Origin of the sequence: Saccharopolyspora mangrovi (assembly GCF_035320975.1) — a bacterium.
GTDB classification, from domain to species: Bacteria; Actinomycetota; Actinomycetes; order Mycobacteriales; family Pseudonocardiaceae; genus Saccharopolyspora; species Saccharopolyspora mangrovi.
On record NZ_JAWLNX010000019.1, the window covers coordinates 1 to 57,671 of the forward strand.

Genomic DNA, 57,671 nt, shown 5'->3' on the forward strand with positions numbered 1-57,671 from the left:
TGCGCTCGGCGAACCGCCTGATCAGGTCGAGGTTGTCGCCGCCGCCGTACGCGACGTGCCCGGTGTCCAGGCACAGCTGGGCGTAGCGGGAGTCGGTGGCGTCGAGGAAGCGCTCGATCTCGGGCTGCGTCTGGATGTGGCTGTCGGCGTGCGGGTGCAGGCACAGCCTGACGTCGTGCTCCTCCAGCAGGATCTTGCCGAGCTCGTCGGCCGCCGCGCCGAGCGCGCGCCACTGGTCGGCGCTCAGCTGCGGGGATTCGGTGAACGCACCCGTCTTCTCGTCCCGGAACATCGGCGGGATGAACACCAGGTGGTGCGCGCCGACCGCGGCGGTCAGCTCGGCGACCTTGCTCACCTCGGCGAGCATCTGCTCCCACTCCTCGGGCCGGTGCAGCGCGCCGAAGGTGGTGCCGCCGGAGACCTGCAGGCCCCGCGAGCCGACCTCGTCGGCGAGCCGCTGCGGGTCCAGCGGCAGGTAGCCGGGCGGGCCGAGCTCCAGCCAGCCGTAGCCGGATTCGGCGAGCTCGTCGAGGAAGCGGGTGTAGGGAACCTGGTGCTCGTCCTCGGGGAACCACACCCCCACGAGTCAGGCGCGGAGCCCAGGCAGAGATTTCCCGCCACGGTTCGCGGGGTGGTCTCGGACGTCGTCGTCATCGAACCCTCCTCCGTCCGGCAGCCCGGAGCCGTGGCTCGCCCCGGCGAACTGCCGTTCTTGTCAGTCAATGGGCTGGCCCTCCCCGGAGGGAACCACCGAACTCTCCGCCCAATGGGTCCAACGGCTGGCAAAACCCTCGGCTCCGAGGAGCACCGACCATGGTGGCCAGGTTTGCACCCAGCCACCAACCTCAGCGCTCCGCCGTTCAGCTGTTGCTGGGGAAGCCCAGGTCGATGCCGCCGTCGCTCGGGTCGGGCCACCGGGTGGTGATGACCTTGCCCCGGGTGTAGAAGTGCACGCCGTCGTTTCCGTAGATGTGGTGGTCGCCGAACAGCGAGTCCTTCCAGCCGCCGAAGGAGTGGTAGCCCACGGGCACCGGGATCGGGACGTTGACGCCGACCATGCCGGCCTGGACCTCGATCTGGAAGCGGCGAGTGGCACCGCCGTCGCGGGTGAAGATCGCCGTGCCGTTGCCCCACCGCGAGGAGTTGATCAGCTCCAGGCCCTCCTCATAGGAGGACGCCCGGACCACGGCCAGCACCGGGCCGAAGATCTCGTCGCGGTAGGCGTCCATGTCGGGGGTGACCTTGTCCAGCAGGCTCACGCCCACGAAGACCCGTTCTCGTGCCCGTCGACCTTGAAGTCGGTGCCGTCCACCACGACCTCGGCGCCCTGCTCGCGGGCCCGGGCACGTAGGAGGCGACCTTCTCCCGGTGCGCGGCGGTGATCAGCGGGCCCATCTCCGAGGCCGGGTCGTTGCCCGGTCCGATGGTGAGGTTGCGGGCGCGTTCGGCGATCTTGTCGACCAGCTCGTCGCCGATCGGGTCGACCGCGACGACCACCGAGACGGCCATGCACCTCTCGCCCGCCGAACCGTAGGCTGCCGAGACCGCGGCGTCGGCGGTCTGGTCGAGGTCGGCGTCCGGCAGCGCCAGCATGTGGTTCTTCGCCCCGCCCAGCGCCTGCACCCGCTTGCCGTGGGCGCCGGCGGCGTCGTGCACGTGCTTGGCGATCGGGGTGGAACCGACGATCGGTCATCCCGGCCGCCGTCGCCGCGGACTTCTCGATCTGGCGAAACGTCCAGCGCGAGTACGCTGAAGAGCTACTCGGCCACGGTGAATACGACGGCTCATGCAAGCCCATCCAGTACGACATGTGGGCGTGGGACATCTGGAGCGTTGCGGTCCACCGTTTCCACGCTGACGGAAGGTGACCGGCAACGTGCCTGTAGGGCACCCTGCCCTGGATGACGTCGACGACCCCTCGGGTGTGGCGTCGAACATCGCGAGCATCGCATCTGCTCCGAGTTTGATCGTGTTGGCCAGCCGCGGGCTGGTCATGTTGACACCCGCGCCTACAACGACCATCAGATCGCTGGCGGGGACAAGATTTGGGCCCGCCCGAGTTAAGGGGGCTACTTCTCTCGGTACGACAGCCGGCTTCCGGAGGCTGAGCGTGGGATGCGTCTGCTCCAGCGAGCCTCGACATGCTCCGTCCCATACCCCATAGGGGCGAGTGGGCGCGAAGGTCGCTTAGGCGCGGCGCTCCCGTGTCGCCGCGGGCTCGCGCTCGCCCTGGTCCGGTACTTCGACGTCGTGGTCGAGAAATCCCGGCCCGGCACGCTCGAGCGCTGGAACCTCGCCGGGAGGACCTGACCGCCGTCAATCCGGGCCTCGTGATGGTCCGCATCTCCGGTTACGGCCAAACCGGCCCGTACCGCGACCGAGCCGGATTCGGTGGCGTCGCCGAAGCCTTCGGTGGGCTGCGGCCGGTGACCGGGCGCGCTGCCGGCTACCGGTCCGGCCAGCGGCTCCGATCGCGGACACCGCCGGTTCTCCACGGCATGATCGGGGTGCTTGCGTGCGGACCGTGTCCACCGTGCGTCCTCTGCCTGGCCCCCGAGAGCACGTTGGAAGCGGCGCGATTTGACGCGGAAGGTTTTCGGGCTGGGGGACTTGTCCACCACGGTGTTTGGGACCTACCGTTTCTTTCAAATTGAGCAACGTTGCTCAATTATCGAGAAATGAGGGAGTGAGCGATGCCCCCTACGGATGTCGCACCGAACCCGCCCTTGACCGGCTTCCGTGTTCTGGAGCTCGGGAACTTCATCGCCGCGCCGTTCGCGAGCCGCATCTTCGCCGACTTCGGCGCCGAGGTCATCAAGATCGAACGCCCCGACGTCGGCGATGAGCTCCGAGGCTGGAGGCGAAGCCGCGGGACCACCTCGATGTTGTTCCGCACCATCGCCCGCAACAAGAAGTCCGTCACCCTGGACCTGCGCACCGACGAGGGCCGCGACCTGGTCCTCGACCTCGTCCGCGAATCCGATGTCGTCATCGAGAACTTCCGGCCAGGAACGCTCGAGCGCTGGGGTCTGGGCCCGAACCGGCTCAACGACGTCAACCCCGACGTCGTGCTGGTGCGCATGTCCGGCTACGGCCAGACCGGACCCTATAAGGACCGCGCCGGATTCGGCGGGGTCGCCGAAGCGTTCGCCGGGCTGCGACAGGTCACCGGGCACGCGGACCGATCCCCGGTACGCCCGGCGGCACCGATCGGCGATGCGCTGGCCGGTCTCTACGGCGCGATCAGCGCGCTGATGCTGCTGCTGGCCCGCGCCACCGGCCGCCCGCACGAAGGTCCCCGCGTCGCCGATGTCGCGCTCTATGAATCGGTGTTCATGGCCATGGAATCGCTCGTGCCGGACCTGGACGCCTACGGGACCGTCCGGCGCCGAACGGCGGGCAACCTGCCAGGCGTGGTCCCGAGCGGCGTCTACCCGACCTCGGACGGGCAGTCGGTGATGATCGCCGGAAACTCCAGCGGCGCGTTCGCCCGGTTGATGACTGCCATCGGCCGCGCCGATCTGGCCGAGGACTCCACGCTGGCTGACGGCGACGCCCGGTTCGCGCGCGAGGCCGAGCTCGACGGAGCGATCAGCGACTGGACCACCCGGCACACCGCGCCCGAAGCTGTGGAGATCCTGAGCGCAGCGGGAGTGCCGATCGGACCGGTCTACGACGCCGCCGCCATCGCCGACGACCCGCATTTCGCCGCCCGTGGCATGCTGCGACCGCTCAAGGTCACCGTCGACACCGAGCCCGAGGAGATCCGCTTCCCCGGCGTTGTCCCCCAGATTCCCGGAGCCCCTGGAGACCTGCGCTGGGCCGGACCCGACCTGGGCCAGCACACCGAACACGTCTTGGGTGACGTGCTCGGCCTGAGCTCCAACCGGATCGCCGTGCTGCGCGGCCAGGGGGTGATCTAATGGTGCCGCAGGTGGAGATCACCGACGTGGTGATGCGCGACGGGTTGCAGGACGAGCCGGTCGTGGTCTCCGTTACCGACCGGCTGCGCATCGCCGACGCGCTCGTCGCCGCGGGGCTCACCCGGATCGAGGTGGCCTCGTTCGTCCACTCAGCCAAGGTGCCCCAGATGACCGGCGCCGAGGAACTGGTCGGCGGGCTGCCGCGGGAAGCGGGTGTCCGGTGGAGCGCCCTCGCACTCAATCGGCGCGGCGTCCAGCGCGCCGTGGACGCCGGGGCCTCCGAGGTGTGCCTGGTCGTCTCAGCAGCCGAAGGTCACAGCCGCGCCAACGCTGGGCGCAGCGTGCGGGAGGCTCTGTCCGACCTGGACGGAGTCGTCGACGACCACCCGCACGTGCGCTTCACCGGCGGCGTGGCCACCGCATTCGTCTGCCCCTTCGACGGCGACGTTGCACCGCCGCGGCTGGTCGAGGTTGCCTACGCCTACGCCGACATCGGCATCACCCGGATCGGCCTGGCCGACACCCTCGGCACCGCCGACCCGCACCACGTCGCACGCTCGATCGCCGCGGTCCGGGAAGCACTGCCGGAGGCCGTGATCGGACTGCACCTGCATAACGCCCTGGGCCAGGCCCTGCGCACCGTGGACCTCGCCCTGGAGCTGGGCATCACCCGCTTCGACGCCGCGACCGGCGGCTACGGCGGATGCCCCTTCGCACCGGGAGCGCACGGCAACATCGCCACCGAAACCCTCGTCGACCACCTCCACCAGCGCGGATACGACACCGGCATCGACCCCGCTCTGCTCGACGAGGCCGTGGTCGTCGTCAAGGACGCGCTGCGCCGAGGCAGCCCGCTCACCCAACCAACGCCCGAATCCGGCCGCCCCGATCCCGGGGCGACGCACCACCCCTCCCCCTGCGATGCCGCAGGTACTCCGCGACACCTTCCACCGGCCAACAGCGGCCGGTGACACGGGAGACAACGATGTCCACCCTTCACAACAGCGATTCCGCGAGCACCTCCGTTCATCATCCTGATTCGACGACCGAAACCACCAACCGGCCACCGCTCCTGCTGCGCGGCCCGGAACTCGCCGGTCTGCCGCCCGCGGTGTGGCTGGTCGGCGCCGCCGTTCTGCTCGCCGCGGCCCTGACCGACCACCTGCCCACCTCGTTGCTGTCCGGCTTCGCCATCACCATGGTCACCGGCGGTCTGCTGATGTGGATCGGGAAGCAAGTACCGGTGCTGCGCGACTGCGGACTTCCCACCATCCTGTGCACCTTCGTCCCCGCCGTCCTGTTGTTCGCCGGAGCGTTCCCACAAACTGCCGAAGGGGTCGTATCAGGATTCGTCGAAGACGGCGGATTCCTGGACTTCCTGGTCATCACCATCATCGCCGGAAGCATCCTCGGCATGCCCCGAACGCTGCTGCTGCGCGCGGGACCCCGCTTCGCCGTCCCGCTGCTGGGCTGCTTGACCCTGACCTTCCTCATCGCCGGCGCCGTCGGTTCCCTTCTGGGATTCGGCTTCGTGCAGGCGATTCTGCTCGTCGCAGCACCGATCATGGCCGGTGGACTGGGAATTGGAGCGGTCCCGATGTCGGAGATGTACGCCGGAGCCACCGGCGGCAACCCGGACGCGTTCATGGGTCAGCTGATGTCGGCCGTGGTCGTCGCCAACATCCTGTGCATCGTCATCGCCGGCGTCTACAACGGACTGGGCAGGCGCGAGAAGCAGCTGTTCGTCGGCTTCGACGGCCACGGCCAGCTCATGCGCGCCCAGCGACGCGACATCGGGCACGACACCGCACCGGGCCGCAACAAGGCCACCTACACCGCGCTCGGTCAAGGCCTGCTCATCGCCGGCCTGCTCTTCGTCCTCGGCGAACTGCTGGGCGGACTGCTGCCCGTCCTACACCCCTACGCCTGGACCATCATCGCCGCCGCCATCGTCAAGATCGCCGGTCTCCTCCCGCGCCACCTCGAGGAGGCCAGCACCAGCTGGGGCGCGATGGTCACGCAGCTGTTCGTCCCCGCACTGCTGGTCGCCGTCAGCCTCACCTACATTGACATCGCCGACGTGCTCACATCGCTCAGCAGTCCGCTGTTCCTGGTCCTGACCGCAGTCACAGTCCTCAGCGCGACACTGACCTCAGGCCTGCTGGGCTGGCTCGTCAAGTTCCACTTCGTCGAAGCCGCGATCACCCCGGGCCTGGTCATGGCCGACACCGGTGGCAGCGGCGACGTGGCCGTGCTGTCCGCGGCCAACCGGATGCACCTCATGCCCTTCGCCGCGCTGACCAACCGGCTCGGCGGCGCGGTCGTGCTCTTCGTGACCTCCATGATCGCACCCCTGCTGGCCACACCCTTGTGACACCGCAACCCGACCGAGGAGATGACATGCGACGCAACGTGCTGGCCATCGGGAACCGCGTTCCCGCCGTTGACCCGCATTCCTGGATAGCCGACACCGCCACGGTGGTCGGGGACGTCACCATCGGAGCGGGAACCGGCGTCTTCTACGGCGCAGTCCTGCGCGCCGACACCGAGTCGGTCTCGGTCGGCGCCGGCAGCAACGTCCAGGACTGTGCCACCGTCCACGCCGACCCCGGTTCGCCCGCGCAGATCGGTGACGGCGTGTCGGTGGGACACGGAGCGGTCCTGCACGGCTGCACCGTGCAGGACGGATGCCTGATCGGCATGAACGCCACCGTCCTCAACGGCGCGGTGATCGGAACCGAGTCGCTGGTGGCGGCCAACGCCCTGGTGCCCGAGGGCATGGAGATTCCACCGCGATCCCTGGTGGCCGGCGTTCCGGCGAAGGTGCGGCGCGAGCTGCGCAACGCCGAGCTCGACCACCTGCGGCACAACGCCGAGGCCTACCAGGACCTGTCGGTCCGCCACCGCGACATCAGCGATGCGGCAGTGGCGGGCTGAGGCCGTGCCCGCCAACCCCGGGCGGGGCCGCGACACCGCCACGAGAACCTCCCCGCCCGGGGCCGGCGGCATCCCGCCTTACTCTGGAACCGTGACCACAGACGCACTCGCGGGAGCCGAAACAGGACCGATCATTCGCTCGACCGGTGTCGGAGTCCTGGACCGGGTCGTCGCCGTCCTCGACGCCGTCGAGGTCCGGCACATGACCGCCTCCGAACTCGCCCGCCACCTCGGGCTGTCGGTCCCAACCACGCACCGACTGGTCAGCTCGATGATAGCCCACACCCTGCTCAGCAGGGACGACGACGGTCGACTCCACCTCGGACCCCGGTTCTCCTCGCCCTACCTCGAACAGATCTGCGCACCCGTGCTGACCGACCTCCAGCAGCAGACCGGCGAGACCGCCCAGCTCTGGGTGCGTCGCGGCGAACACCGGCTGTGCCTGGCCAGCGTCGACTCCCCCGCCGAGCTCCGCGCCTCCGTCCCGGTCGGCACCCTGCTCCCACTCGATGCAGGCGGCTCCGCGGCCAAGGTCCTCACCGAACCCATGAGAAAGCCCGGCTGGGCCGAAAGCGTCTCGCAACGCACCCCGGGCCTGTGCTCCGTGAGCGCACCCGTTCGTCGACCCTCCGGTGAAACCGTCGCAGCCGTTTGCCTCTCAGCCCCGGTGATCCGCGTCGACGACGCCGGCCCGGGCACGGTCTACGGCGAAACCGTCGCCTCGGCCGCCGCACAGCTCTCCGACGCGCTCCACGGGGCTTGACGGTACTTCTGGACTTTGAAGCCGACAAGATCGAAGCGGCCGTAACCGACGACACCTCGTCGCGCAACTCACCTGCTTGGCACAGTTGGTAGTTCGCGTCACTATTGAAGACATGCTCATGCTATCGGCCGCAGGTGCTTGTTCTCGTGCAGCCCCGCCGAGGAGAATTGACAGTTGACGCGAGTCGTTGCTCGGCTCAAAGCCGTTGCAGGTGGAGCAGTGTGTACCCGCCGTAGGTCACAGCTGCGCCGGCCGTCAGCAGGCTGGCCTGGAGGGTTCGCTGCTGAAACATCCACCGCACCCCCGGCGGCACAGCACATGATCAAGCTCGCCCGATGCCACCACCACCGGAGCCGCCGCCGCTCAGCTGCCACTGTCGGGATGCTCGTCCGAGAGCCCCGCCGCAAGCCCCCGGCGTCGTCGCGCCGCCCGCTGCGCCCGCGCCCGAGGCGGAAACGGATCCGGCGGAGCATAGCGCCTCCCAGGGCCTGCGCGTGACCTGCGAGCTGAACAAGGACGCCAAGATCGACGCCAACTGCGTAATCATCAACCGCGCCTGCGGCGACCACCCCACGGGAGTCAACGGCAGTTCCGGGTCGAACGCGATCACGACTTTTCGATCACCGGAAACGGCGATCGACACTCCTCTGCTGCGCCGGCCGCGGGGGTGACTCGCCTCCCGGGCAAGATCCAACACCAGGTGATGCCAGGCGCCGCCTCGCCGACAGGACAGGTCGAGCAGTGCCCACGCCGGTTCGGACTTCACCAGCGCGAATGGACAGCCCAGGGTTGCCGCTCACCACATCGAGCACCAGTCGCCCCTACGGCGCCACCGCCCGTTACCGAGCGGCGACGTGGCGTGCTGCGAGGTAACCGAAGGTCAGACCTGCGCCTACTTGGCAGCCTGCTCCCGGGTATTCGGAAGCCATGATCGAATTGGCGTCATTTCCACAGGCATAGAGACCGGGGACCGGTTCGCCCGATGCGTCCAGCACCTGCGCATTGGCGTTGGTGCGCAACCCGAGCGCGGTGGCGAGCGGGGTAGGGACCACGGCGATCGCGTAGAAGGGGGCCGTCTCGATCGGGCCGAGGTTGACGTTCGGAGCATGTGCCGGGTCGCCGTACTGGTGGCCGAAGGGGCTCGTCCCCTTCCCGAACTCCTCGTCGACGCCGCAGCGGGCGTCGCGATTGGTGTCGGCCACGGTGCGTTCAAGACCATCCGGATCGACGCCGATGGCGGTGGCGAGCTCACGAATCGTGTGCCCGGTGTGCAGGTAGCCCGCATCGACGTGCTGCTTGAGCAGCGGCTTGGGCAGGTGCGGGTAGACCATGCCGAGTCCGTTCCGACGCAGGGTCCGGGAGTCCAGGACGAGCCAGGCGGGGATGGTGGGGACGGACTTGTGCGAGTCGTACATCGCGCGGGTGAAGCGGTGGTAGGACACCGACTCGTCGACGAATCTGCGTCCTGTGGCGTTGACGGCGATGATGCCGGGTTTCGCGCGGTCCCAGATGTGCGGGAAGACCGCGGTGGAGCCGTCGCGGCGACGGCCGATGGAGCTGGGGAACCACAGGGCGTTGTCGCCGGAGGACTCACCGAGGACGCCACCGACGGAACGGGCGAGAGCGATCGAGTCGCCGGTCGCGCCCTCCCCGACCCGGGTGAACTGCGGCGTGGGTCTGGGAAGGTGTTCGGCGCGCAGTTCCGGGCTGGCGGAGAACCCGCCAGCCGCCAGGACGACACCGCGCCGAGCCGCCACCCGGACGGTGCGACCGCGGTGCGAGACGACCGCGCCCACGACCTGTCCGAACTCGTCTGCGACGAGGTCGGTGGTGCGGGCGGTGAACCAGACGTCGCCGGAGCGCTGCAGGAGCTTGTCGTAGAGGTTGGCGACCAGGGCGTTGCCCATGGCCAGCCGAGTGCCACGCGGGTAGCGGAGTCGGTCCGCCGCCCAACGCACCCCCAGGCGCAGTGCTACGGCCACGCCGCGCATCGATCCGTTGAAGATGCTCAGCAGCTGGTTGACCTCGGGCCGCCGGACCATGAGCGTCCCGCCGAAGAGCGCGAATTCCGGGACCGGTGGCCGGATTCGACCGAAGCGGGCCTTTCCGAGCGCACGGCCGTCGAAGGTGCTCGGTTCCAGGGCCCGGCCGACGCCTGAGCCGGGGATCTCGGGGTGGTAGTCGACGACGGTCTTGGAGTGCCAGAACTCGACGCCGACCCGCTTCAGGTAGTCGAGCATGGCAGGCCCTTCCGCGAGGTAGGTCTCGCGGAGTTCGCGCGGGGCGCGCTCGCCGACGAGGGCGTCGAGGTAGCGGCTCGCGCTGGCGCTGTCGGCGGCGGGATCGTCCTGGTGCTGGTGCCCGGGGATCCAGCACGTCCCGGCCGAGTAGGCCGTGGTCCCGCCGAGCCACTCGGTCTTCTCCAGCACCAGGACGGAAAGTCCCTCTTCGGCGCCGACGACCGCGGCACCCATGCCGCTCGCGCCGGTGCCGAGGACGAGGAGGTCGACCTCGTGGTCCCAATCGTCAGTCATGGTTCGCTTCCTCCTCGCTGGCGACGAGTTCGCTGAGGTGCCGCCGCATCCGGTCCAGGTCGGGTGTGGTTCCGGTGAGCAGGGCGAGGGTTCGCGCGGCCTGGGAGACGAGCATCGCTCCCCCGTCGAGGCATCGGCATCCGGTCGCGCGCGCATCCTGCAGCAAGGCCGTCGACAGCGGGCGGTAGACGACCTCGGCGACCCAGTGCCGAGGCTCGAGGGCGCCGGTATCGAAGGGCCGACCGGGGTGGCCGGTCATGCCGATCGGAGTTGCGTTGACGACTCCGTCGGCCCGAGCGAGTTCGGCGGGGACCCGCTCGACGGGCAGACCGGTGATCGTGGCCTCCGGAAAACGCTCGCGCAGCCTGGCGACCAGGTCTTCGCTGCGTGCTGGGTCCGCGTCGGCGATCGCCACCACTGCTCCGGTGACGACCAGGGCGTAGGCGACGGCAGAACCGGCGCCCCCGGCCCCGACCACGACCACCCGGTCCTGCCGGACGTCCGGGAGTCCGTGCCGCAGACCGGACAGGAATCCGCTGTGGTCGGTGTTGTGGCCGATGAGCCGATCGCCGTCGACGGAGACGGTGTTGACCGCGCCGAGCGCCCGCGCGTCCGGGGAGAGCTCGTCGAGCTGCTCGAGAACGGCCTGCTTCGCCGGATGCGTCACGTTGAACCCGGTCGCACCCTCCCCGACCGCTTCCCTCAAGGTCCACCGCGCGGGAAGGTGGTCGAGGTCGAGCAGTCGGTAGGTGTAGTCGAGACCGAGCGCGGCCGCCTCGCGCTCGTGCAGCGCGGGCGAGAACGAGCCGCCGATCCCTGCGCCCACCAAGGCCACTCGGTGGCGCACCGGGACGATCACCTCAGACATGGGCGCTCGTCTCGGTCAGCAGTGCGCGCACGCCGGCCAGATTGCGCCGCGCGAACTCCAGCGAGGTGAGGCGCGTCTGCAGCGCAGCGTGCGGCACCTCGACGCTCAGCGGTGTTCCATCGGGCACGGCCGCGAGCAGTTCCCGCAGCGGGAGCTCGCCGTCGCCGACGAGTTCCCGCTGGACGCGGGCCTCGGCTTGCAGCACCGAGCCGTCGGCCTTCATCCCGAGCGGGAGCTCCTCGGGCAGGTCGAGGTGTTCCGGGACAGCGAGCGGGCCGTCGCACACCTGCAGGCACGGAACGAGGTCGGGATCGAGAGCTCGGACGTCGTCGATCGAGCTGCCACCGCGCTGGATGTGCAGGGCGTCGAGCAGCACGGCCGCACCGGTGGCCCCGGCGATCGCGGCGGCCTCGGCCACGGTGCTCACCGGTTGGTAGCTGATGGGTTCCAGGGTCGGCCGGATGCCGAGCGGCGCGGCGTCGGCGGTCAGCGCGGCCAGCGTGTCGGCCAGGCGCTTCCGGTCGGGGTCGGAGCCGACGACGCTGATCGTTCGGGCACCGAGAGCAGCACCGGCTTCCAGGGCGGGCCGCCAGCTGGCCGGGCCGGTTTCCGGGCGGAGCGTCAGGAACTCGACGTCGCGAACGGTCAGGCCGGAGGCGTCGAGCCGCCGCAGCGTCTCGCGCGACATCGGCGAGCCCGGCTCCATCGGGTACTGGTGCTCCCCCGCTGTCACAGCGCTGACCCGGACGCCGACGAAGTCGAAACCGGCCTCCGCGGCGGTGCTGACGAGCTCGGGAGGGCTCAGCCGCAGCAGCGTCAGGTGGGCGAGCCCGATCGGGTTCATGAGGTGATCTCCTCCTTCAGAGCGGGGACCTGCTCCGGCCGGCCGGATGAGGCCGAGGCGTACAGCGCGGTGAGGATCGCCAGCGACTTCGCGGCCTCCCGCCCGGTGACCGCCGGAGCGCGTTTCTCGCGGACAGCGCTGACGAAATCCGTGATCTGCAAGGTGTGCAACGGAGCGAGGCTGCCGTTGATCTCCGGCAGGGTGAGGTCTGCGCGCAGTCCGAGACCGAACGGCGATTCCGCCGACTCGGCGCCGGGCACCGCCCACACGTCGATCCGCGCTTCGCTTCCCTCCGGGTACTCGGAGAGACCCGCGCTCGCGCCGGTGCGTCCGACGACCTGCACCCGAGTGCCGAGGCCGGGGGTCAGCGCGGTGGAGGCGGCCAAGGTGGCCAGGCCGCCCGAGGCGAAGCGCAGGGTCGCAACGGCCGTGTCCTCGACCTCGATCGCCTCTCCGTGCTTGACGGTCGTGTGGGCCGCCGACACCTCGACCGCGTCTCCCATGAACCACTGCAGCAGATCGATGTTGTGCACGGCTTGGGTCATCAGAACCCCGCCACCGTCGCTCGCCCACGAACCGCGCCACGCATCGGCGGTGTAGTAGGAGGTGTCGCGGTGCAGCAGCACCGAAGCGTGCCCGAGCACCGGGGTTCCCAGCGTGCCATCGTCGATCGCCGCGCGGATCCGCTGCGCGGCGGGCCAGAAGCGCCGCTGGAACGCCACGCCGAGGGCGACGCCCGCCGCCTCGCACGCTGCCACCATCCGGGCGGCCGAACCGAGTTCGATGGCGATCGGCTTCTCGCACAGCACGTGCACGCCGTGCGCGGCAGCTCGGGTGACGACCGATTCGTGCGTCGGGTGCGGGGTGCAGACGCTGACCAGGTCCAGGTCGAGGTCGAACAGCTCGTCGGGGCCGATCGCGTCCGTGCCGTGCCGGGCGGCGAACCGCTCGGCGCGTTCCGGCGAGACGTCGGTGCAGGCCACGAGCTCGACGCCAGGCAGGTCGTGGTAGGCGGCGGCGTGGTTGCCGGCGATGTTGCCGCACCCGATGATCGCCGCCCGCAGCGCCCGGGTCATCACCGCACCGCCCGAACGGGGGCGTCGGCGATCTGCGGCCGGCTCTCGCCGAGCCGGGAGGTCGGCGTGCGGAAGGTTTCCGGACCGGTCAGCGCGGCGGCCGCGGAGGCCAGCACGAACGCGGCGCACATCCAGGCCACTGGAGTCCAGTTCGCCTCGTCGCCCGCAGTGAGCGTTGAGGCGAGCAACGGGGTGAACCCGGCTGCGAGCAGGCCGATCATCAGTCCGATCGCCATGCCGCTGTAGCGGACTCGGGCCGGGAACTGCTCCGGGAAGTAGGCCGGGTACACGCCGTTGGGCGCGGCGTAGCAGAAGCCGATCAGCAGGACCGCCGAGAGGTAGATCCAGGGCACGTTCTGGGTGCCGATGGCGTGGAAGAACACGAACACCATCACGCTGACCCCGACCAGCCCGGTGATGAAGACCGGTTTGCGCCCGACCCGGTCGGCGAGCAGCCCGTAAGCGGGCTGGGTGACGACGGCGACCATGTTCGCCACCGAGATCACCGCGAGCATGGTCGGTTTCGAGATTCCGGCGACCTGGGTGGCGTAGGAGAGCGCGAAGACGTTGACGATGGTGTTGACCATGGCGAAGCTCGCGCAGACCGCGATGCGCAGCAGGGTCGCCCAGTGGTGCCGGAACAGCTCGAACACCGGCGCCTTGGCGGTTTCTGCGGACTCCTGCAGCTCGGAGAAGACCTCGGGCTCGGCCAGCGAGCGGCGCAGGAAGTAGGCGACGGCGGTGACCGCGATGCTCAGCCAGAACGGGATTCGCCAGCCCCAGGACAGGAGTTGCTCGTCAGGCAGCGCGGCGATCGGGATGAACACCAGGCTCGAGATGACGATCCCGAACATGATCCCGCTCATGGTGAAGCTGGTGAAGAACGCGCGGCGCCCGTCCGGGGCGTGCTCCACGGTCAGCGAACTCGCACCGGGCGATTCACCGCCTGCCGACAGGCCCTGCAGCAGCCGCAGGGCCACCAGCGTGATCGGCGCGGCGATGCCGACCTGGTCGTAGCTCGGCAGGCAGCCGATCAGGAACGTCGACAGTCCCATGAGCAGCAGCGTGGTCATCAAGGCGTTGCGGCGGCCGAACCGGTCGCCGAAGTGCCCGAAGAGGATCGCGCCGAGCGGGCGGGCGACGTAGGCGACGCCGAGGGTCGCGATGGACAGCAGCGCTCCGGTCGCGCCGGCGTCGGGGAAGAAGACCTCGCCGAACACCAGCGCGGCCGCCGAGCCGTAGATGAAGAAGTCGTAGTACTCCAGCGTGCTGCCGAGGAATCCGGAGAGCGCGGCCTTCCGGGGGTTGTTGCGGGTACCGCTCGACGGCGGAGCCTCTGCTGGCGTGGGGGACATGGCGTTCCTTCCGATCCGGCGTCATCGACGGAGATCCGGTTCCCGAACGGGGGGTGTCGGGCGGTGCGGAAGAGAATCGCAGCAACGACTATGCCCAGTCCAATACTTGGTTTCACCTACACCATGTGTTCAAACAGCATAATCAGTCGGCCGGATGGGGCAGCACCTCTTCGGCCAGTTCCAGCACCGCCCGCGTCACCGGCGAGGGGTTGTCGTCCAGCCACGCCAGTGCGTGCTCCATGTGGGTCTGCTCGCCCCGCAGCGGCACGAACACCGAGGCCGAGGGCATGATGTCGGAGATGCCCGCCGGCATCAGCGCGACGCCGACCCCGGCCGACACCAGCGTCAGGATCATGTACGGGTCGGTGATCTCCTGGACGACGCGCGGGCGGAACCCCGCCTTGACGCACGCCTGCGTGGCCAGCTCCTGCAGGGACGATCCGGCGGCGGCCGGGATGGTGATGAAGCCGTCCTCGGCCAGGTCGGCGAGGTCGATGGCGGTTTCGCCGGCGAGCGGGTGGTCGATCGGCAGCGCTGCGCCGAGCGGCTCGCGCCCGACCCGCCGCGTGCGCACTGGGGACGGGTCGATCGGCAGTCCGACGAACGCGATGTCCAGGGCGCCCTGCTCCAGCTGCTCGACCCCTCCCCTGGTCATCACGCGGCCGGTCAGCGACAGCGAGATGTTCGGGTAGCGCTGGCGGACGGCCCTGGTCAGCGGCGGCAGCGTGAGGTGGTTGAGCGCTCCGGAGAACCCTATGGCCACCGTCCCGTACACCACGCCCGAGGTCGCCCGGGTCGCCTGCTGGGCGAGTTCCAGCTCCTCGAACACGCGGTGCGCGTGCGGCAGGAACGCCTGTCCGGCCGGGGTGAGCGCGACGCTGCGAGTGCTGCGGTCGAAGAGCGTCGCCCCGAGCTCCTTCTCCAGCTTGCGGATGGTCTGGCTCAGGGGTGACTGGGCCAGCCGCAGCCGGGCGGCCGCACGACCGAAATGCAGTTCCTCGGCAACGGCGATGAACGCCTCGAGCCACCGGATCTCCACGGTGAACCTTCCTGACTGCAGGGGCTTGCGCTGCAGCACGTTCCGCTTATAGTTCCCTGAAAGCACAGTCGGTTCGTGATTTTACATAAAATCTTACATAGTCCTGGCGCGCGGTGCACACAATCCGCCCGGGACGCCTGGAGGAACTCAGCGTGACCACCACTCGAACCTCCCCGCTCTCGCCCGACCACGACGTGGTCGTCGTCGGCTCCGGCGCCGCCGGGCTGGCCACCGCGGTGACCGCGGCCCACCACGGGCTGCGGGTCGCGGTCCTCGAACGCGCCGACGTCTGCGGGGGCGCGACGGCCTGGTCCGGTGGCTGGATGTGGGCACCGGGCAACCCGCTCGCCCGCGCCGACGGGGTTCGCGAGCAGACCGACGAGTTCCGCACCTACCTCCGCAACGCGCTCGGTGAGGACTACGAGCCGACGCGCGTGGACGCCTTCCTCGACGCCGCCCCGGAGATGGTGCGGTTCTTCCACGAGCGCACGGCCCTGACGTTCGCCCCGGGCGCGAAGATCTGCGACATCTACGGCGACCTCCCCGGCGCGGGCACCGGACACCGCTCGGTCGCACCCGCTCCCGTCGACCTCCGCGGGCTCGGCAGCGACGTGGCGCGACTCCTGCGCCCCCAGCTCTACGAGACCTCGTTCCTCGGCATGGGAATCATGGCCGGTCCCGATCTCGCCGGTTTCCTGGCCGCGTCGCGCGGCGACACCCGCGGACTGCTGCACGCCGCCCGGCGGGTCACCCGGCACCTGGTGGACCTGGCGTCGAAGCGTCGCGGCATGCAGCTGGTCAACGGCACCGCGCTGGTCGCCAGGCTGCTGCGCTCCGCTCTGGACCTGGGTGTCGAAATCCGAGTGTCCACCGAGGTCACCGAACTGACCACCGAGAACGGCCGCGTCACCGGCGTGCTGGCGTCCACTTCAGACGGACCGGTGCGGTTCTCGGCGTCGCGCGGCGTGGTGCTGGCCGCCGGTGGCTTCCCGCAGGACGAGGCCCGCCGCCGTGCTCTGTTCCCGCGTGGCGAACGGCACTGGAGCCTGGCGCCGGCCACCGCCGACGGCGCGGGCATCAAACTCGGCGAGTCCGCGGGCGGTCGGTTGCGCACCGACCTCGCCTCCCCCGCCGCCTGGTGCCCGGTCTCCCTGGTGCCCTACCGCAACGGCCGCACCGGCGTGTTCCCGCACATCATGGACCGGGCCAAACCGGGCAGCATCGGCGTGCTGCGCACCGGGCGCCGATTCGTCAACGAGGCCAACGGTTACCACGACTACGTCTCCGCGATGATCGCCGCGACCCCGGACGGCGAACCGGTGCAGTCCTGGCAGATCGCCGATTCCCGGTTCGTTCGCCGCTACCCGCTCGGCATGGCCAAACCCCGCCCGATCCCGCTGTTCCCCTACCTGCACAGCGGATACCTCCAGTGCGGCCGCACGATCGAGGAACTCGCCCGCAAGTGCGGCATCGACCCGACCGAGCTCGCCAAGACCGTCGCGGAGTTCAACGCCGCTGCGCGTCGTGGCGAGGACCCCGCGTTCGGACGTGGCTCGACACCGTTCAACCGGTACGGCGGCGACCAGGCGGTGACGCCGAACCCGTCGCTCGCCCCGCTGGAGAAGGGGCCGTTCTACGCCGTGCGGGTCGTCCCCGGCAGCTTCGGCACCTTCGCCGGTCTCGCAACCGACGAGCGCGCGCGGGTGCTCGACGCGGAAGACGACCCGGTGCCAGGGCTCCACGCCGTCGGATGCGATCAGGCGAGCGTCCTGGGCGGCCACTACCCCGCCGGCGGGATCAACATCGGACCGGCCATGACGTTCGGCTGGATCGCCGGCCGCGAGCTCGCGGGCGCGGACACCCGGATCGGGAGGACCGCGTGAGCTACCCAGCGGGCGTGGTCGCCCTGATCACCGGTGGCGCCAGCGGGATCGGCGCCGCGACAGCCGCGAAGCTGCGCGGCGACGGCGTCCGCGTCGTCACCGCTGATGTCGCGCCGGGCGCGGACGAGAAACTCGACGTCACCGACCCCGCCGCCGTCGCCGCCCTCGTGCGGGACATCGGACCGGTCGGGATCCTCGTGCACAGCGCGGGAATCGTGGGTCCCTCCCGGCCGCTGGCCGAACTCGATCTCGACGAGTGGCGGCGCACGTTCCAGGTCAACGTCGACGGCACGTTCTTGCTCTGCCGCAGTGTCGTCCCAGGCATGGTCCGCGCAGGGTGGGGCCGGATCGTGAACCTGGCGAGCATCGCCGCCAAGGACGGCAACCCGGCTCAGAGCGCCTACTCGGCCTCGAAGGCCGCGGTCGTGGCGCTGACGAAGTCGTTGGGCAAGGAGCTCGCCACGACCGGTGTGCTGGTCAACGCGGTCGCCCCGGCCGCGGTGGCGACCCGGATGAACGCGCGCACCGATCCCGCGGTGCTCGCCCGCTCGCAGGCGTTGACCCCGATGGGCCGGTTCGGCCAGGCCGAGGAGATCGCCGAGCTGATCGGATGGTTGTGCTCGGAGCAGCTCAGCTTCTCCACCGGAGCGGTCTACGACGCCAGCGGCGGCCGCGCGACCTACTGACGAGAAGACCGGAGACGACGTGGAGATGCGGTGGATCGACGCGTTCCTGGCCGTTGCGGAGGAACGCCACTTCGGACGCGCGGCCGAGCGGCTGCACATGGCGCAGTCCCCGCTGAGCCAGACGATCAAGAAGCTGGAGAAGCACGTCGGCACACCGCTCTTCGAGCGCACCACCAGAACCGTGGCGCTGACGTCCGCCGGGCACGCCTTCCTCCCGCACGCCCGGCGGATCGTCGGTGAAGCCGACCTGGCCATGCGCGCCACCAGCGCCAGCCCGGGCGAGGTCTACGGGCAAGTGCGCCTGGGGTTCTCGGGCGCGCTCAACCACCTCACGCTCCCGCGGTTGACCCGCGCGTTGCGCACCGCGCACCCGGGAGTCGCCCTCCAGCTGGTCGACCGGGTGACCACCGAGGACGCCGTGGGGCTGGTCGAGCACGGGACGCTCGACGCCGCGTTCGTGGGCCTCCCGGCGCCGGGCGCGCTGCCGAGCCGCACGATCTCCCTGGAGGACCTCGGGGCTGCATTGCCCTCCGACCACAGGCTGGCCGCGCGAGAACGCGTCTCGCTGCTCGACCTCGCCGACGAGGACTGGGTTCTCATGCCGGGCCAGTCCGCCTTGCGCGCGGTGATCCTCACGGCCTGCCACGCAAGCGGTTTCCAGCCCCACGTCGCTCAAGAGGTCAAGGATCCCTACGTCGTGCTCTCGCTGGTCGCGGGCGGCCTCGGGGTGTCGCTGGCTCCCACCTGCCTCCAGCCGATCATGCCGGCCGGGGCTGTGTGGGTGCCGCTGGAGGGCACTCCCCCTCGGCTGCGGAGCGCGCTCCTCTGGCATCCCGACCGGGTCACCGACGCCGTGCGCGCCCTGCTCGATGTCGCGTCCGAAATGCTGCCCACCATCGAATAATGTGCGATCGGCACATGATGTCTGACCGACCATGTATTGGACTCCGCACAATCGCCGGGCGAAGCTGGTGAGCGTTCAGCCCTCCACCTCCGACGACACAGGAGTCCTTCCGACATGGGCACATTCGCGGTGATCTACACCTACGGCACCGACACCGAAGCCGAACGCGACGCGATCCGGCCGCAGCACAAGGACTTCCTCGCCGACCTGCACAACACCGGCAGGCTGCGCATCTCCGGACCGATCGACTCGGGCACCGGAGCGCTGCTGGTCCTCGAAGGCGAATCCGCGACGGAGGTCACCTCCGTGCTCGACGACGACCCCTTCTGCAAGCACGGCCTGATCGCCGACCGCTCGGTGCGGGAGTGGACCATCGTGTTCGGCGGCCTGCGGTGAAGGTCGCCCGCACGCTCGCCCGCGAACGCATCGAGATCCAGGACGTACCGCTGCCGCAGCCCGGTCCCGGCGAGGCGCTCGTCCGCGTCCACACCGTCACGCTGTGCGGCACCGACCTGCACATCTGGGAGGACGACTACGCCACCGAGCTGCCAATCGTGCAGGGGCACGAGATCGCCGGCGTCGTGGAGTCCGCGCCGCCCGGCAGCGATTTCCAGGCGGGTGATCGGGTCGCGGTCTCGCCCATGCGCTGGTGCGGGACGTGCTACGCGTGCAGCATCGGGCGGGTCAACGCGTGCCGGAACTCCTCGTGCCTCGGCTGCTACGAGGACGGCGGGCTCACCGAGCTGCTGCCCGTGTCCGTGGGCGTTCTGCACCCGATCCCGGAGACCCTTCCCACCGGCCTCGCGGCTCTGGCCGAGCCGACCAGCATCGCGATGCAGGCGGTGCGGCGGGGACGGCCGCAGAAGGGAGAGCAGGCGCTCGTGCTGGGCTGCGGTCCGATCGGGCTGATGGCGACCTTGCACCTCACCTCGCTGGGTGTCGACGTCATCGCCGCCGACACCGCCCCCGAGCGCAGCGACTTCGCCAGGAGATTCGGCGCCACCAGCACCGTCGTCGTCGAGCCCGACCGAGCCCTCGCACTACCCGCGGAGCCCTCGTTGGTGATCGAGGCGACCGGATCCCCTGCTGCCTTCACCACCGCCGTGGAGGCGGTCACGACCGCGGGACGCGTCGTTCTCGTCGGCATCTCCGACCGGTCGGTGACGCTGTCCATGCGCACGCTGCCGGTCAAGGACATCGACCTGCTCGGCAGCCGCAACAGCCAGCGCCGCATCGGGCAGGCCCTCGAACTGCTCGACGAGCACCGCGACGCGGCCACCGCGCTGATCACCCACCGCCTTCCGTTCGACCGCATCGATGAGGCCTTCCCGCTGCTGCGATCCCGATCCCAGCTGGTCGGCAAGGTCGCCGTGGAGCTGATGACCTCATGAGCCTGCTCACCTCCAGCCCTCTCGCCCAGTACGACGTGGCGATCATCGGCAGCGGCGCCGCCGGGTTGACCGCCGCCGCAGCAGCCGCCGACGCGGGCTTGTCCACCGTCGTCCTGGAGAAGGCCGAGCAGCTCGGCGGCACCTCAGCCGTCGGCGGCGGAGTCATCTGGGCACCCGGCAACCACCTCATGGCCGAAGCCGGTTTCGAGGATTCAGCCGAGGCCGCCAAGGCCTACCTCCACGTCGGCAGCGGCGGCCGGATGAGCGAGGCGGAGATCGACCGGTACGTGACGACCGCACCCGAAGCCATCCGGTTCCTCAGCGACGTCGGCGTCCGCATGCGCGCCCTCGCCCGTCCGGACTACCACCCGGAGTGGGCAGGCGCCGCCTCCGGTCGCGGCCTGGACCAAGAACCCTTCGACTCGCGCCCCTGGCCAGGTCTTGCGGAACTGCTCCGCCCGCCGACCTACTTCCCGTTGATCACCATGGCCGAGCGCGACGCCCTCGCCGGGGCGCCGATCGACGCCGAACTGCTCGAACGCCGCGCCGCCGCGGGCGTGCGCACGATGGGTGGCGCGCTGGTCGGGCGGCTGCTGGTCGCGGCGATCGAGCGCGGAGTCCACATCGTCGCACCGGCCCGCGTGACAGGTCTGGAACGTCAGACCGGCTGCTGGGACGTGACCGTCGGCAGCACCGGGATCCGCGCCGCATCGGTGGTGCTCGCCTCCGGCGGTTTCGAGTGGAACCCCGCTCTGCGCAAGGCTTTCCTGCCCTACCCCGTCACACCGATCAGCGCGCCCGGCAACACTGGTGACGGACTGGTCCTCGGGCTGCGGGCCGGTGCCGCCGTCGACGAGATGACAGCGGTGTGGGGCGTGCCAGTTCTCACGCCACCCACCGCCCGCTACGACGGCATGCCCTCCGGCCGGATGGGCAACGTCGAGATGACCCTCCCGGGCTCGATCACCGTCAACACCTCGGGACGTCGATTCGTCAACGAGGCGACGAACTACCACGACCTCAACCGAGCCTTCGGCGCGATCGACACAGCGACCGGGCAACTCGCCAACAGCCCGGCGTTCCTCGTCTTCGACCAGAGGTACCTGGACCGCTACCCGGTAGCCGGTGCGTCGTCGGCGCAGCCGTGGATGATCCGCGCCGACACCATCGACGAGCTCGCCCAGGTCGCCGGAATCGACCCGGACGGTCTGCGGACCACGGTCGAGGCCTTCAACGAGAACGCCCGGCAGGGCACGGATCCCGCCTTCGGGCGAGGTGAGAGCCACCAGGACCGTCACCTCGGCGACCCGGCCGTGAAGCCCAACCCGTGCCTCGCTCCGGTCGAACGTTCCCCGTACTACGCAGTCCCCGTGCACGCAGGTGTCCTCGGCACCGCTGGCGGTCTCGCCACCGACGCGGACGGGCGCGCACTCGATCACACGGGCGACCCCCTTCCAGGGCTCTACGCCGCCGGAAACTGCGCCGCGACCCTGTTCCGGGACACCTACCCCGGCGGCGGCGCAACACTCGGCTCGGCCATCGTCCGCGCCCATCGAGTCGGAAGACACCTCGCCCGAACCCGCACTGCCGTCTGATCGAGCGCCCGAACAGATCCAAGCCCGACTTCACACACGCACCCACCTCCTCCGGCAGCGGCCTGAGACCCGTCGCGCCGAGACGAGCCCTGGGCAACCCGGGTCGGCAACCCTGGTGCGTGCCCGCGCGCATCGCGCGAGCACGCACCAGGCGTGGAGCTCGAAGATCTTTCCCATTCAGCGGTATGCGTGTGTTGGCCCGCTCACCTGAATCGCAGACTCATCCCTCACAGCGCGCGATGTGGCGAACTTGTTTGGTGCGACATCCGGAGGGATTCATGACCCCGACCACGACGAGGTGGCGGGCCGGGAACAAGAGCGGAATGCGGGACGGCCGCAAGGCGGCGCTCGCGGCGTTTCTCGGCAGCATGCTCGAGTACTACGACTTCTTCATCTACGGTTCCGCAGCGGCCTTGGTGTTCCCCGTGCTGTTCTTCCCGTCGGACGACCCGGCGGTCGGCACGATCGCCGCGCTGGCCACGTTCGGCGCCGGCTACGTGGCGCGCCCCCTCGGAGGCGTCGTGCTCGGGCACTTCGGGGACCGGGTGGGCCGCAAGAAGATCATGATCTTCACGTTGCTGCTGATGGGGACGTCAAGCCTGGCGGTGGGGCTGCTGCCCACCTACCAGCAGGCGGGCCTGATCGCCCCGGCCCTGCTCGTGCTGGTCCGGCTCGGGCAAGGCTTCTCCGCCGGTGGAGAAGCCGCCGGTGCGAGCACGCTGACGCTCGAGCACTCCCCGGAAGGGCGCCGCGGGTTCTTCACCAGCTTTACGATGTCGGGAACGATGGCCGGGATCGTGCTGGCCAACCTCGTGTTCATCCCGGTGGCTGCGCTCCCCGAGGAGCAGTTGCTGAGCTGGGGCTGGCGGGTGCCGTTCCTGCTGAGCATCGTGATGATCCTCATCGCCTACGCGGTGCGCCGCAACCTGGACGAGACACCGGTCTTCGAGTCCGAAGCGGCCCGCGACGAACTGGCACCGCTCCCCCTCGCCGCCCTGTTCCGCACCCAGTGGCGCGACGTGGTCCGGATCGCGGTGGCCTCGCTGTTCGCGATGCTGCAGACGATCTTCATGGTCTTCGGCCTCGCCTACGCCACCTCCCGGGAAGTCGGCCTCGACAAACCGACGATGCTGTGGGTGTCGGTGGCCGCGAACGCGCTGGCCGTGCTCGCGGTCCCAGCCGCTGCGGCGCTGTCTGACCGGGTGGGACGCCGTCCGGTGTGGATCGGCTCCTCGCTGGGATGCGGTGCGCTCGTGTGGGTCTACTTCTGGGCCGTCTCGACCGGCAGCGTGTCGCTGATCTTCGCAACGGCGCTGGCCTTCGCCGGTCTGGCCTACTCCGGCATGAACGGGCTGTGGCCCGCGTTCTTCGCCGAGACCTTCACGGCGCGGGTGCGCTACTCGGGGTTCGCGATCTCCAGCCAGGTGGGGCTGCTGCTCGCCGGTTTCGCGCCGACGGTCGGATTCGCGATCAAGGGGGACGGTGAAACGGGGTGGATCCCCGTGGCGGCGTTCGCGAGCGCTTGCGCCGTCGTCTCGGCCCTGGCGGTGCTGAGCGCCCGGGAGACCCACGACGTACCGCTCGCCGAGCTCGGGCGGACGCCGAGCCGTCGCTGAGCCGTCGTCGCCACACACGAGAGGAATCGCTGAGAAATGGCTGTCTACGCCGTCACCTACCACTACACCGACGACAGCGCTGGTCGGGACGAGCACCGGTCGGCTCACAAGGAATTCCTGTCCGAGCTCGGAAGACGGGGCATCAACATGTGCTCCGGCCCGTTCGGACCCCAGGAGGCCGCCGGCGCGCTGCTGTTGATCAGCGCGACCTCGCGGGATGAGGCCGTCGCGTGCACCGAGGAAGACCCGTTCCGGCGCCACGGGCTGGTGGCCGAGGTGACCGTCCGGGAGTGGGTGCCCCTGCTGGGCCGGCTCGCCGGGGAGCTCGCGTGAGCCGGGAGCCCGGGCTGGTGCCGCCGCGATCGTCCACCGATGATGGTGCTCATGGCCAGGTCAGCGGCTGGTGAGTCGGTCCTCACCCGAGCGATGCGGATCTTGCGGTCGTTCACCGCGAGTTCGCCGACGCTGACCGTCTCGGAGATCGCGCGGCGAACGAACCTCCCCGTCACCACGGCGCACCGCTTGGTCACCGAACTGGTCGAGCTCGGCGCCCTCGACCGCGCCGAGGACGGCCGGGTGCGGATGGGCCACCAGCTCTGGGAGGTCGCCTCCCGCTCCTCGCGGGCCCAGGACCTGCGCCAGGTCGCGATGCCGTTCATGGAGGACCTGCAGGCGGTGGTCCGGCAGCACACCCAGATCGGCATCCTGGAAGGCACCGAGGTGCTGTACCTGGAGCGCCTGTCCGCCCGGGGCGAGGCGGTCGCCAACGTCGCCCGGATCGCCGGGCGGTTGCCCATCCACGCGACCTCGGCCGGACTCGTGCTGCTCGCGTTCAGCCCGCGCGAGCTGCAGGAGGAAGTGCTGGCGCAGCACCTGCCCCGCTACACCGGGCAGACCGTCACCGATCCCACCGAGCTCCGACGCGTGCTGGCGCAGGTGCGCCAGGAGGGGTTCGTGGTGGCCCGCCAGATGATCACGCTCGGTGCTACGGGACTCGCCGCGCCGATCCGCAACGACCACGACGAGGTCATCGCCGCGCTGTCGATCGTCATCCCCGCGAGCGACCCGAACCCCCGGGCGCACGCACCGGTGCTGCTAGCGACCGCCCGCGGGATCTCCCGCGCTCTGGGGGCTCTGCCCCCCACCGAGGAGACGATCCGCACCCGCGGACCGAAACCTTCCCGCTGAATGGCATCGGTGCTGCGCACCGGTTCCCGCGCCGCGCACGCTCTGGTGCAGAGCGGGCGAGATGAATCCGCCCGGCCACACCGGACCCGGTGATGTGCGAACACTTCTCAGCAGAACGGGACAACATGACCGCACAACCCGCGCAGCACGCCCGCACCCAGGTCGGCATCGTCGGTGCCGGTCCGGCCGGACTGATGCTCTCCCACCTGCTCTCGGCGGCGGGGATCGGATCCGTGGTGATCGAGACCCGCACCCGCGAGGACATCGAAGCCACCATCCGGGCGGGCATCCTGGAACAGGGAACCGTGGACCTGATGGTGTCGACCGGTGTCGGTGATCGGTTGCTGGACAAGGGTTCCCGCCACGACGGAATCGAAATCCGGTTCGGCGGCGGGTCGCACCGCGTGGACTTCCGGTCCTCGGTGGGCAGGTCAGTCTACCTGTACCCGCAGCACGAGGTGCTCCGCGATCTGATCGCCGCCAGGCTGGCCGACGACGGCGACATCCGGTTCGGCGCGTCGGAGGTGTCTCTGCACGGCGTGACCGGCACCGAGCCCGTCATCCACTTCACCGACGCCGACGGCCGTCCCACCGATCTGCGCTGCGATCTCATCGCGGGCTGCGACGGCGCCCAGGGCACGACCAAGTGGTCCATCCCGGACGGTCGGCGGACCGACCACTTCCGCGCCTACCGGCACGGGTGGTTCGGGATCCTCGCCGAGGCCCCACCGAGTTCGAAAGAACTGATCTACGCCCACTCCGATCGCGGGTTCGCGCTGATCAGCTCGCGCACCCCCACCGTGCAGCGGATGTACTTCCAGTGCGATCCCGAGGAGGACGCCGATTCCTGGAGCGACAACCGGATCTGGGACGAACTCCAATCAAGGGTGGCGGGACGCGGCTTCTCCCTCAACGAAGGGCGCATCTTCCAGCGCAGCGTCATCCCGATGCGCAGCTACATCTGCGATCCGATGCAGCACGGACGGCTCTTCCTCGCCGGTGACGCCGCGCACACGGTGCCGCCGACCGGCGCCAAGGGGCTCAACCTGGCGATCTCGGACGCCGTGGTCCTGGCGCAGGCGCTGGAGCGGTTCTTCGGCACCGGGCACGCGGACCTGCTGGAGGGCTACGGCCGCACCGCCGCGCAGCGGGTCTGGCGAGCCCAGCACTTCTCCTGGTGGATGACCTCGATGCTGCACCTCGCTCCGGACGCCGGTGACTTCGACCGCCACCGCCAGCTCGCCGAGCTCGACCAGATCACCGGTTCGGCGGCAGGCCGCACGCTGCTGGCCGAGAGTTACACCGGCTGGCCCATCGAGCTCACCAACCCGCGGTCCGTCGTCGCCGAAGCGCTGAGCCTCACGCACGGCCGCTGGCCCTGACGGGCGAGAACCGACCACAGCACGCAACAGGAGCACACCGAATGAACGCACCACCAGGCGAACCCGAACGCCGCGTCGCGGGCAAGGTCGCGATCGTGACCGGCGGTAGCGGCGACCTCGGCGCGGCCGTCGTCCGCATGCTCGCCGCGCACGGCGCCACGGTCGCCAACCTCGACCGGACGACGCCGGCACAGCAGTGGGAATCCGGCTCGGTCACCGATTGGCAGCTCGACCTCACCGACGCGGGCGAGGTCGAACGGGTCGTGGCCCAAGTCGGCTCCGCGCTCGGCAGCCCGGACGTCCTGGTCAACGCTGCCGGGGTCCTCGGCAGGCCTGCGCCGTCGCACGAGTCCACCGAGGACGAATTCGACGCGGTCTTCGGCATCAACGTCAAGGGGACGTGGTTGATGACCAAGCACGTCGTGCCGCACATGATCCGGTCCGGGCGCGGCAGCGTCATCAACTTCTCCTCGATCCACGGCATCACCGGAGGCGCGAACGTCCCGCTCTACCACGCGTCCAAGGGTGCCGTGCGGTTGCTGTCCAAGGCCGACGCCGTCACCTACGGGCCGCACGGAATCCGGGTGAACTCCATCCACCCGGGCTCGATGCGCACCCGGATGAGCCGCTCGTCGGCCGAGCGGAGCCCGCTCGGCGCCGAGGAGTACTACCGCCAGCTCGTCGCGGGCAACCCGATCGCCCGCCAGGGCGAGCCCGCGGAGATCGCTTACGGCGTGCTGTACCTCGCCTCCGACGAATCCTCGTTCACCACTGGAACCGAGCTCGTCATCGACGGCGGCTACACCGCCCACTGAAACCCGCTCGAAGAAAGGTTGACCATGAGCACCATCGACTGCGACGTCCTGGTCGTCGGTTCCGGGGCCGCCGGGATCTCGGCCGCGCTGGTGGCCAAGCGGCAGGGCCTCGACGTCCTCGTCGTGGACAAGGAGCCCCACCTCGGCGGGACCACCGCGATCTCGGGCGGTTGGCTGTGGGTTCCCGGAAACCGACAAGGACTGTCCGAGGGAGACACCCGCGAGGAGGCCGAGACCTACATCAAGGCCCTCGCCGGAGAGTCCTACGACGCTGGGGCGGTCCACCGTTTCCTGGACCTGGTTCCGGAGGCGCTCGAGTTCTTCGAGAACAACACCCGCGTGGAATTCCACTACCCCGAGATGGCACCCGACTACCAGATGGACACACCGGGAGCGCGGAAGTCCGGTCGCGCGCTGACCGTGAAAAAAGCCGACGCCCGGATGCTCAAGAAGCACCGCCTTCGTGTGCAGCCGTACCTCTACACCTACACCGTCTTCGGCTACATGCCCGAGATCGGACCGGACATCGCCACGTTCCTCAAGGCCAACCGCTCACTGCGGGCGTTCGGGTACGTCCTGCGGCGGCTGATCAAGACCTGGCTGGAACGTCTCCTGCTGCGGCGGGCGCTCACGCGAACCAACGGCAACGCGCTGATGACCCGACTGATCGCCACCGCAGGCGATCTGGACATTCCCATGTGGACGAGCACTCGCGTCACCGAAGTGCTCAAGGACGACGACGGCACCGTCACCGGCGCAGTGCTGTCCGGAGCCCGCTCCGCCACCGTGCGCGCGCGGTGCGGCGTGGTGATCGCCGCGGGCGGGTTCTCAGGAAGCGAGGTCCTCCGCAGTCAGCACTTCGGGCACGATCGCCGCGGCGACAACCACGTCACCCCCACCGTCGGTCACCAGGGAGACAGCTTCTTCCTCGCCAAGGACCACGGGGGCGTCATCGACTCCACGCCCCATCAGCCCGCTGCGTGGGGCCCGGTCACCGTCTGGCGGAACCTGCGCGGCCAGCAGCGGGTCTTCCCGCACCTCAGGGCGTTCGGACTGCCAGGCCTGATCGCGGTGAACCGCCGCGGCCACCGCTTCGCCAACGAGTCGTACTCCTACCACGACTTCGGCGTCGAAATGCTCCGCGACAGCGCCGGCGAACGGGACACCACGGCCTGGATCATCGCCGACCGCAAGGCCATGCGCCGGTACGGAATCGGCTACGCCAAACCGTGGCCGATGCCCACCTGGTACTACAAGAAGGTCGGATACCTCGTCGAAGCCGGCTCCGTGAAGGAACTGGCGGAACGCATCGGCGTCCCCGGCGACAACCTCGAGCGCACGCTTGCCGAGTTCAACGCCGACGCCGCCACGGGTACCGACAAGCGGTTCCACCGCGGCTCCAACTGGTTCCACCACTTCAAGGGCGACATCGAGCACAAGCCCAACCCGAACCTCGCACCTATCGACACCGCCCCCTACTACGCGGTGCGGATCCAGATGGGCGATCTGGGCACCTACGCCGGGCTCTCCGTCAACGACCGCAACGAAGTCCGCACCGCCACCGGAGCAGCAATCCCCGGCCTCTACGCCGTGGGCACCGCCGCGGTCAGCGTCTTCGGCGGCGGATACCCCGGCTACGGCGCCAACATCGGCCCCGCGATGGTCTTCGGATACCAGGTCGGCCGCGACATCGCCACCCACGCCGCCGAGCGCTCGAGCGCCTCGCAGACGGCATAGCCCAACGTACGTGCGACCTGCCGCAAGCGATTGGCCAGGCGGTTGGTCGCACGTACGTAGGTGGTTGACACACGCTGCTTACGCCATCAGCCACCATCGGGCGCATATCGCGGTTCGGTGCACTCGAGCAGGCCCTACGCGCACTAGGTTCTGTCCTGTAATTGATCTAGCTGCGGGGTCTGGTTTGATCTTGGGTTGTGGTGGGTCGTGGTGAGTTGACGGATCGCGCGTGGGCGCGGATTGAGCCGCTGTTACCGCCGGTGGCGGGATCACCGGCAGATGGCGATCCTGTGGAAGCTGCGTACGGGTGCTCCGTGGCGTGATCTGCCGGAACGATATGGGCCGTGGAAGACCGCGCACGAGCGGTTGCGGCTGTGGACCGCTGATGGCACCTGGCAGCGGATCTTGGACGAGGTGATCGTCAAGGACGATTCCGTCGGCGAGGTCGAATGGATTGTCAGCGTTGACTCCTCGGTCGTCCGGGCGCACCAGCACGCTGCTGGCGCCCGGAAAAAAGGGGCTGTGCCACCACGATCGAGGAACTCGCGGTCGAGGGCGAAGGACTCGGACGGTCCCGCGGTGGGCTGAGCACCAAGATCCACCTCGCGGTCGACGGGCGGGGGCTGCCGATGCGAGTCCTGCTCACCGGTGGCCAGGCGGGCGACAACCCCTCACCTGATGCCGCTGCTGGATGCCATCGCGGTGGATCGGATCGGTCCGGGCCGACCGCGATGCCGGCCCGAGGTGGTGATCGCGGACAAGGCCTACTCACATCCCTCGACCCGGCAGGCCATGCGCCAGCGGCGGATCCGGTTCATCAGCCCCGAACGTGATGACCAGATCGCCCGCCGCGCCGCCCAAGGCGCCCGCGGCGGACGCCCACCAGCGTTCGACGCCGAGGTGTACAAACGCCGCAATGTCGTCGAACGATGCTTCAACCGACTCAAACAATTCCGCGACCTGGCCACCCGCTACGCCAAACGCGCCGCCTACTACCAGGCCGAACTCACCATCGCCGCCATCATCCTCTGGCTCCGATAAATTACAGGACAGAACCTAGACGACAACGGTGGCAGCAACACGCCGACAAACCTTGCGGGACGCGCCCCACACACGCCGACGCATACTCGCCCCACGAACACGGCACCGCCTGCTACAGTTCTGGTGTGATTTCACCAAACACGGGAAATCGCACGCACTTGCGGGATCGAGTCCCCCCTCGGACACGCACACTATTCACCCGGTTCGCCGGGTGAATTTTTATTTCGGCAGCTCTCTCACCCGGCTCGTAGCGAACCTGCAGGTCAACGGACTCGTACAGGCTGGCCAGCCGCTCGGGTTTGGGGCTCGACAGCGCCGCGCCGACGTCGCCGAGAGAATCGATCCTCGCGTAGACCTCGGCCTCGGAGATCGCTCCGCCGGTCGCCGGCTTGTTCTCCAGTTCGGCCCGAGCGGCCGCGCGTTCCGCCTGGGCCGTGTTGATCACATCGGTAAGTGCGGCGGGGTCGACTCCGGCGCCGATCGCGTCTTGGAACCGGCGCAGCCGAGCCTCGGCGTCAGCCAATCGCGTCTTCGCCGCTTCGTGCGACACCGACGAGTCCCCGCGCGACTCTTGAGACTCGACCAGCGCCGCCACGGTCTGATCGATCTGATCCGGCGCGAACAGACCACCGAGCCACCCGTTGACGGACTCCCTGAGAAGGTCCTCGCGCAGGTACACCGCTGGCGGGTGCTCGGCCAGCACCGGCGATCCCGGGGCGAGCGTCCGGGCCGGGCATCGGTAGTACATGCCATGAGCCCGCGGGCTGCCTTCCATCTTCCGACCGCACACCGCGCATCGGACCCGACCTCGGAACAAGTACGTCCGCTTCGTCGGGCGCCCGCTGCGTTCGAGCTTGCGGGCAGCCCGCAACTTGCCCGCGCCCTTCGAACGGCGCAGCAGCTGGGCTTGGGTGAAGTCCTCGACGCTGACGATCTGCGGGTGCGCGGGCTTGCGGGAGCGCACGACGGATTCGCTGCCTGCTCGGCGGAAGCGGATCACGTACCCGGCGGCCACGTCGTCTGAGTCGATGAGCTGCTCCTGCCTGGTCCAGCGTCCGAAGAACGCGTAGCCGGTGTAGCGAGGGTTCTCGAGGATCGCCCGGACCGTGCTGCCCTGCCAGCCGTCAGCCAGCCGGTGCCGGTTCTGCTCCGGTCGACGAGCCGAGGGGCACGGGATGCCGTCGCGGTTGAGCCCGTTGGCGATCGCGCGGTCTCCCCTGCCGCCGAGGTACTCGGCGAAGATCCGGCGGACTACGTCGACGACTTCCTCATCGATGGCGAGCACCTTCAGCCGGTATCCGTCGGCGGCGCGGGATGGGTTCGGGTGCGGGCCGGCGTCCACGACCTTGTAGCCGTACGGCGCCCGACCGCCCTGGTGGCGACCTTCGTTGAGCACCTGAGCGTCCATGGCCGCCCTCACCCGGGCCTGCACGTGCTGGCGCTCCGACTCGCTCATCCCGCCGAGCACGTTCATCAACATCTTGTGCGACGGGTTGCGCTCGTCGAACTTCCCACCGAGCTCCGGCACCCACAGCTCGACACCGTAGGCAGCGAACTTCGGGGCGATCAGCGAGAACTGGTTGCCGAACCAGCACCGAGTCCCTTCGCCCACCACGACCGCGTTCCATCCGCGGTTCGGGTCCTTCAACGCCGCCAACAGCCGCTGCGCCTCGCGACGCCGCTCCCACGGCACCGACCGCGACTGCCCCACGTCGAAGTACTCGGCCGCGATCGTGCCGCCCAGCGGCTCGACGAACTTGCTCGCGTTGCCCAGCTGCCACCCCAGAGAGGTCTCGGGATCCTGGTTGTCCTCGGTCGAGCAGCGTCCGTAGAACGCCACAGACCCGATCCCTTCCTCGACAGGCTCGACCGCATCGACACCGAGCAGCTCATCTAGCGTCGACCAGGGGTCTCCGCTGATTTCAACAGTCATGTGATCCCTTCACCCGGAGGCCCGTCCGGAGCCTCGACCTCGGTCAGCTCGATCAGTATTGCTAGCAGTATGCGGCTCGTTTCCGGCGTTAGTACAGGACGCTCGTCTGGAACCCGTACCGTGATGGCGTCCGGATCTCGATCGTCGGCCGTCATTGCTGATCAGCCTCCGACTCGCCAGATGAGCTGATTTCATCAGATATTCGGTCGACGGCGGCTCGGATGTCGGCGGTGAAGTAGCCGCGCACTCGTCGGAGCTCTCCGGATTCGTCCGGGATCCGGTGCCTGGTCGGTCGGCACTCGAGCTGTCCCATCTGCTTGGCGAAGGTGCCGGGTTCGACTTCCAGCGCTTCGGTCAGTTCGGCGCTCGGCACGAACTCGCGCTGGTCGAGCTCGTCTCCGAGGTGGTCGACGACGGAGGCGAGCGGCTCAGGTAGTTCGACAAGCGTGCGATCGGACCCGCCTGGTCCGCTGCCCAGCGCCTTGACGACGGCCGCCCGGTCGATCGCGCGCGGTCTGTCATCGCCGGCCGCGTGGCCGCTCAGGGTGCCCGCAGCCTCTCGCAGTGCCCGGCCGCGATCGCAGATCGATCGCCACTCGGCGTTGTCCATGTAGAAGGTCCGGACCGTCACTGCGACTGTGTCGCCGCCGGACTCGGCCTCACCGTCGGGGCGGAGGATGCCGACTCCCTTGTGGCTGGGCAGCAGGGTCGAGGCGTCGAAGCCTCGGGTGTTCATTTGCTCACCGAGGACGATGTTGGAGTCCCGCCAGTCCATCACGCGCAGCGCGAAGCGCGAGCCCAGCACTGCACGCAGCCGAGAGGGGATGGTGTTGGAGTCCGGTCGTTGCGTGGCCAGGATTACCACGATGCCGACAGCGGGTCCCTTCCGGGCGAGGTAGGTCAGTAGGTCGGCGATGTAGGCGCCGAGGGTGGTCTTCTTGCCTCCGATCTCCTCCTTGGTCGGGTTCTCCAGGTAGACCTGGACCTCGTCGATGATCACGGCGGTGATGGGCATGCCCAGTTCGCGGTCCCGCGAGATAGCCGGGGTTATCTTCGACTCCGGGCAGATCTCGTCGTCCAGCGCGGACATCCGCGAGAACCGCGCCTGCACCTCGGCGACCAACTCGACCAGGTGGTCGCGGACGGCTTCGGCTTGTTCTTGCTCGTCACCGCAGACGTAGCGGTGGGCGACGGCTTCGGCTGCCTGCCAGTCCTTTCCGCCTTTGCCATCGAAGACGTACAGCTGCGTGAACGGGTCGAGGATCAGGCCAGCAGCGGGCAGCCGACTGGCGCAGGTTTTGCCCTGCCGAGGAATCGATCCGACGATCAGCGAAGTCCACACCAGCTGCAGATCGATCCGCCGACTGCGCGCATCCCTCCCGAACGGGATGGCCCGCCAGGCGTCCCAGTACTCCATGTCCAACAGCGGGAACCGCAGCGCAGGGCCGGAGTACGGGTCCTCGTCAGCTACCCAGAGGAACACCCGGCCGGCATGACCGCCTCTCCCCCGGACTCGCTCGACGATCAGCTGCAGCTCATCGACCGCCAGCGCCGAAGCGAGGGCTTCGCGGTGCTTGATGACGTCGGCAGCTTTGCGCGTTGCGGGGAGATCAACGGTGACGGCCCACCCGGAGCCGTCGTGGGCGGCGCGTTCGACGAGGCGGAGCGACTCGTCCTTCCCGATGAGCTTCGCATCCCGGAACGCGTCGACGAGGATCTGCGGATCCATGGTCCAGGTCAGCGTCCGCGGCCCGGCTAGCACTGGCTTACGCCCGGGCGCTCCGTCCTTTCGCCGTCCGTACACGGCCAACGCGACCGCGCAGACTCCGGCGGCAGCCCACATCGCGTATCCGCCATACACGGCGTACCCGACCGCGAGCACCGCTCCGGCGGCCAACGTGACCGCGCCGGTCACCTTCCAGCGGAACAGGGTGAATTCACGGATCTCGGTGAACTTGTCCGCGAGCTTCTCGGACTGCTCGGCGGCCTCGCGGTAGTCGTGAACGCGGACCCACTGCCGCCAACTGCGGATCGCGGCCACCAGCCCACGGGCGACCGACCGGACGAACCACCAAGGCGAGCGGATCAAGAACGACAGGCCGTCCATGAGCGCGTGCTTGGCGGCTTGGCGTGACTTCAGCGCCGCAGGTACGCGGCGTGAACGCAGCCACCAGTTCATGAACCGTTGCCAGCGGGTGAGCTGCGGTTCGGGCTCCGGGACGTCATCGATTAGTTCGGCGTCGAAGACGTGGCACTCCACCTCTCGCGACGCCGCCGGAGCAGGCGCCGTCTTGTCGTTCATCGCTGCTCCACCTCCGCGATCAGCGCAGCGGCGAGCCGGGAAGACAAACCACGCGAGCAGCCTGTGACCTCGCGAATCCAGGCCGGCGTGACCGTCGTGTCCGGACGCCATGCCTCGCGAGCCCGGCCGAGGTACTCGTCGAAGGAGATGCGCCGCTTGGGGTCCGGTGAACGAGGGACAACCGGGTCCGGCACCAGCTCGCTGTCGGCGTTCACGGACGCCGCGCGGACAGCTGCGGTGAGCTTGTCCCGGAGGTCTGTCACCGCCTCGGCAGCGACGAAAACGACCAGTGGCGGCACGGAATGCAGGACCACCATGTCGGCGGCTCTGGCCGCGTAGGCGCCCCACGTGTTCATGACATACGTGGCCGCGAGTGTGAACCACTTCGCGCCACGAACCCAGCCACCTGTGATGATCCCGTACCGGGCGGTGACCTGCTCGGCCCGCAGGATCGCCAGCAGCACCAGCGACACCATCGGATCGAGCAGCCACGCGGCCAGCCACGGCAGCGACCAAACTTCAGCACCGTTGGCAGCGAAGCTCTGGACGTTGGTCATGGTGAACGCCAGGCCGAGCAAGATCCCGCTCCAGCACAACCGGTCGACCTGCCTGCGCACCTGTTCCACCGCTTCGGCATCGGGGCGGGTGAGCGGCCGACGCCGCTCACCCGCTGTCTGCGGCGCGCTCATCGACGCCGCCCCTTCTTCTGCTGCGGCATGTCGACGGCGGTCACGGTCAGCGCTCTGGTCAGCGCGTACGACGCGAACAGAGCCGGGACGCCGAGTACCGCGAGCAGCAGTCCTTCGTTGCCGGGATGCTTGATCACGATCCACTGCACGCCGACGATCGCCGCAGCCGTGACCACCACGCGCCCGGTCAGGGACATGAACCGGACGCTCGTTCGAGCGGCTTCGCTGGCTCGCCGGGTGGCCTTCGCGCTCGCCCGCCACACCATGACCAGGGCGAACAAACCGCCGAGCACAGCTAGAACTTCCACGGGGGTCAGTTGGAGCATCATCGCGCAACACCCCGCTCGGCACGCTCGCCGCGGCGAAGCCAGTGCGGGCGCAGCTCCCGACGGTCGTCCGCCGACAGCCCACCCCAGACACCCACGGTGTCGGCACCGCCGGAGCGGAGCTCCAGTTCGAGGCATTCGTCGGCGACCGGGCAGCCCTGACACATCGCTGCGGCGAGCTCGCGGTCGGTCAGCTGCTGGTCCAGCCAGGCGGGTTCTTCGGCTGGGAACTCCGCCATGCAGAGCCCGTTGCCGCGAACGCAGCCAGTGAGCAGCGCTGTCGGTGCCCAGCGCAGGCGGTCGAGCCGCCAGGCGATTCCGATCAGCCAGAGGTCGTTGTAGGAGGTCATCACTTCCGACCTCCGTCCTGCGCCACCGCGGCACCAGCCAGGAGGCGGGTCAGCTCGCTCGCGGGGATGGCGAGTCGACCGTTCCTGGGTTCGGCGCGCAGCTCGCCGACTCGGATGGCACGAGAGACGGCGGACGACGGGAGGTTGAGGATCCAGGCGGCCCGGCGGACCGAGTAGAAGTCACGGCGCCCGTTTTTCGGCATGGAAGTACCCATTGAAGAAAGCCCTTCGAAAGATTTGTGAAGCTGATTTCAACAGTCATTAGTTGATTTCAGCTCTCGATAAGCATGAGAAATCCGGGCCGCGCCCTTTCAGGCGCGGTCATGTCACGAAATGCGTCACGGAACGGCTAACCTCTGCGCGAAGGCGGAGCGCGGAGGAATAGGTGTCGGAAGACTGGGCGGCGGTCGCCAAGGCCATCAACGAGCGCGTGAACGAGCTCGGCTGGCGACAGCGAGAGCTCGCGGAGCGCTCGAACGTCTCGCAGGCGATCGTCCGCGAGATCCAGCACCACGTGGTGGAGCGCAGGCGCAGCGCCCGCACCCTGGAGTCGCTGTCCATCGCGCTCAGCTGGCACCCCCAGCACCTGCTTTTCCTGCTGCAGGGCCGAAAGCCGCCCGAAGCCGACGAACCGATCTCGGACAGCGCCGACACGGTCTGGTCCCGTTTGGACTCGCTCGAGCAGCGCATGGAAGAGATCACCGAGCGGCTCGACGACCTCAAGGGCGACCTCGCGACGGTCATCGAGCACGTCCGCAAGAACCGTTAGCGCCGGGTGGTTCCGCTTGCTGATTGCTTCGTTTTCCATGCCTCCAATTCCAGGCCGATTTCGCCGGGAAACCGATGCACGAAAACCCCTCAGCCAGTGCTCAACCGATGCTCAACCAGTGCACAAACCCACCGCGAAGGGCCGAACGCGATGAATGTGGTGTCCAGCTGGACGGGGCGGACTGCCTGCGCGCTGCAGGCTGCGATGCGAATGAGCAACGACGAGTTCGCCGCCCACTTGGGAATCGGTTTGCGCACGGTTGCCGGCTGGCACGAGAAGCCGAACCGTCGGCCGCAGTCGGAGATGCAGCGCACCCTGGACACAGCCCTGGCCCAGGAAGACGACGCGATCAAGGCCCGGTTCGCGGAGCTGGTGAAGGACGTCGCCGATGCCCCGGCGGAGCCGACGGTCGACGAGGCCGCAGCGGCCGACGCCGAGAAGCGACTGAGCGCTGATCCCGACATCAGTGCGGCCCTCGAATGGCTGGACGAGCACGCAGGATGGACACCTGGGACGGCGCGCAAAGAGGTTGCGTCGCGGCTGGCGCGCCTCGACATGAGCGAGCTGGAGGCCAGGGCAAGCCGCCGAGGACGGGTTGATCAGCGCAGCGTCGCCGACGTGCTCGGCAAGTACTACGGCACGAAGACCGGCGAGCATGGCCGGTATGCGGCCCGCTACGACGATGCCCAGACCGAGACGAGCGTTCTGACCTGCTCTGACTGGCTCGATCTGGCGTGCCCGTTGTTCGCGGCGCACGACCGGCTCAAGGTCACGAGCTCGGCGCGCGACGTGTTCGCCAAGCTGGACTCTGGCGCGGCCGGCCGCGCGGCGCAGCGACTGGCGGAGACCCTGGCCATGGGGACGCGGCTGGTCGACAAGCCGCTCTACCGCCTGCTCGACATCTCCCCCTCACCGGATGCGATCAACGGCCTGGTGGGCACGTCGCGGTTCGTCGAGTACGCGGTCACCATGGACCTCCTCGAGGGCGAGCTGGTCGACGCGATCTCAGCTGACGCCTCGACGGCACACGAGTCGCTGCCGCTGCGCGACAAGTACCTGCCCGACATCGCCTCCGTGACCGACGTGGCAAACCGGCTTTGCGCCGGAGGCCCGCTCGCACTGTTCGCGATCGCCCGGCCTGCCAGTCCGTTCCGCGGCGAGGCCGACTACGTGCTCCTGGTGCAAGAGCGCTCGGGCAACGTGCTCAACGCAGCACGCCGACTCGCGGTCATCCCCAAGGGCTTCCACCAGCCGATGACCGATCTGCGCGTCGATGCTCAGGTAGGCGCGACCCTGCGGCGGGAAGTCGAGGAAGAGCTCTTCGGCCGAGACGAGATCGACAATACGACCAACGACCAGCGCTCCGCCGACCCGATGCACCCGAGCCGGGTCTCGGAACCGATGCGCTGGCTCATGGAGGATCCGAGCCGACTCCGCATGGAGTGCACCGGGTTCGGCCTGAACCTCCTGAGCGGCAACTTCGAGTTCGCCAGCCTGATCGTCATCGACGACGAGGAGTTCTGGGAACGCTACGGCGGCCGGGTCGAAGCCAACTGGGAAGCGGCCGGCCTGCACCAGTACTCGAGCCGCGATGGCGACCTGATTTCCGAGCTCATCGCTGATGTAGCGTGGAGCAACGAAGGGCTCTTCGCCCTGCTGCAAGGACTTCGACGGCTCGCCCAGATCGGCGGCGACCGGGTGAGTCTGCCGTCGATCGAATGGGAGGTTCGGTAGTGAGCCGCAACTGGCACCACGGAAACGCTGCAGAAGACGGCAGCGAAACCCGCGGCTGGCTACTCGGCCACTTCATCGACCCCACCGAAGGCGGAGTCCGCTCCACCAAGGACCTCGAAGTCAAATGGGGCACCCACCCCGCCGGCGACAAACGCCCCGAATGGACCACCGACGACCAGCGCACCACCATGCTCCTCCTGGTCGAAGGTCACTTCCGCCTGCACCTCACTGAGGGCACAGTCGACCTCGCGAAGCAAGGCGACTACGCCGTCTGGGGACCCGGCATCGACCACTCTTGGGAAGCCATCACGGAGGCCGTAGTCGTCACCGTGCGCTGGCCATCTACCGCAAAATAGCAACCGGCAACAGAACGTTCCACTCTCGGCGTGTAACCCTTATTCGACAGCTGTCCGGGTTCCTTTGCTTACCGATTTCTGGCTGCCGACGCCAACCACAACCAACTCAGATAACGCTTACAAACTCTCACGCCCTGAGCCCACACACAAAAGCCGTAGACTCTGCGCGTCGGCCTTCTCACAGGACTGATTGCGCTGGGATGCTGAAAAATATCCCCAGCTTTCCGGTTTCGATCGGACGTGATTCGATTCGGTCAACTAGATTCCACTGTGGATGATTGCCGACCACAAGTCGGGGCGGTCTGGATTCCGGTCGCGAAGTTGACGCGTGACGTGGTTGAGCGCGGCGGCTGCATGGTCAGCTGCTGCCTCCGCGGGCATGTTCCGATAAAACGCAGTGGAAGCGACGGCGGCGATGTGATCATTGAGGGGCCATAGACTTCCAATAACGTGCCTGAATCCAGCGAGCTGGAAAGCAGAGGCCACGTGGAGGGATTCGTCGGCAAGCCGGAATCCCCGGTTGGCAGTGGAACATGCCGACAAATAGGCAAGCTCCGCGTTGATAAGCCGCATCTGACTAATCTCGGGAAGAGTTAGTGTGCGGTCGTGCAGAGCAAGCCCGCCTCCGGATGGACTTGTGAGGTCAAACCTGGCGTGGCACGCAAAGTGCGCCCAAGTAGCGTCGGACAACTTTGCCAGGACTCGACTAGTGGTTGCTTCCTCGTCTACAAGCAAATCGGTATCGGGGTAGTCCGCGTGAAGGCTGGCTGCCTCAGCGAATGTGCCAGGAAGATCCGAAAGACCAGGAGTCTCGCGCATAGCAACCGTAACTTGACGGCGAATCATCGCTTGTGGTCGGCCACGGGAGTGCGCGAGGGCACGCAACGTAGGAGTGTAGGAGGAAATAATCGAGTCGAGCGCACCCGGTTGCCCAGGTAGACCGGCCGCGTGCAATGGGAACAGACCGAGCTGCCCTGTAGGCAACCACCACACCCGTGACGAAGTAGCAATCTCCTCGCGCACGGCTGGCAACGCGTAGAGGATAGGTTCGACTACGACGTTCCAAAGCCAGCCGAGGATCTCTGGAAGAACGCGCTGCCTCTTCAGAATACCCGCAGGGCTACCATTGTGCGTAACTTCTAAAAGGGCGTTCGCATGTGACAGTACATCTTCATTTCTAGCATCAGGTAGCGGAACGTGCACCGGATCTGCACCGTCTGGGATGATAATCGCATCGCTGCGCTGTCGCCCAGTGTTGACCAGCACTGCTGCCCCACCTTCAGTAGCTTGCTGAAGATCCGCAAAACGCGGAGGCAGGAGAAAGCGTGCGAATCCGGATTGCTGGCGAATCTGTTCGAGCAGCTGATCGTGAAGCCGCCAGAGATTCCGACGATGCTCGATCTCACCAGTTTGGCTTGTTGCTAGTTTCCCCCGTGGTACCTCAGTGACTTGTGTGGCATTGAGCCCGTCACGGATTACCCGAAATTCTTTTGCCAACTCAGGGTGTTTCTGCTCAAGTATAGTGAGATCGGACTGAGAGTCCAACATCCCCGAAAATAGGATCCCTCGACCCAGCTCAGCCGTTTCTACAGCACCTACCAGATCATTGAGCGCGCAGTGAGCAGCTACTGCCTCCGCGACCAAACCTCGATGCCGACCAATCCGGTGTTCCTGGTCTAACCACCCAGCCTCACGCGGTCGAACAGACGGCAGTACACCTACCCCAGCATCGAGCAATTCGACGGCGATATCGTGTTCATTCATCGCATTTGCCAGCGAGCCGAGTGCATCCGCCGCCCGCACTAGGTCCGCTGGGTCTGCCGCATCGAGAGCCACGAACTGCGCCACGAGGCCCCGCAGAGTTTCGCGATCGATAGCGATCTTGCTGTGTTCTATGCGCAAAACCTCCCGATGCTCCAACCACAGCCAGTAGGAGGAGATGAGGTTACCCAGCCAAGAGGCGAGGTCAGGGTGGCCCCGGGACGCGACGGCGACCGCACGCTCACCTGCTTCGATTGCTCGCTCCAGATCAGCCCTCGCACCACTGTGCGCAAACCGGAGCTGAAAGGCCAATCCAAGACCGGACAGCCAGCCTGCTGTTCTGTGGGAGGCATCTTCAGGCACAGCGTCAACCGCCTGAGCGAGGGTCTCGACACTACGATCTAGATCAGCCACCGCGCCACCACGCTCAAACCGCAGTTTGTAGGCGATACCGAGATTGCCCAGGCAGGTTGGTAGGTTGGGATGGCCCCGCGGCGTAGCGGCGGCCGCACGCTCAGCGGCCTCAATGGCTCGCTCCAGATCGGCCATCACACCACCGCGTTCAAACCGCAGTCGATACGTCAAGCCAAGATCGGACAACCTGATTGCTAGGGCGGGGAGGTCCAGCGGACTAGTGGCAACCGCCTTCTCAAGAGCTTCGACACTACGATCTAGGTCAGCCGTCGCACCACCACGCTCAAACCGTTGTTGGTAGGCGATACCGAGGTTGCCCAGGCAGGTTGCTGAATTGGGATGGTCCTGGGCTACGACGGAATCAGCTCGCTCAAGAGTTTCGATGGCTCGTTCTAGATCAGCCACTAGGCGAATGCGCTCAAACCGCCGCAAATAGGCCAAACCCAGATTGGAAAGTCTCGCCGGCAAGTAAAGGTGGTCGTCGGGTGTATCTGACACAGCTCGCTCTAGGAATTCGACAGCCCGGTCCAGATCAGCCACCACCCCACCGCGCTCAAACCGCCGCAAATAGGTGGCGCCAAGGTTGGATAGCATGCTTGCAAGTTCAGGGTGACCGTGAGGCGTAGCGGCAATAGCCCGTTCACCCGCCTCAATGGCTCGCTCCAGATCAGCCACCACCCCACCACGCTCAAACCGCAGCCAATAGGCCGCGCCAAGATTCGAGAGCACGATTGTTATGCCGGGGCTATCGTGGGGCATAGCTGAGATCGCTCGCTCACCAACCTCGATGGCTCGCTTTAGATCAGCCACCACCCCACCACGCTCAAACCGCCGCAAATAGGCCAAACCAAGGGTGTACAGGATGGCTTCCAGGTCCGGATGATTATGCGATGCAATGGAGGCAGCCCGCTCACCGGTTTCGACAGCTCGCTCTAGATCCGCCCAAAACCCTCCACGCTCGAACCGCAGACGATAGGCGAAGCCGAGATCGGACAGCCTCACTGCCAAGTCCGGGTGCCCATGGGGCGTGATGGCAACGGCCCGTTCACCAGCCTCAATGGCTCGCTCCAGATCAGCCATCGCGCCGCCCCGCTTGAACCGCAGCTGGTAAGCGAAGCCGAGATTGCACAGCCTCGATGCCAGCTCCGAGTGATCCTGCGGCGTGGCGGCAACAGCACGCTCACCAGCTTCAACAGCTAATTCCACATCGGCTACTACCCCACCACGTTCAAACCTCATCTGGTGGGCGAAGCCGAGATCGGACAACCTCGCTGCCCAGTCCGGCGTGTCCCTCGGAGTCTTGGTTAGCGAAGCAGTAAGCAGCCATACGCCTGCGTCGAGAAGCACTGGATCGGGAGTGGTGGGGTATCGCAGTAGCAAGTCAGCCGCAAGATGGGCTTGACGATCAGCATCGGCAGCAGCCCCCACCACGGCCTGAAGCGGTTTCGGAACCTGGCCAGGATGGTGGGCCGAAGGTCCGAGCCAGATGACGGCGCTGGCGATCTTGGAAAGCTCGGATCCCACAGCGGAGGCGTCAGAACGCAGGAAGTGCAACCACCCGATGACATGACGAGCCCTCGCCAGGCGCTGGTTTTCATCAGGCGCGGGGCTCTCAGAATTGGTGGGCTGCGCGGCTTGCCATAACTCGGCGGCTTCAGCTAGAGCTTCATGTGAGTCGACGATGCTGGCGGCGCCCGCGCGCGTGTAAACCGTGAGCCGCTCTTCCAGTCGTCGCAACGCTTGGTCGAATGACACTCATGTCCCTTGCTGTAGTAGCCCGCCTCTGGATCTCCATGCCCAAGTATGGAACTATCACTTTCCGGTAGACGCTTGCTACCTCAAGTGACGATCGGCCTAGGGCCCGTCGTACCCCGCGGCTGTCGAGAGGGAAGACTTAGTGGATCAAGGCGAGCGGCAGGCGCTGACGATGGTCTGTGTTCAGCTGACTGAGTTGCGCGCCGAGTGTGCCCTTCACCCCGACTCCAAACAGCGGTTGTTGGCCAAGATTGAAGCTGAGGCCCAGGCCAGGCGCCCGATCGTGGAGCTGCTCAGTCAGTTGCAGGGCACGAGCCACGAAGAGACGCGTCAGATGCTTAGCGGCGGGGTACCCGGCCTCAGTAGCGGCCAGGCCAATGAGGAGTCCTTCGGTTGCCCGGACGGGTCGTGTGATCGGGTGGACACCACTCTGCCGGCTGGGCCGATTCCCCGCTGCCTACTGACCGGCCGCGCGATGAGTCGGCGGTAGAGTACTCGTGGGCTCGTTTTTTTCGGAGTTGGCCAAGAAGCTGGCCGAGCGCTGGGTGGCCCTTCTAGTCCTTCCTGGCGCTCTGTTCACCATGGTCGTATGGCTCGGCGTCCGTTTAGGACAGTGGCACGCACTCGACCACGCGAAGCTGACGCAAGTCGGGACCGAGGCTGCCAGCTACTTCTCCCACCAGTCTCTCGGGTTTCAGTTAATGGTGGTTGCGAGTGTGCTGCTCGCATCCTCTGGCGTCGGTCTGGTCACACAAGCTCTTGCCGGGCCGACGCGTGTGCTCTATCTCGGCTCCTGGCCGCGCTTCCTCACACTGGTGCAGCGGTGGCGAGTGGCCCGCCGACGCCGGCGCTGGCATCGTCGCGTCCAACACCGTCGGACTCTCGAGCAGAGGTATCCAGCTTCGTCGCGCACGCCCGAGCAACAGCAGGAGATCAACACTGCCGCGGAACGCGTCACCGACATTTCCGGGAGCGAGCCCGGTCGCCCGACGTGGATGGGCGATCGTATCCATTCACTCGAACAGATCGCGCTCCATCGCTACGGCTTAGATCTGACCTTCGCTTGGCCGCGTTTGTGGCTCGTCTTTCCGGACACGGTACGCACCGAGATCACCGCCGCCAACGCGGCATTCGCCGCCGCAGTAGCCACAGCGACTTGGGCTTGGCCATATCTCCTCCTCGGTGCCGTGTGGTGGCCCTCGGCGGTGATCGGGGCCGGCGTCGCCATCACCGGCTGGACCCGTGCACGCGCGGCCCTCATCGACCTCACCGCGCTCTCTGAAGCCGCCCTCGACCTCCATGGCCGCAATCTCGCCAACGCCCTCGGCATCACCAACAACGAGGGAACTGTCCCATTCGTATTGGTCGCCCGAGACCAAGTCACCTTCGAAACCTCCACACACCCACTGACCTTGGCCGAAGGCGAACAGATCACCACAATCGTCAGAAAGGGTCGATGAGTTGGAGCTGCCGAATCACCTGAGAACGTAGTCTGTTTCGGACCGCCCACACGGCGCTCCAACATTGATATACCACCTAGCCATTGGTGCCGGACATCGAGACGCATTGATCCCTGGGAACCGGACCATAGTCTAATCAGCGACGGCGGCTGCAGTTTGGTATCAATCTCCGACCTTGACCTTTAGCATGGGTAGTTTATTCCGCCTGTCGCTGCTCTCGCGCAAACGGCGTATGCCCTGGACGAGCGCGAAAACGCCTTCATTGCTCCACAAGTCATCCTCTATCAGATCACTGATGAGACGCTGGTCAAGGCTGGAGTACAAGCGGAGCCCTGACGCTTCCCAGTTCGCCTCGATTTCTCCGCCGTAGCGGGTCCAGAACTCGTCGTCCTCGATGACCAGGAGGCACGCGAACTCGTAGTTGCCGCTTACGAGGTTCAGGCCGAATCCGGTGCACTCCATGCGTACCCGGGACGGGTCCGCCATGAGCCAGCGCATCGGCTCAGACATGCGTCCTGGATGCAGTGGGGCCGCTGCGCAAGTGCCCTCCACGGTGTTGTCGACGTCGGTCCGGCCGAAGAGCTCCTCTTCCATCTCCCGCAGGAGCGTCGAGGTCAGCTGGGCATCCGCGTGCAGGTCTGTCATTGGCTGATGGAATCCCTTCGGGATCACCGAGAGCCTCTGCGCAGCGTTGAGTACGTGGCTCGACCGTTGTTGAACCACGATCGCGAAGTCACGCTCGCGGCGATACGGGTCTTTCGGGCGTGCGATAGCGCAGAGCGCGAGCACTCCCCCTGCGCACAGCCGCCCGGAGAGATTGAGGGCGGAGTCGAGGTTCGGCAGGTAGTGGTCTCGCAGCGGGAGTTGGTCTGGTTCACCGGCGGCAAGAGCATCGATCAGCTCATTCTCGAGAAGATCCATTGAGACCGCGTACTCGATGAACGGCACCGTCCCGACCTCGGCTGAGATCGCGCCTGTCCGGGCCTCCAGGTGCAGCAGCCGGTAGAGGGGCATGTTCGCCATCCGAATCCCCTGTGCCGTGGCTTCGGCGAGCCGATCAATCGCTCGGTCTGACGTGACAACCTGTTGAGCGACCGATTTGTCGGTGCGCAGTGCGACCTTGTCATTCCCTCTGCCGAGCCGACATCCGAGGTCGAGCCAGCGGTCACAGGTTAGAACGCTCGTGCGGATCTCGGAGTCGCCGCAGGTGGCGTTGTAGAAGTGGTGCCCGGTCTCCGCGGTCCCGTAATAGTCAGCTACTGCTCTGGCGATCTCGCTCCGGCCGACCTTGCGGCGCCGCGCGGGTCCGTCGAGCACTTCGTCGGCGGTCAAAGAGGCCAGGCGGGACGTCACCTTCCGTCGCGTCGTATCAGGGCTCCACCCGCTTCGGGCATCAAGCCACGCGAAAGACTGCGCCATGTCCACCCGCGCATCAGGGGTTTGAACTGCCGGTGTTGTTTCCCGCCGCGCACTCGTCGGCGCTGCTTCAACGTTGAGGAAAGGTTGCCGCGAGGTGTAAGCGCCCTCAGGCGCGGTATCACGCTCTGGCGGAGTCAACAGCACATCGATGCCCACGCCGAAGATGGCTTCGAGCAACCTCATCGTCGCCGGTCGAGGTCGTCCGACCGGCTTTCCGCTCGCCGTCTGTCCGGCGACGAGGCGCTGCAGGTGGCGGACGCTCAACGTTCCTGGCTCGTTGTGCTCGCGCGCGAACGCCTCGGCCCACTCCGTGAACTCCTGCAACGTCTGCCGCCGCTCCCAGATCTTCTGCTCTAGAACCGTGCGCGCCGTCTGCATTGCAACCCCTTCCCCACAGCCGCTCCCGCTATGTCACGCGTACGTCGCCTTGGCGTCGTTCCGCTGACTGGGAGCTGATGTCAGCATGATTTCAGTCTGACATGGACCGCTCACAAACGGTCACGAAAACCCTCCGGCGGCGTTGCGCAACCACTCCCCGACCGCCGCCGGATGCCGGCCGTGGCCAGGCGCACCTCCATGCCTGGCCACGGCCACCCCTCGAACGGAGATCACGAGTGAACGCATCAGCAGACCAGGCCATCTGGTTCCAGTACCGCCCCGGCGTAGTGGTCGAGTCCCTTCGCGTTGCCCACTGCGCCGCACCGACCAGCACCAACACCGCGGTTCAGTCCTGGTGCCGGCTGAAGTTCGATCCTGCAAACCTCGAGCTGGCCGCGGGGCCCGGGGAGCCCGTGACCGTCGAGAAGGCACCTGCTTGCGCACCGTGCGCCGCGTGCCTTCTCCGACTCACCGCCGCGACAGATACCGGCACCGTCCCCACTGCGCACGACTCAGAAGCATCCGACGACAGCAAGCTCGCGGTCGTACTCCGGAAAGCCCAGTGGCTGCTCGACGACGCGGCACACTACCTCCCACAAGGCACCTATGACCAGCGGGAACGTGACGCGCTCGCCGCCACGCTCGACCAACTTGCCGGGTTGATCCGCGAGCAAGCTCCGGTTCACATAGACGCCGGCGAGCAGCCCCGAACTCAACCCCAACTGTGATCACCAAGACGAGCCGTGGCCAGTGCGGACACAGAACCGCCTGGGCAGGCGATCTCGCCCCGGACTTGCCGACACAACGCCTGCCCCGCATCGACGCTCCGGACCGCGGCGACAGCTGGGCATCAACGCAGCCTCCGCTCGGCGTCTTACGCGCTGTGTTGGAAGGCCTCAGGCGGCTCTAGGCACTCCAACGGCACAACCGACGGAGTTGAATTCCATGCCCACATGCCAAGGCTGCGGCGAACCACTACCACCGCCGTCCCCACTCGGTCGCCCCGCCCGCTACCACGGACCAACCTGTCGTCAGCGAGCACGCCGAGCCCGGAAACGAGCGCAGACAGTCCACCAAGACTGGGCGGCACTCGAAGAAGTCGACACCGCAATCACCGACGTACGCCGACTAATGGCGACTGGCAGTGATCCGCGACCCGCAGTAGCGCGCTTGCTAACCGCCGCGCTCGAGCTCGCGACCGTCCACAACGTTTATCTTTCCACTGAGGCCCTCGGCGCTACGAGCGTTAATCGCCTCGGCTCCACCACTGGGACGCCGGGATTTTGAACCCTCACCTCCTTGCCCCTCACTACTCCTGAGCCGACGTCTTCGCTGGTCAAATGAGCACTAAAGGTACGAGGATGGTGGACGCAAGTCGCCCGCGCCCGAGCGTGCTTAATGTGCGATCCCCACCTGGTCCGACCATTCAGACCGACTGATCCGCAGTTGACGCATCGACCGCGCGAGCATGGCTCCGGTGGAAACGACGTGATGCCCTGAACACCGGGCTCGTAGACGGAGACGCTCAGCCGAGCGGTCCGGGAGGTCACAGGCGAGGGATACGTGAGGGCAAGAAGCGGCTTCGTGAAGCTCGGTGCCCGTTGGGATGTGCCGGATGGGACGCCCGAACTCTGGCTTGAGCCTCACAACGCCGACGAAGAGCGCGAAGAGGGCGGCGTCTCGCCCCGACAGATCGTAGACCTTCACTTGTAAAGGCAGCCATTGCGATGGTGGAACCAAGATCCATCGCCTTTGTCAATCCAGCCGGACCTTGAACCGAGTGCTGATCTTCTCTGATAAGGCCGGATCACATTCGCCATCCCCCAGGGCGTCGAGCAGACTCTGGGACCCTTGCGACCATTACTTGGCTAGCCACGTAACTGCTGCTACCTTGGTTACGTGTCCAGCCACCTAATGTGTGGCGCAACGTGAGGAGCTGTTGTGAAAGCCATGGTTTTCGATCGTTTCGGCGGCCCGGATGTGCTGCGCGAGGCGGATATCGCGGTACCTCAGCCCGGCCCCGGGCAGGTCCGTGTCCGCGTGAAGGCGGCCGGAGTGAACGCGCTTGACGGCAAGATCCGCTCCGGGTTGCTGGAGGCCGTCTACCCGACGACCTTCCCCGCCGTGCCCGGTGGCGAGCTCGCCGGCGTAGTGGACGCCCTGGGTGAGGGCGTGACCAACGTGCAAGTGGGCGACGGAGTGCTGGGTTGGTCGGACACCGGGGCGTACGCCGAGTACGCGCTGACCACCATCGCGGCACCCAAGCCCGCCGACCTGGAGTGGCAGGATGCGGCCGCGCTGCCGGTGGCGAGTGAGACGGCCGAGCGGGTTCTGAACCTGCTGGGTGTCACCGCGGGAGAGACCGTGCTGATGCACGGCGCATCCGGAGGGGTCGGAACCGTGGCGGTCCAGCTCGCCACGGCCCGCGGAGCACGAGTCATCGCCACCGCAAGCTCCTCCAACCAGGACTACCTCGCCTCGCTCGGCGCCACCGCGACCGCGTACGGCGAGGGCTTGGTCGAGCGGGTGAGGACACTCGCCCCTGACGGTGTGGACGCAGTGTTCGACCTGGCCGGGAAGGGCGCCCTGGAGGACTCCATCACTCTGCGGGGCGGCACCGAGCGCATCGTCACGATCGCCGATTTCGGTGCGCAGCAGCTCGGCATCACCTTCTCCAGTGGACGAGCGAAGGCCTCGGCCGACCGCCTGGCCGCCCTGGCTCAGGACGCCGCGACCGGCAAGCTCGTAACCACCGTCACCACCTACCCGCTCGACCAGGCCGCCACCGCGCAGCAAGTCAGCGACGCCGGGCACGTGCGAGGCAAGCTCGTGCTCACCGTCGGCTGACCGCCCATTCTCCGGTGACCACCCGGCCATCGCCGTACCGAAGGACCTTCATGCTGAATGCCTTGTGGACGCCGACCATCGTCGGCGGCATATCCGTCCCGCACCGCCTGGTCATGGCCCCCATGACCCGTAACCGCACCACGCCGGAAGGCGTCCCGACCGAGCTGAACGCCGAGTATTACGCCCAACGGGCCTCGCATGCGCTGATCATCACTGAGGGAACCCAGCCCTCCGCCGACGGCCAGGGATACCTCCTCACTCCCGGCATCCACAATGACGAGCAGATTGCTGGATGGCGCAGGGTCATTGACGCCGTGCACGCGGCTGGCGGCCGGATCGTCATCCAGTTGATGCACGTCGGACGGATCTCACACCCCGACAACACCTCTCACGGGCGCCAGCCGGTCGCCCCGTCGGCGATCCGCCCCGAGGGCATGATGTTCACCGCGTCCGGACCCCGGGAGATGCCTGAGCCCCGTGCGCTATCGACGCAGGAGGTCGCCGCGACTGTCAACGACTTCCGGCGCGCTGCGGCGGCCGCCGTCGTTGCGGGCGCTGACGGCGTTGAGATCCACGGCGCCAACGGCTACTTGGTGCACCAGTTTCTATCTGTCAACACAAACCAACGCATCGACCGCTACGGTGGCTCCCTCGACAATCGCATCCGTTTCGCCGTCGAGGTCACCGCCGCAGTGGCCGACGAGATCGGCGCGGAGCGCACCGGCCTACGCATCTCGCCCGGCAACCCCTACAACGACATCGCCGAGTCCGACACCGCCGAGCTGTATCCAGCGCTCCTGCATGCGCTGCGCCCGTTGGGCCTGGCCTACCTCCACGTGATGCACGCGGGCGAGGAGGCCTGGCTGGACACCCTGCGCACGCAATGGCCGACCACGCTGATCCTCAACCGGGGCGGTACTGATATACCCACCCGTGCCCAGGACATCGCCAACGGCACAACAGACTTGGTCTCCGTCGGAGCCTTCGCGCTTGCCAATCCGGACCTGGTCGAGCGGCTCCGCGCCGGCGCGGAGCTGAACGCCCCCGACCCGGCCACCTTCTACGGCGGCGGAGCGGCCGGCTACACCGACTACCCCACCTGCACAGGCTGAGGAACCCGGACTATGCCCGACATCCCCACGACGGCCGGCAACGGGCCGATAAGCTACGCGATCTTCCAGCTCGCCCGTGCCCACCGCGCCTACGCCGCCGCCCTGCTCCGCGAGATGGACCTGCATCCCGGACAGGAACTGCTGCTGATGCAGCTCTTGGACCGGGACGGCCAGACCCAGTCCGAGCTGCTCGAAAGCGTCGGCCTGGACCACTCGACCGTCTCCAAGTCCCTGCGCCGCATGCAGGACGCCGGCCTGCTCGTGCGCGAGCCAGCCACACACGACCGCCGCGTCATGGTGGTCCACCTCACCGACAAGGGCCGCGCCATGCGCGAACCCATCGCAGCCCTCTGGCAGACCTTGGAGGAAACCAGCGCACGGAACCTGTCGGCGCAGCAGGCGGAGTCCTTCGTCGACATCGCCTACTCCATCATCGAGGCGATCAACAGCCGCGCGCTTTCGCAAGAAGAGTCCACGTAATGCGGACCGGGCTAGACACCGTCGGTATGCACCGCAGCCGCCTCCGGCAGCAGCCGTATCACCGCCCGCCCCAACTGCCTTCGGACTCGGCACGTTCCTGCTGCCCGACAGCGACCCGCACCACGAATCGCCCCCAAGCCCTTTGATTCTGACCTCATGGAAAGTGAGACCGCCATGCCTGCCACCGACTCAACCACCCTCCCTGTCCTCGTCGTCGGGGCGACCGGCTCCCTGGGAGACAAGGTCGTCGACGAACTGCTCAAGCGCGGCAAGAAAGTCCGCGCCCTGGTGAGGCCCACCAGCGACGCCAGCCGGCTCGAAAGCCGGGGCGTGGAGATCGCCCGCGGCGACATGCTCGACCGCGACTCGCTCGTCGCCGCCATGAACGGCGCCGATGCCGTCATCACAACCGCCGCCGGCTACACCCGCGGCGCCAAGAACGCGCACGACATCGACACCGTCGGCAACGCCAACCTCGCCGAGGCCGCCCACCGCACCGGCATCCGAAGGTTCGTGCTGACCAGCATCCTCACCAGCGACCAGACGCCCGATGTTCCCCACTTCTGGCACAAGAAGCTCGCCGAGGACGAACTCGAACAGCTCGGCGTGCCTTTCCTCGCACTGCGCCCGGGCGCTTTCCTCGACCAGATCGCGAGCATGGCGGGCAACCCGATCGACAAGGGCCGCCTGATGTGGATAGGCAAGCCCACCGTCCCGCTGACCTTCGTCCACACCTCCGATCTCGCGTCGTACCTGGCAGCCGCAGTCGACGCCGAGGCCGACGACGGTGAGCGCATCGACATCGGCTGGGACCGCCCGGTCAGCATGCGCGAGGTGGCCGACCGAATGAGCACCAGAGCCGGAAAGAAGATCAAGGTGTGGGCCGTTCCGTCCGCCCTCGCCCGCGCCGCAGGAGCCGTCACCGGCCGCTTCATGCCCCTGCTCAAGGACATGGCGGCGATGTTCCACTGGTTCGACACCGGCCGCTACGTCGCCGACCCCCACCGCCAGGAGCAGCTGTTCGGCCCCGTCCCCACGGCCGAGGACGCCCTCGCCCGATTCACCGACGAACTAGGCGCTGCACATCGATGAAGACCTCCTAGGAGGATGACAGGCCGGGGATGTCGACGACCTCCACGACGTCCGGCCCGTGGCTGGAGATCCGCACAGCACGCATCACGCACTCCGCACGTGCACACGTCGCGCCGCTCCGCCCAGGCGAACGACCGCTAGTACTGCCCAATTACGTTGCCAGATCGCTGCGCACGCCATTGGGGATAACGCCCTGGGCATCGTTCTCGACTCCTATCAGGAGGCGCGGAGGCTACACCCGCGTGCCAATGTGCGCCGTCGCATCGAGCACGCCGCGGTGACGAGCGAGGTACAGGTCGCTCGAATCGCGGCGCTCGGCCTGAGTCTAGTGCCACAAGGACGCTTCCTTTCGGAGATCGGTGACGGCTTGCTGGCGGCGCTGGGCCGGTTAGGGGCAACTGGCCTACCGGATGCGGTCGTTCGTGGGCGCCGGGGTGGAGTTACCGGGCCGACGGATTCCCCGTGATCGCTCCCGATCCCCTCCTCAGTATTCACCACATGGCGAACCGACAGACCGTCTCGGGTGTGCCGATCGGTCCGCACGAGGCAGTGACTGCGCAGGCGGCGCTACGCGCGTCCACGATCGGCTCGGCCCACGCGGTGCACGACGAAAAAACAAGAAACCCCTTGCCCGCGGCATACTCGCCGATTTCGTGACCCTCAACGACGATCTGCTCACCGTGGCACCCGCACGCGTCAGGGAGCTGACAGTGGGAGCGACCATTGTGGATCGCCGTGTCGCCCACGGCACCGGGGCGTTGGAAGTCTCCTGAGCACGCGAAGGATCAGGCGCCTCTGATTGGAAAGTCCACGAAGCTAGGGCGCAGAGTTCGGACGTACTCCGATAGCAGCGAGAGATCTCCTGCTCAACAGTCGTGAGTAAAAGGGGCGCGTTCTCAGAGCCTTTGCGGCGCGCACGCAACGAGCTCGTTAAACGCACGCGATCGCTGTACTCGACAACAAAAGTGCGCTACAGTCCAACTGTAGAACAGTTGGAGGTGTCATGGGTACAGGAGGAGCGCTGTGGAGCGCTCAGGCGCACATGCCGACCGTGCAGCGAGAGCGGCTGACGGTGGTGCACGGTGACGGTGCCTGGTTGACGACGTCCACCGGCGACCGCCTGCTGGACGGGACGGCCGGTTTGTGGCACGCCAACATCGGGCACGGTCGGCAGCGGCTCGCGGACGCTGCTCGGGCGCAGATGACGAGCTTGGAGACCTACCACGTCTTCGGGCGGTCGGCGAACGAGCCCGCACTGCGACTGGCGGACCGGCTCGCCGAGATGGTGCCCGTGGCGGGCTCGAAGATCTTCCTGACCAGTGGCGGGTCCGACTCGATCGAGGCGGCTTGCAAACTCGCCCGCCTGCATTGGCAGCTCGAGGGGCGTCCGCAGAAGCGCATTGTGGTCAGCCGCGAACGCGCCTATCACGGGTTGCACGCATTCGGCACCAGTATCGGCGGGTTGACTTACAACCGCACGGGGTACGGCACCTCATCGCTGGTTCCCGAGTGCGCCCGGATCCCCACGCACGGGCTAGACGGCGCGATCGAGGTCATGGAGCAGATCGGCTGCGAGAACATCGCCGCGATCATTACCGAACCCGTGCTGGGCACTGGCGGTGTCCACGGCCCTGAGCAAGGGTACCTGGAGGGCCTCGAAGAGTTCGCCCGTGCCAACGACATCCTCCTGATCATCGATGAGGTGATCACCGGGTTCGGCCGTACCGGCCGTATGTTCGCCAGCGAGCGCTGGCAGCTGTCGCCGGACATCATGACGATGGCCAAGGGCATCACCTCCGGCTATGCGCCGCTCGGCGGGATCGCCGTCGCACCACGCGTGGCCGATCGGTTCTTCACCGGGAAGGACGCCCCGATCTTCCGGCACGGCCTGACCTACTCGGGACACGCCACCGCGTGCGCCGTGGCCGAGGCGAACATCGACGTCATCGTGGACGAGGCGCTCGTAACGCGGGCGGCGAAGCTGGAGGAAGTACTGGTCTCCGAGGTGGGCTCGCTGCGGACCCACCCACTGGTCCGCGAGGTGCGCGCGGGTTGCGGGCTGCTTGCGGGCGTCGAGCTGAACGCGGACGCCGACGCCGCGGCGGTGGCGGACCTCTGCAGCGAGTCCGGACTCATGACCCGTGTCATTCACGGCAACACCCTGCAGATCAGCCCGCCTTTCGTCGTCACCGAACCCGAGATCGAACTCCTCGCGGCAACCATGCGGTCGGCGCTCGACCACTACAGCACCGCCCGCGTTGCCCCTGTCATCCCGGAAGTATCGGACTTTCAGAAGGGAGCACTGTGTTCTCGCAAGACGTGAGGTCCACATTGTCTCGTGCGGCCGGAATCACCTACGGCGACGTTCTCGAGACGCGAGCGCGAATCACACCGGCCCGAGTGGCCGTGGAGTACGAGGGCCACGACTTCACCTTCGCCGAGCTCAACCTGATGGCCAACCAGGCGGCCTGGAAGCTGCTCGACCTAGGAACCACCCAGGAGACCCCGATCGGGGTTCTCTCGGAGAACTCGCTGGATTACCTGGCATTGATGTACGCGGCGGCCAAGGTCGGCACGCCGCTGGCAGGGTTGAACTGGCGGCTGCGGGCCCCGGAACTCGCCGCGTCGATGACCGTCACCGAGCCCGACCTGCTGTTCGTGTCGGATCAGTACCGCGATCTCGCCCTCGACGCGGTCGCGCGTCTGCCGGAGGATCGGCGGCCTCGAGTGATCGAGCTGGCCCGCGCGACCGCGGATGACGGCCGGGCGGCGCTGACTCCGGCGCTTGCGCACGCCGAGTCCGCGAACCCTGGCGTCGAGGTCGACCCCGAGCAGGTGATGCTGATCATCTACACCAGCGGCACCACCGGTATTCCGAAGGGTGCCGCGCTGTCGCACCGCTCGCTGCTGGCCCGCGCCAGCATCATGTCTACGGAGATGCGGCTCGAACCGGAGGACAACTACGTCGCATGGTCGCCGATGTTCCACATGGCGTGCTCGGACTATCTTCTGCTGACGCATGCGCTGGGCGGCAAAGTGCTCCTACTGGCGAAGTTCGACACGGACCTCATCGTCGACTTCCTCACGCGCGAACGCGTGGGCTGGCTACTGATCATGCCCGGCATCCTGGATCGGATGACCGACGCGCTGCGCGCCGATCCCAGGCCCCGCAAGCCGGTGAAGTACGTCGGAACCATGGCCGACCTTTCACCCCTGGAGTCGATCTCGAACATTACCGACGCGCTCGGTGCCTCGTACTTCAACACCTTCGGCACCACCGAGGTAGGCACCCTCCCCGGCGCAAGCTCGTTCATCCCGCCGGGAGCCGATCCGACCGTGCTAAGCAAGGACCAGAGCACGTTCTGCCAGATCCGCGTCGTCGACCAGGACGGTCAGGACGTGCCGCCCAAGGGCGAAGGTGAAATGCTCATCCGGACCGCCACGATGTTCAGCGGGTACTGGAACAACGAGCAGGCGACCCGCGAGTGCACGGCAGGCGGCTGGTACCACACAGGCGACACCGTCCGGTTGCACGCGGACGGAACCTACGACTACCTCGGCCGACTCAAGTACATGATCAAGAGCGGCGGGGAGAGCATCTACCCTTCCGAGGTCGAGCAGGTTCTGCTGGACCACCCGAAGGTGCTCGAGGCGTCGGTCATCAAGGTGCCTGACGAAAAGTGGAGCGAGGTGCCAGCCGCGTACCTCGCAGCGGACGGTGACGTGACGGCCGAGGAGCTCATCGAGTTCTGCGCACCTCGCCTCGCCCGGTACAAGCTGCCCAAGCATTTCCGCTTCATCGGCATCGAGGAGTTCCCGCGGAACGTCACCGGCAAAGTGGAACGGTTGCGTCTCGAGGAGCGCTTCGCGCGGGGCCCGGCGCAGGGCTGGATGGCCGAAGGAGACACCGTAGGAGCACAGCCATGAGCAGTCTGATCAAGGTGGCACCGACCTCGGAATTCGAGGACGGCCGGCGCATTATCGTCAGTCACGAGTCGGGGCCGATCGGCGTCGTCCGCTCCGGTGAGCGCTATGTCGCAATGGCGGACCGCTGTCCGCACCTCGCGGGCCCGCTCAGCGCCGGAACCATCACGAAGACCACGGTCTCCGACGCCCCGCACGAGATCGAACTCGGATACGAGAACGGTGTCGTGACCTGCCCGTGGCACCACTGGGAGTTCGATCTGACAGATGGGCGGTGCCTGACCGACAAGCGGCTCAAGGCGACCTTCTACGAGGTCGTGATCCAGGACGACTGGGTCCACATAAGACTCTGAACACCCACCGCCGATCACATCTGGAGAATCTCATGTCCACCACGGAAGTGAGTGCGCCGACCACGCTCGAGCTACCCAGTAGCTGGGGGGTGGATTCCGACGTCCACCCGAACGCCAAGGACGGGATCCGCAGCCTGCGTCCGTACCTGCCGAAAGCCTGGGCCCGGCGGCTCAACCTCGACTCGCGCACCACGTGGGGCCGCACGATCAACGGCAACGAGATCAATCTGCCCCAGGCCCATTACGCCAACACGAAGGGGACGATGCGCCCCGACGCGATCCCGCCGGACGGCGGACCGCCGGGATCCGACCCGGAATACATGGTGACCGACCTTCTCGACCGGAACGACCTGGGCGCGGCCGTGCTCAGCCCCGGCCCCGGGCTGCAGCTCGGTGGGTTTGCCGATGCCGACCTGGCCGCGGTACTGGCCACCGCCATCAACGAGTGGCAGGCCAGCGAGTGGCTTCCGGTGGACCCGAGGTTCGTCGGCTCCATCGTCGTCGGCCCGCGAGACCCGCTCAAGGCCGCCAAGGAAATCGAGCGGTGGGGCGCCGACCCACGCTTCGTCGCCGTCTACATTCCGAGCATCGACGGCTGCACACTCGGAAAGCGGCACTACTACCCGATCTACGAGGCCGCAGAGGCCTACGGCCTGCCCATCTCGACGCACCCGGGTGGGGAATCGGCCGGGATCAACGGCTCGATGTTCGCCGGCGGTGCGCCGTCGTACTACTTCGAGTACCACACCATGTTCTCCCAGCCCAGCCAGAGCAACCTGGTCAGCCTGGTCGCCGAGGGCGTGTTCGAGCGCTTTCCCGGCCTGAACTTCGTCATGATCGAGTCTGGCTACGCCTGGCTACTCGAGATCATGTGGCGGATGGATCAGAAGTGGAAGGCGACCCGGGACGAGATCCCGTGGGTGAAGCGACCCCCCAGCGAGTACGTCGTCGAACGCGTCCGGGTCACCAGCCAACCCATGTACGAACCACGCCGAGCTTCTCAGCTGGAGAAGATGCTCGAGCTGATCCACGCCGACAAGCTGCTGATGTTCAGCAGCGACTACCCGCACTGGGACACCGACGACCCGGTCAAGGCGGCGGAGCGGGTCCCGCTCGCCATCCGCGACAGCATGTTCCGCACCAACCCGTGGTCGTTCTTCAACCTCAAGCAAGCGGGCACGACCACCCGTGCGGGACTGGTCCGTGCCTCCACCACGGGGCGGGCATGACGGGGCTGGAACGGGCCGGCTCCGTCCAGGGTGCCCGCGGGCAGCAGGACCGGACGGTCCTGCGCCTGCGGGTGGCGCACAAGCAGTTCCTCTCCCGGGATGTTGTGGGAGTGACCCTGGCGTCGACAGGCCCTCGACTGCCAGCGTGGACGGCGGGTGCCCACGTCACGCTCATGTTGCCATCCGGGCTGGAGCGGCAGTACTCGCTGTGCGGGCCGGTCGACGACGCGTTCGCTTGGCGCATCGCCGTGCTCCGCGAACCCGACAGCCGGGGCGGATCAAGCTACGTACACGACGAGCTCGAGGTTGGTGACGTACTCGAGGTTCGCGCACCGCGTAACAACTTCCCCCTGGCCAACGCCAGACGGTACGTGTTCGTGGCCGGAGGGATCGGGATTACCCCGTTCATTCCGATGCTCGCTGAGGCCGACCGAGCCGGAGCGGAATGGGACCTTCATTACGGGGCTCGAGATGCGGCGTCGTTCTCCTTCGCGGACGTGCTGCGCGAATACGGCACACACCGCGTGCACCTGGTGGCTCAGGACTGCGAAGGAGTGCTCGACCTCGACGCGATCCTCGGGGCGCTCGCCCCGGGGACGCAGGTGTATTGCTGCGGCCCGGAAGGCCTGTTGCAGGCGGTCGAACAGCGCGCCTCGGGCTGGCCCCCGGACATGCTTCACCTGGAGCGCTTTGCACCGGTGGGCCTCGGCGACGACGTCGCCGACAAGCCCATCACCGTCCACTTGAAAACCTCGGGGGTGCGCGTGGAGGTCGAGCCTGCTGAGTCCATTTTGGATGCCATGGTGCGGCACCGCATCGACGCGCCGTCGTCGTGCCGGGAGGGAACATGCGGGACCTGCGAGACCCGCGTTCTGTCGGGTACGCCGGACCATCGGGACAGCGTTCTAACACCGGCAGAGCAGGCGGCCGGAGACTACATGATGATCTGCGTGTCCAGAGCCCTTGGTCCCGAGATCGAACTCGATGCCTGATCGAGAGGTGGTAACACGACGTGGACACCAGACGCACAGGCCGAGCTGAATGGATGATGTTCTCTCGGCCCGAGAAACTCAACTGCATGTCACTGGGCGTGTATCGGGAGCTCGCCGAGCGCATCCTGCACGCCTCCGCCGACGACACGATCGACACCATCGTGATCGGAGGAACAGGCCGGGCTTTCACCACGGGCGGCGACCTCAAGGAGATCCTCGCGGCTCGCCAGCAGGGACGCCAGAGCGGCATCGACGTCGTCCACCAGTACGCCGAGGCCGCCCTCCGGCTCTTCGACGCGATCGAGACCTCGTCGAAGACCGTGGTCGCGATGGTCAACGGGGTCTGCCAGGCTGGCGGGCTCGGCATCGTGCTGGCGGCTGACTACTCAATGGTGTCGGACCGGGCCACCTTTGCTGCA

49 protein-coding genes and 2 pseudogenes (1 of these 51 running past the window's edge) are annotated in these 57,671 nt (G+C 67.5%); 36 read left to right on the forward strand and 15 right to left on the reverse strand.

Annotated features, from left to right (window positions below; genetic code table 11):
• Both R4I43_RS23960 and R4I43_RS23965 read right to left on the reverse strand, forming a co-directional pair.
• Window positions 1-577: sugar phosphate isomerase/epimerase family protein (locus R4I43_RS23960; RefSeq protein ID WP_324267944.1), on the reverse strand; the 577-nt coding region annotated here is incomplete at its 3' end.
• 283 nt (window positions 578-860) lie between these two features.
• Window positions 861-1,683 (reverse strand): annotated as a pseudogene (locus R4I43_RS23965) (aldehyde dehydrogenase family protein); the annotation flags it as partial.
• A 650-nt stretch (window positions 1,684-2,333) separates the two neighbouring features.
• Here R4I43_RS23965 and R4I43_RS34410 point away from each other — a divergent pair.
• The 7 genes from R4I43_RS34410 to R4I43_RS24000 all read left to right on the forward strand — a co-directional run bounded on the left by R4I43_RS34410 (window position 2,334) and on the right by R4I43_RS24000 (window position 8,294).
• Complete coding sequence (locus tag R4I43_RS34410; protein ID WP_407691305.1) at window positions 2,334-2,654, forward strand: CoA transferase; 321 nt, start codon at window positions 2,334-2,336, stop codon at window positions 2,652-2,654.
• Window positions 2,655-2,693: 39 nt separating this feature from the next.
• On the forward strand, window positions 2,694-3,923 hold the full coding sequence (locus R4I43_RS23975; protein ID WP_324267945.1) for a CaiB/BaiF CoA transferase family protein: 1,230 nt from the start codon (window positions 2,694-2,696) through the stop codon (window positions 3,921-3,923).
• Complete coding sequence (locus R4I43_RS23980) at window positions 3,923-4,894, forward strand: hydroxymethylglutaryl-CoA lyase (RefSeq protein WP_324267946.1); 972 nt, start codon at window positions 3,923-3,925, stop codon at window positions 4,892-4,894. The genes R4I43_RS23975 and R4I43_RS23980 overlap by 1 nt, the downstream gene beginning before the upstream one ends.
• A 14-nt stretch (window positions 4,895-4,908) precedes the next feature.
• On the forward strand, window positions 4,909-6,297 hold the full coding sequence (locus tag R4I43_RS23985; protein ID WP_324267947.1) for a 2-hydroxycarboxylate transporter family protein: 1,389 nt from the start codon (window positions 4,909-4,911) through the stop codon (window positions 6,295-6,297).
• A 26-nt stretch (window positions 6,298-6,323) separates the two neighbouring features.
• The gene (locus R4I43_RS23990; RefSeq protein WP_324267948.1) at window positions 6,324-6,860 is read left to right on the forward strand and encodes a gamma carbonic anhydrase family protein; all 537 of its coding nucleotides are present in this window, start codon (window positions 6,324-6,326) and stop codon (window positions 6,858-6,860) included.
• Between the two features lie 91 nt (window positions 6,861-6,951).
• A complete protein-coding gene (locus R4I43_RS23995; protein WP_324267949.1) occupies window positions 6,952-7,623 on the forward strand; it encodes an IclR family transcriptional regulator in 672 nt (223 codons plus the stop codon).
• Window positions 7,624-8,117: 494 nt separating this feature from the next.
• Window positions 8,118-8,294: a hypothetical protein gene (locus tag R4I43_RS24000; protein WP_324267950.1), complete on the forward strand. Its 177-nt coding sequence runs from the start codon at window positions 8,118-8,120 to the stop codon at window positions 8,292-8,294.
• Window positions 8,295-8,462: 168 nt separating this feature from the next.
• Here R4I43_RS24000 and R4I43_RS24005 read toward each other — a convergent pair whose 3' ends face one another.
• The 6 genes from R4I43_RS24005 to R4I43_RS24030 form a co-directional block, all read right to left on the reverse strand.
• Window positions 8,463-10,157, reverse strand: coding sequence for an FAD-binding protein (locus tag R4I43_RS24005; protein ID WP_324267951.1), 1,695 nt, complete (start codon window positions 10,155-10,157; stop codon window positions 8,463-8,465).
• Window positions 10,150-11,025 (reverse strand): shikimate dehydrogenase, encoded by an 876-nt coding sequence (locus tag R4I43_RS24010; RefSeq protein ID WP_324267952.1) that lies wholly within the window; start codon window positions 11,023-11,025, stop codon window positions 10,150-10,152. Before R4I43_RS24010 ends, R4I43_RS24005 begins: the two co-directional genes overlap by 8 nt.
• On the reverse strand, window positions 11,018-11,869 hold the full coding sequence (locus tag R4I43_RS24015; protein WP_324267953.1) for a TIM barrel protein: 852 nt from the start codon (window positions 11,867-11,869) through the stop codon (window positions 11,018-11,020). The genes R4I43_RS24010 and R4I43_RS24015 overlap by 8 nt, the downstream gene beginning before the upstream one ends.
• Window positions 11,866-12,945 (reverse strand): Gfo/Idh/MocA family protein, encoded by a 1,080-nt coding sequence (locus R4I43_RS24020; RefSeq protein WP_324267954.1) that lies wholly within the window; start codon window positions 12,943-12,945, stop codon window positions 11,866-11,868. The genes R4I43_RS24015 and R4I43_RS24020 overlap by 4 nt, the downstream gene beginning before the upstream one ends.
• Window positions 12,945-14,300, reverse strand: a complete 1,356-nt coding sequence (locus tag R4I43_RS24025) for an MFS transporter (protein WP_324267955.1) — start codon at window positions 14,298-14,300, stop codon at window positions 12,945-12,947. Before R4I43_RS24025 ends, R4I43_RS24020 begins: the two co-directional genes overlap by 1 nt.
• A gap of 142 nt (window positions 14,301-14,442) precedes the next feature.
• On the reverse strand, window positions 14,443-15,378 hold the full coding sequence (locus tag R4I43_RS24030; RefSeq protein ID WP_324267956.1) for a LysR family transcriptional regulator: 936 nt from the start codon (window positions 15,376-15,378) through the stop codon (window positions 14,443-14,445).
• 113 nt (window positions 15,379-15,491) lie between these two features.
• Here R4I43_RS24030 and R4I43_RS24035 point away from each other — a divergent pair, with 113 nt between their 5' ends.
• The 13 genes and pseudogenes from R4I43_RS24035 to R4I43_RS24095 all read left to right on the forward strand — a co-directional run bounded on the left by R4I43_RS24035 (window position 15,492) and on the right by R4I43_RS24095 (window position 29,577).
• Window positions 15,492-17,222, forward strand: coding sequence for an FAD-dependent oxidoreductase (locus R4I43_RS24035; protein ID WP_324267957.1), 1,731 nt, complete (start codon window positions 15,492-15,494; stop codon window positions 17,220-17,222).
• A complete protein-coding gene (locus R4I43_RS24040; RefSeq protein ID WP_324267958.1) occupies window positions 17,219-17,908 on the forward strand; it encodes an SDR family NAD(P)-dependent oxidoreductase in 690 nt (229 codons plus the stop codon). The genes R4I43_RS24035 and R4I43_RS24040 overlap by 4 nt, the downstream gene beginning before the upstream one ends.
• A 25-nt stretch (window positions 17,909-17,933) precedes the next feature.
• Window positions 17,934-18,812 carry a LysR substrate-binding domain-containing protein gene (locus R4I43_RS24045; RefSeq protein WP_324267959.1) on the forward strand — a complete coding sequence of 293 codons (879 nt, stop codon included), beginning with the start codon at window positions 17,934-17,936 and terminating at the stop codon, window positions 18,810-18,812.
• 114 nt (window positions 18,813-18,926) lie between these two features.
• Window positions 18,927-19,208 carry a YciI family protein gene (locus R4I43_RS24050; protein WP_324267960.1) on the forward strand — a complete coding sequence of 94 codons (282 nt, stop codon included), beginning with the start codon at window positions 18,927-18,929 and terminating at the stop codon, window positions 19,206-19,208.
• A complete protein-coding gene (locus R4I43_RS24055) occupies window positions 19,178-20,203 on the forward strand; it encodes an alcohol dehydrogenase catalytic domain-containing protein (RefSeq protein ID WP_324267961.1) in 1,026 nt (341 codons plus the stop codon). The genes R4I43_RS24050 and R4I43_RS24055 overlap by 31 nt, the downstream gene beginning before the upstream one ends.
• On the forward strand, window positions 20,200-21,798 hold the full coding sequence (locus R4I43_RS24060; RefSeq protein ID WP_324267962.1) for an FAD-dependent oxidoreductase: 1,599 nt from the start codon (window positions 20,200-20,202) through the stop codon (window positions 21,796-21,798). Before R4I43_RS24055 ends, R4I43_RS24060 begins: the two co-directional genes overlap by 4 nt.
• Before the next feature lie 278 nt (window positions 21,799-22,076).
• Window positions 22,077-23,414 (forward strand): MFS transporter, encoded by a 1,338-nt coding sequence (locus R4I43_RS24065; protein WP_324267963.1) that lies wholly within the window; start codon window positions 22,077-22,079, stop codon window positions 23,412-23,414.
• Window positions 23,415-23,450: 36 nt separating this feature from the next.
• Window positions 23,451-23,747, forward strand: coding sequence for a YciI family protein (locus tag R4I43_RS24070; RefSeq protein ID WP_324267964.1), 297 nt, complete (start codon window positions 23,451-23,453; stop codon window positions 23,745-23,747).
• A gap of 51 nt (window positions 23,748-23,798) precedes the next feature.
• Window positions 23,799-24,602, forward strand: a complete 804-nt coding sequence (locus R4I43_RS24075) for an IclR family transcriptional regulator (RefSeq protein WP_324267965.1) — start codon at window positions 23,799-23,801, stop codon at window positions 24,600-24,602.
• 125 nt (window positions 24,603-24,727) lie between these two features.
• Window positions 24,728-25,984, forward strand: a complete 1,257-nt coding sequence (locus tag R4I43_RS24080; protein ID WP_324267966.1) for a 4-hydroxybenzoate 3-monooxygenase — start codon at window positions 24,728-24,730, stop codon at window positions 25,982-25,984.
• 41 nt (window positions 25,985-26,025) lie between these two features.
• Window positions 26,026-26,799: an SDR family NAD(P)-dependent oxidoreductase gene (locus R4I43_RS24085; RefSeq protein ID WP_324267967.1), complete on the forward strand. Its 774-nt coding sequence runs from the start codon at window positions 26,026-26,028 to the stop codon at window positions 26,797-26,799.
• 24 nt (window positions 26,800-26,823) lie between these two features.
• On the forward strand, window positions 26,824-28,536 hold the full coding sequence (locus tag R4I43_RS24090) for an FAD-dependent oxidoreductase (RefSeq protein ID WP_324267968.1): 1,713 nt from the start codon (window positions 26,824-26,826) through the stop codon (window positions 28,534-28,536).
• A gap of 200 nt (window positions 28,537-28,736) precedes the next feature.
• A pseudogene (locus R4I43_RS24095) lies at window positions 28,737-29,577 on the forward strand (IS5 family transposase).
• A 112-nt stretch (window positions 29,578-29,689) separates the two neighbouring features.
• Here R4I43_RS24095 and R4I43_RS24100 read toward each other — a convergent pair.
• From R4I43_RS24100 to R4I43_RS24120, 5 genes are all read right to left on the reverse strand, one after another.
• Window positions 29,690-31,510, reverse strand: a complete 1,821-nt coding sequence (locus tag R4I43_RS24100) for a recombinase family protein (RefSeq protein WP_324267969.1) — start codon at window positions 31,508-31,510, stop codon at window positions 29,690-29,692.
• A 151-nt stretch (window positions 31,511-31,661) separates the two neighbouring features.
• Window positions 31,662-33,812 (reverse strand): cell division protein FtsK, encoded by a 2,151-nt coding sequence (locus tag R4I43_RS24105; protein ID WP_324267970.1) that lies wholly within the window; start codon window positions 33,810-33,812, stop codon window positions 31,662-31,664.
• Window positions 33,809-34,501 carry a hypothetical protein gene (locus R4I43_RS24110; protein ID WP_324267971.1) on the reverse strand — a complete coding sequence of 231 codons (693 nt, stop codon included), beginning with the start codon at window positions 34,499-34,501 and terminating at the stop codon, window positions 33,809-33,811. The genes R4I43_RS24105 and R4I43_RS24110 overlap by 4 nt, the downstream gene beginning before the upstream one ends.
• Window positions 34,498-34,830: a hypothetical protein gene (locus tag R4I43_RS24115; RefSeq protein WP_324267972.1), complete on the reverse strand. Its 333-nt coding sequence runs from the start codon at window positions 34,828-34,830 to the stop codon at window positions 34,498-34,500. The genes R4I43_RS24110 and R4I43_RS24115 overlap by 4 nt, the downstream gene beginning before the upstream one ends.
• A complete protein-coding gene (locus R4I43_RS24120; RefSeq protein WP_324267973.1) occupies window positions 34,827-35,177 on the reverse strand; it encodes a WhiB family transcriptional regulator in 351 nt (116 codons plus the stop codon). The genes R4I43_RS24115 and R4I43_RS24120 overlap by 4 nt, the downstream gene beginning before the upstream one ends.
• Window positions 35,178-35,562: 385 nt before the next feature.
• Here R4I43_RS24120 and R4I43_RS24125 point away from each other — a divergent pair, with 385 nt between their 5' ends.
• From R4I43_RS24125 to R4I43_RS24135, 3 genes are all read left to right on the forward strand, one after another.
• Window positions 35,563-35,946, forward strand: a complete 384-nt coding sequence (locus tag R4I43_RS24125; RefSeq protein ID WP_324267974.1) for a helix-turn-helix domain-containing protein — start codon at window positions 35,563-35,565, stop codon at window positions 35,944-35,946.
• Window positions 35,947-36,150: 204 nt separating this feature from the next.
• Entirely contained in the window at window positions 36,151-37,680 is a 1,530-nt protein-coding gene (locus R4I43_RS24130; RefSeq protein ID WP_324268042.1) for a transcriptional regulator, read from the forward strand.
• Window positions 37,680-38,036, forward strand: coding sequence for a signal peptidase I (locus R4I43_RS24135; RefSeq protein ID WP_324267975.1), 357 nt, complete (start codon window positions 37,680-37,682; stop codon window positions 38,034-38,036). The genes R4I43_RS24130 and R4I43_RS24135 overlap by 1 nt, the downstream gene beginning before the upstream one ends.
• A 258-nt stretch (window positions 38,037-38,294) precedes the next feature.
• Here the strand turns inward: R4I43_RS24135 and R4I43_RS24140 are convergent, their stop codons facing one another.
• Complete coding sequence (locus R4I43_RS24140; protein WP_324267976.1) at window positions 38,295-41,966, reverse strand: CHAT domain-containing protein; 3,672 nt, start codon at window positions 41,964-41,966, stop codon at window positions 38,295-38,297.
• Window positions 41,967-42,484: 518 nt separating this feature from the next.
• On the opposite strand from R4I43_RS24140, the gene R4I43_RS24145 reads away from it, so the two are divergent.
• Window positions 42,485-43,426, forward strand: coding sequence for a hypothetical protein (locus tag R4I43_RS24145; protein ID WP_324267977.1), 942 nt, complete (start codon window positions 42,485-42,487; stop codon window positions 43,424-43,426).
• A 162-nt stretch (window positions 43,427-43,588) separates the two neighbouring features.
• Here the strand turns inward: R4I43_RS24145 and R4I43_RS24150 are convergent, their stop codons facing one another.
• Window positions 43,589-45,223, reverse strand: a complete 1,635-nt coding sequence (locus R4I43_RS24150) for a transcriptional regulator (RefSeq protein ID WP_324267978.1) — start codon at window positions 45,221-45,223, stop codon at window positions 43,589-43,591.
• Between the two features lie 236 nt (window positions 45,224-45,459).
• On the opposite strand from R4I43_RS24150, the gene R4I43_RS24155 reads away from it, so the two are divergent.
• The 12 genes from R4I43_RS24155 to R4I43_RS24205 all read left to right on the forward strand — a co-directional run.
• A complete protein-coding gene (locus tag R4I43_RS24155) occupies window positions 45,460-45,951 on the forward strand; it encodes a hypothetical protein (RefSeq protein WP_324267979.1) in 492 nt (163 codons plus the stop codon).
• Window positions 45,952-47,164: 1,213 nt separating this feature from the next.
• Window positions 47,165-48,070 carry an NADP-dependent oxidoreductase gene (locus tag R4I43_RS24160; protein WP_324267980.1) on the forward strand — a complete coding sequence of 302 codons (906 nt, stop codon included), beginning with the start codon at window positions 47,165-47,167 and terminating at the stop codon, window positions 48,068-48,070.
• Window positions 48,071-48,120: 50 nt separating this feature from the next.
• On the forward strand, window positions 48,121-49,182 hold the full coding sequence (locus R4I43_RS24165) for an alkene reductase (RefSeq protein WP_324267981.1): 1,062 nt from the start codon (window positions 48,121-48,123) through the stop codon (window positions 49,180-49,182).
• Between the two features lie 12 nt (window positions 49,183-49,194).
• Window positions 49,195-49,662 carry a MarR family winged helix-turn-helix transcriptional regulator gene (locus R4I43_RS24170; protein WP_324267982.1) on the forward strand — a complete coding sequence of 156 codons (468 nt, stop codon included), beginning with the start codon at window positions 49,195-49,197 and terminating at the stop codon, window positions 49,660-49,662.
• A 174-nt stretch (window positions 49,663-49,836) separates the two neighbouring features.
• Window positions 49,837-50,754, forward strand: a complete 918-nt coding sequence (locus tag R4I43_RS24175; RefSeq protein WP_324267983.1) for an SDR family oxidoreductase — start codon at window positions 49,837-49,839, stop codon at window positions 50,752-50,754.
• 58 nt (window positions 50,755-50,812) lie between these two features.
• Window positions 50,813-51,220 (forward strand): amidohydrolase family protein, encoded by a 408-nt coding sequence (locus R4I43_RS34415; protein WP_407691304.1) that lies wholly within the window; start codon window positions 50,813-50,815, stop codon window positions 51,218-51,220.
• Window positions 51,221-51,796: 576 nt separating this feature from the next.
• Window positions 51,797-53,077, forward strand: a complete 1,281-nt coding sequence (locus R4I43_RS24180; RefSeq protein ID WP_324267984.1) for an aminotransferase family protein — start codon at window positions 51,797-51,799, stop codon at window positions 53,075-53,077.
• On the forward strand, window positions 53,074-54,681 hold the full coding sequence (locus R4I43_RS24185) for a class I adenylate-forming enzyme family protein (RefSeq protein WP_324268043.1): 1,608 nt from the start codon (window positions 53,074-53,076) through the stop codon (window positions 54,679-54,681). The genes R4I43_RS24180 and R4I43_RS24185 overlap by 4 nt, the downstream gene beginning before the upstream one ends.
• Window positions 54,678-55,031, forward strand: a complete 354-nt coding sequence (locus tag R4I43_RS24190; RefSeq protein ID WP_324267985.1) for a Rieske (2Fe-2S) protein — start codon at window positions 54,678-54,680, stop codon at window positions 55,029-55,031. The genes R4I43_RS24185 and R4I43_RS24190 overlap by 4 nt, the downstream gene beginning before the upstream one ends.
• Window positions 55,032-55,120: 89 nt before the next feature.
• Window positions 55,121-56,260: an amidohydrolase family protein gene (locus tag R4I43_RS24195; RefSeq protein ID WP_324267986.1), complete on the forward strand. Its 1,140-nt coding sequence runs from the start codon at window positions 55,121-55,123 to the stop codon at window positions 56,258-56,260.
• Entirely contained in the window at window positions 56,257-57,252 is a 996-nt protein-coding gene (locus tag R4I43_RS24200) for a PDR/VanB family oxidoreductase (RefSeq protein ID WP_324267987.1), read from the forward strand. Before R4I43_RS24195 ends, R4I43_RS24200 begins: the two co-directional genes overlap by 4 nt.
• A 56-nt stretch (window positions 57,253-57,308) precedes the next feature.
• Window positions 57,309-57,671: the 5' portion of an enoyl-CoA hydratase/isomerase family protein gene (locus R4I43_RS24205; RefSeq protein WP_324268044.1), read on the forward strand. 378 nt of this gene lie beyond the right edge of the window; only the first 363 of its 741 coding nucleotides appear in the window; it begins with the start codon at window positions 57,309-57,311; the stop codon falls past the right edge of the window.

What these genes read in the sequence shown, in the direction of transcription:
- R4I43_RS24025 (WP_324267955.1), bottom strand. Translation starts at nt 14,300, where the DNA reads ATGTCCCCCACGCCAGCAGAGGCTCCGCCGTCGAGCGGTACCCGCAAC.
- R4I43_RS24165 (WP_324267981.1), top strand. Translation starts at nt 48,121, where the DNA reads ATGCTGAATGCCTTGTGGACGCCGACCATCGTCGGCGGCATATCCGTC.
- R4I43_RS24020 (WP_324267954.1), bottom strand. Translation starts at nt 12,945, where the DNA reads ATGACCCGGGCGCTGCGGGCGGCGATCATCGGGTGCGGCAACATCGCC.
- R4I43_RS24075 (WP_324267965.1), top strand. Translation starts at nt 23,799, where the DNA reads ATGGCCAGGTCAGCGGCTGGTGAGTCGGTCCTCACCCGAGCGATGCGG.
- R4I43_RS23985 (WP_324267947.1), top strand. Translation starts at nt 4,909, where the DNA reads ATGTCCACCCTTCACAACAGCGATTCCGCGAGCACCTCCGTTCATCAT.
- R4I43_RS23990 (WP_324267948.1), top strand. Translation starts at nt 6,324, where the DNA reads ATGCGACGCAACGTGCTGGCCATCGGGAACCGCGTTCCCGCCGTTGAC.
- R4I43_RS24070 (WP_324267964.1), top strand. Translation starts at nt 23,451, where the DNA reads ATGGCTGTCTACGCCGTCACCTACCACTACACCGACGACAGCGCTGGT.
- R4I43_RS24200 (WP_324267987.1), top strand. Translation starts at nt 56,257, where the DNA reads ATGACGGGGCTGGAACGGGCCGGCTCCGTCCAGGGTGCCCGCGGGCAG.
- R4I43_RS24130 (WP_324268042.1), top strand. Translation starts at nt 36,151, where the DNA reads ATGCGAATGAGCAACGACGAGTTCGCCGCCCACTTGGGAATCGGTTTG.
- R4I43_RS24175 (WP_324267983.1), top strand. Translation starts at nt 49,837, where the DNA reads ATGCCTGCCACCGACTCAACCACCCTCCCTGTCCTCGTCGTCGGGGCG.
- R4I43_RS24180 (WP_324267984.1), top strand. Translation starts at nt 51,797, where the DNA reads ATGCCGACCGTGCAGCGAGAGCGGCTGACGGTGGTGCACGGTGACGGT.
- R4I43_RS24080 (WP_324267966.1), top strand. Translation starts at nt 24,728, where the DNA reads ATGACCGCACAACCCGCGCAGCACGCCCGCACCCAGGTCGGCATCGTC.
- R4I43_RS23980 (WP_324267946.1), top strand. Translation starts at nt 3,923, where the DNA reads ATGGTGCCGCAGGTGGAGATCACCGACGTGGTGATGCGCGACGGGTTG.
- R4I43_RS24065 (WP_324267963.1), top strand. Translation starts at nt 22,077, where the DNA reads ATGACCCCGACCACGACGAGGTGGCGGGCCGGGAACAAGAGCGGAATG.
- R4I43_RS23975 (WP_324267945.1), top strand. Translation starts at nt 2,694, where the DNA reads ATGCCCCCTACGGATGTCGCACCGAACCCGCCCTTGACCGGCTTCCGT.
- R4I43_RS24120 (WP_324267973.1), bottom strand. Translation starts at nt 35,177, where the DNA reads ATGACCTCCTACAACGACCTCTGGCTGATCGGAATCGCCTGGCGGCTC.
- R4I43_RS24010 (WP_324267952.1), bottom strand. Translation starts at nt 11,025, where the DNA reads ATGTCTGAGGTGATCGTCCCGGTGCGCCACCGAGTGGCCTTGGTGGGC.
- R4I43_RS24100 (WP_324267969.1), bottom strand. Translation starts at nt 31,510, where the DNA reads ATGACTGTTGAAATCAGCGGAGACCCCTGGTCGACGCTAGATGAGCTG.
- R4I43_RS24085 (WP_324267967.1), top strand. Translation starts at nt 26,026, where the DNA reads ATGAACGCACCACCAGGCGAACCCGAACGCCGCGTCGCGGGCAAGGTC.
- R4I43_RS34410 (WP_407691305.1), top strand. Translation starts at nt 2,334, where the DNA reads ATGGTCCGCATCTCCGGTTACGGCCAAACCGGCCCGTACCGCGACCGA.
- R4I43_RS24115 (WP_324267972.1), bottom strand. Translation starts at nt 34,830, where the DNA reads ATGATGCTCCAACTGACCCCCGTGGAAGTTCTAGCTGTGCTCGGCGGT.
- R4I43_RS24045 (WP_324267959.1), top strand. Translation starts at nt 17,934, where the DNA reads ATGCGGTGGATCGACGCGTTCCTGGCCGTTGCGGAGGAACGCCACTTC.
- R4I43_RS24105 (WP_324267970.1), bottom strand. Translation starts at nt 33,812, where the DNA reads ATGAACGACAAGACGGCGCCTGCTCCGGCGGCGTCGCGAGAGGTGGAG.
- R4I43_RS24110 (WP_324267971.1), bottom strand. Translation starts at nt 34,501, where the DNA reads ATGAGCGCGCCGCAGACAGCGGGTGAGCGGCGTCGGCCGCTCACCCGC.
- R4I43_RS24150 (WP_324267978.1), bottom strand. Translation starts at nt 45,223, where the DNA reads ATGCAGACGGCGCGCACGGTTCTAGAGCAGAAGATCTGGGAGCGGCGG.
- R4I43_RS24170 (WP_324267982.1), top strand. Translation starts at nt 49,195, where the DNA reads ATGCCCGACATCCCCACGACGGCCGGCAACGGGCCGATAAGCTACGCG.
- R4I43_RS24005 (WP_324267951.1), bottom strand. Translation starts at nt 10,157, where the DNA reads ATGACTGACGATTGGGACCACGAGGTCGACCTCCTCGTCCTCGGCACC.
- R4I43_RS24050 (WP_324267960.1), top strand. Translation starts at nt 18,927, where the DNA reads ATGGGCACATTCGCGGTGATCTACACCTACGGCACCGACACCGAAGCC.
- R4I43_RS24060 (WP_324267962.1), top strand. Translation starts at nt 20,200, where the DNA reads ATGAGCCTGCTCACCTCCAGCCCTCTCGCCCAGTACGACGTGGCGATC.
- R4I43_RS24090 (WP_324267968.1), top strand. Translation starts at nt 26,824, where the DNA reads ATGAGCACCATCGACTGCGACGTCCTGGTCGTCGGTTCCGGGGCCGCC.
- R4I43_RS24190 (WP_324267985.1), top strand. Translation starts at nt 54,678, where the DNA reads ATGAGCAGTCTGATCAAGGTGGCACCGACCTCGGAATTCGAGGACGGC.
- R4I43_RS24015 (WP_324267953.1), bottom strand. Translation starts at nt 11,869, where the DNA reads ATGAACCCGATCGGGCTCGCCCACCTGACGCTGCTGCGGCTGAGCCCT.